Source organism: Burkholderia sp. Bp9140, assembly GCF_003853425.1.
Taxonomy (GTDB): Bacteria; Pseudomonadota; Gammaproteobacteria; order Burkholderiales; family Burkholderiaceae; genus Burkholderia.
Genome location: NZ_QTPQ01000003.1, coordinates 113,739 through 169,296 on the forward strand (window position 1 = coordinate 113,739; position 55,558 = coordinate 169,296).

General features: G+C 68.9%; 57 protein-coding genes, 1 pseudogene and 1 riboswitch (1 of these 59 running past the window's edge). Of the genes and pseudogenes, 14 read left to right on the forward strand and 44 right to left on the reverse strand.

The window, feature by feature from the left end; genetic code table 11:
• Positions 1–48 precede the first annotated feature (48 nt).
• From DIE21_RS03715 to DIE21_RS03725, 3 genes are all read left to right on the forward strand, one after another.
• Complete coding sequence (locus DIE21_RS03715) at positions 49–906, forward strand: SDR family NAD(P)-dependent oxidoreductase (RefSeq protein WP_124496141.1); 858 nt, start codon at positions 49–51, stop codon at positions 904–906.
• A gap of 148 nt (positions 907–1,054) precedes the next feature.
• Complete coding sequence (locus tag DIE21_RS03720; protein ID WP_124496143.1) at positions 1,055–2,068, forward strand: AraC family transcriptional regulator; 1,014 nt, start codon at positions 1,055–1,057, stop codon at positions 2,066–2,068.
• Between the two features lie 111 nt (positions 2,069–2,179).
• A riboswitch (cobalamin riboswitch) is annotated at positions 2,180–2,373 on the forward strand.
• 189 nt (positions 2,374–2,562) lie between these two features.
• Positions 2,563–4,491 (forward strand): TonB-dependent receptor domain-containing protein, encoded by a 1,929-nt coding sequence (locus DIE21_RS03725; RefSeq protein ID WP_124496445.1) that lies wholly within the window; start codon positions 2,563–2,565, stop codon positions 4,489–4,491.
• Between the two features lie 57 nt (positions 4,492–4,548).
• Here DIE21_RS03725 and DIE21_RS03730 read toward each other — a convergent pair whose 3' ends face one another.
• The gene (locus DIE21_RS03730) at positions 4,549–5,187 is read right to left on the reverse strand and encodes a LysE family translocator (protein ID WP_124496145.1); all 639 of its coding nucleotides are present in this window, start codon (positions 5,185–5,187) and stop codon (positions 4,549–4,551) included.
• Between the two features lie 115 nt (positions 5,188–5,302).
• Between DIE21_RS03730 and DIE21_RS03735 the strand changes: the two genes are divergently transcribed.
• Together DIE21_RS03735 and DIE21_RS03740 are read left to right on the forward strand one after the other, a co-directional pair.
• Positions 5,303–5,764, forward strand: a complete 462-nt coding sequence (locus tag DIE21_RS03735) for an Lrp/AsnC family transcriptional regulator (protein WP_124496147.1) — start codon at positions 5,303–5,305, stop codon at positions 5,762–5,764.
• Positions 5,765–5,827: 63 nt separating this feature from the next.
• Positions 5,828–6,238, forward strand: coding sequence for a VOC family protein (locus DIE21_RS03740; protein ID WP_124496149.1), 411 nt, complete (start codon positions 5,828–5,830; stop codon positions 6,236–6,238).
• Between the two features lie 95 nt (positions 6,239–6,333).
• Here DIE21_RS03740 and DIE21_RS03745 read toward each other — a convergent pair whose 3' ends face one another.
• From DIE21_RS03745 to DIE21_RS03755, 3 genes are read right to left on the reverse strand one after another with little or no spacing between them, the layout of a single operon-like run.
• On the reverse strand, positions 6,334–6,681 hold the full coding sequence (locus DIE21_RS03745; protein WP_124496151.1) for a copper-binding protein: 348 nt from the start codon (positions 6,679–6,681) through the stop codon (positions 6,334–6,336).
• 40 nt (positions 6,682–6,721) lie between these two features.
• On the reverse strand, positions 6,722–7,513 hold the full coding sequence (locus DIE21_RS03750; RefSeq protein WP_124496153.1) for a DUF2182 domain-containing protein: 792 nt from the start codon (positions 7,511–7,513) through the stop codon (positions 6,722–6,724).
• Positions 7,510–8,154 (reverse strand): DUF1326 domain-containing protein, encoded by a 645-nt coding sequence (locus DIE21_RS03755; RefSeq protein ID WP_124496155.1) that lies wholly within the window; start codon positions 8,152–8,154, stop codon positions 7,510–7,512. The genes DIE21_RS03750 and DIE21_RS03755 overlap by 4 nt, the downstream gene beginning before the upstream one ends.
• 278 nt (positions 8,155–8,432) lie before the next feature.
• Here DIE21_RS03755 and DIE21_RS03760 point away from each other — a divergent pair, with 278 nt between their 5' ends.
• Positions 8,433–9,596 (forward strand): MFS transporter, encoded by a 1,164-nt coding sequence (locus tag DIE21_RS03760; RefSeq protein WP_124496157.1) that lies wholly within the window; start codon positions 8,433–8,435, stop codon positions 9,594–9,596.
• A gap of 23 nt (positions 9,597–9,619) precedes the next feature.
• Here the strand turns inward: DIE21_RS03760 and DIE21_RS03765 are convergent, their stop codons facing one another.
• The 7 genes from DIE21_RS03765 to DIE21_RS03795 all read right to left on the reverse strand — a co-directional run bounded on the left by DIE21_RS03765 (position 9,620) and on the right by DIE21_RS03795 (position 14,115).
• Positions 9,620–9,868, reverse strand: coding sequence for a hypothetical protein (locus tag DIE21_RS03765; protein WP_124496159.1), 249 nt, complete (start codon positions 9,866–9,868; stop codon positions 9,620–9,622).
• Between the two features lie 37 nt (positions 9,869–9,905).
• Positions 9,906–10,103, reverse strand: a complete 198-nt coding sequence (locus DIE21_RS03770; protein WP_124496161.1) for a hypothetical protein — start codon at positions 10,101–10,103, stop codon at positions 9,906–9,908.
• A 28-nt stretch (positions 10,104–10,131) separates the two neighbouring features.
• Entirely contained in the window at positions 10,132–10,662 is a 531-nt protein-coding gene (locus DIE21_RS03775; RefSeq protein ID WP_124496163.1) for a transferase hexapeptide repeat family protein, read from the reverse strand.
• Positions 10,663–10,665: 3 nt separating this feature from the next.
• Complete coding sequence (locus tag DIE21_RS03780) at positions 10,666–11,622, reverse strand: electron transfer flavoprotein subunit alpha/FixB family protein (RefSeq protein ID WP_124496165.1); 957 nt, start codon at positions 11,620–11,622, stop codon at positions 10,666–10,668.
• A 16-nt stretch (positions 11,623–11,638) separates the two neighbouring features.
• Positions 11,639–12,388 (reverse strand): electron transfer flavoprotein subunit beta/FixA family protein, encoded by a 750-nt coding sequence (locus tag DIE21_RS03785; RefSeq protein ID WP_124496172.1) that lies wholly within the window; start codon positions 12,386–12,388, stop codon positions 11,639–11,641.
• A gap of 39 nt (positions 12,389–12,427) precedes the next feature.
• Positions 12,428–13,216, reverse strand: a complete 789-nt coding sequence (locus tag DIE21_RS03790; RefSeq protein WP_124496174.1) for an SDR family NAD(P)-dependent oxidoreductase — start codon at positions 13,214–13,216, stop codon at positions 12,428–12,430.
• Between the two features lie 62 nt (positions 13,217–13,278).
• Positions 13,279–14,115 (reverse strand): alpha/beta fold hydrolase, encoded by an 837-nt coding sequence (locus DIE21_RS03795; RefSeq protein WP_124496176.1) that lies wholly within the window; start codon positions 14,113–14,115, stop codon positions 13,279–13,281.
• 138 nt (positions 14,116–14,253) lie between these two features.
• Between DIE21_RS03795 and DIE21_RS03800 the strand changes: the two genes are divergently transcribed.
• The 6 genes from DIE21_RS03800 to dmpG all read left to right on the forward strand — a co-directional run bounded on the left by DIE21_RS03800 (position 14,254) and on the right by dmpG (position 21,013).
• Entirely contained in the window at positions 14,254–15,033 is a 780-nt protein-coding gene (locus DIE21_RS03800) for an SDR family oxidoreductase (RefSeq protein ID WP_124496178.1), read from the forward strand.
• Positions 15,034–15,174: 141 nt separating this feature from the next.
• Positions 15,175–16,743 (forward strand): DUF1302 domain-containing protein, encoded by a 1,569-nt coding sequence (locus tag DIE21_RS03805; RefSeq protein WP_124496180.1) that lies wholly within the window; start codon positions 15,175–15,177, stop codon positions 16,741–16,743.
• Positions 16,744–16,784: 41 nt separating this feature from the next.
• Entirely contained in the window at positions 16,785–18,167 is a 1,383-nt protein-coding gene (locus DIE21_RS03810; protein WP_124496182.1) for a DUF1329 domain-containing protein, read from the forward strand.
• A gap of 102 nt (positions 18,168–18,269) precedes the next feature.
• Positions 18,270–19,052: a 2-oxopent-4-enoate hydratase gene (gene dmpE, locus DIE21_RS03815; protein WP_124496184.1), complete on the forward strand. Its 783-nt coding sequence runs from the start codon at positions 18,270–18,272 to the stop codon at positions 19,050–19,052.
• Between the two features lie 13 nt (positions 19,053–19,065).
• Entirely contained in the window at positions 19,066–19,965 is a 900-nt protein-coding gene (locus DIE21_RS03820) for an acetaldehyde dehydrogenase (acetylating) (protein ID WP_124496186.1), read from the forward strand.
• A gap of 16 nt (positions 19,966–19,981) precedes the next feature.
• Positions 19,982–21,013 carry a 4-hydroxy-2-oxovalerate aldolase gene (gene dmpG / locus DIE21_RS03825; protein WP_124496188.1) on the forward strand — a complete coding sequence of 344 codons (1,032 nt, stop codon included), beginning with the start codon at positions 19,982–19,984 and terminating at the stop codon, positions 21,011–21,013.
• A 432-nt stretch (positions 21,014–21,445) separates the two neighbouring features.
• On the opposite strand, the gene infA is transcribed toward dmpG, so the two are convergent.
• The 23 genes from infA to DIE21_RS03940 form a co-directional block, all read right to left on the reverse strand.
• Positions 21,446–21,709: a translation initiation factor IF-1 gene (gene infA, locus DIE21_RS03830; protein ID WP_011355053.1), complete on the reverse strand. Its 264-nt coding sequence runs from the start codon at positions 21,707–21,709 to the stop codon at positions 21,446–21,448.
• A gap of 465 nt (positions 21,710–22,174) precedes the next feature.
• Positions 22,175–22,378 (reverse strand): cold-shock protein, encoded by a 204-nt coding sequence (locus tag DIE21_RS03835; RefSeq protein WP_006751843.1) that lies wholly within the window; start codon positions 22,376–22,378, stop codon positions 22,175–22,177.
• Between the two features lie 286 nt (positions 22,379–22,664).
• Positions 22,665–23,747: a Rieske 2Fe-2S domain-containing protein gene (locus DIE21_RS03840; RefSeq protein WP_124496190.1), complete on the reverse strand. Its 1,083-nt coding sequence runs from the start codon at positions 23,745–23,747 to the stop codon at positions 22,665–22,667.
• Positions 23,748–23,827: 80 nt separating this feature from the next.
• Positions 23,828–26,299, reverse strand: coding sequence for an RND family transporter (locus tag DIE21_RS03845; protein ID WP_124496192.1), 2,472 nt, complete (start codon positions 26,297–26,299; stop codon positions 23,828–23,830).
• Between the two features lie 99 nt (positions 26,300–26,398).
• Positions 26,399–27,358, reverse strand: a complete 960-nt coding sequence (locus tag DIE21_RS03850) for a sialidase (protein WP_124496194.1) — start codon at positions 27,356–27,358, stop codon at positions 26,399–26,401.
• A 149-nt stretch (positions 27,359–27,507) separates the two neighbouring features.
• Complete coding sequence (locus tag DIE21_RS03855; RefSeq protein ID WP_124496196.1) at positions 27,508–28,713, reverse strand: acetyl-CoA C-acyltransferase; 1,206 nt, start codon at positions 28,711–28,713, stop codon at positions 27,508–27,510.
• Positions 28,714–28,725: 12 nt separating this feature from the next.
• Positions 28,726–29,211, reverse strand: a complete 486-nt coding sequence (locus tag DIE21_RS03860; protein ID WP_124496447.1) for a MaoC family dehydratase — start codon at positions 29,209–29,211, stop codon at positions 28,726–28,728.
• Complete coding sequence (locus tag DIE21_RS03865; RefSeq protein WP_124496198.1) at positions 29,211–30,011, reverse strand: SDR family oxidoreductase; 801 nt, start codon at positions 30,009–30,011, stop codon at positions 29,211–29,213. The genes DIE21_RS03860 and DIE21_RS03865 overlap by 1 nt, the downstream gene beginning before the upstream one ends.
• Positions 30,008–31,213, reverse strand: a complete 1,206-nt coding sequence (locus DIE21_RS03870) for an acyl-CoA dehydrogenase family protein (protein ID WP_124496200.1) — start codon at positions 31,211–31,213, stop codon at positions 30,008–30,010. Before DIE21_RS03870 ends, DIE21_RS03865 begins: the two co-directional genes overlap by 4 nt.
• On the reverse strand, positions 31,210–32,448 hold the full coding sequence (locus DIE21_RS03875) for an acyl-CoA dehydrogenase family protein (RefSeq protein WP_124496202.1): 1,239 nt from the start codon (positions 32,446–32,448) through the stop codon (positions 31,210–31,212). Before DIE21_RS03875 ends, DIE21_RS03870 begins: the two co-directional genes overlap by 4 nt.
• A 3-nt stretch (positions 32,449–32,451) precedes the next feature.
• Entirely contained in the window at positions 32,452–33,330 is an 879-nt protein-coding gene (locus DIE21_RS03880) for an SDR family oxidoreductase (protein ID WP_124496204.1), read from the reverse strand.
• A gap of 41 nt (positions 33,331–33,371) precedes the next feature.
• On the reverse strand, positions 33,372–34,523 hold the full coding sequence (locus DIE21_RS03885; RefSeq protein ID WP_124496206.1) for an acetyl-CoA C-acetyltransferase: 1,152 nt from the start codon (positions 34,521–34,523) through the stop codon (positions 33,372–33,374).
• Entirely contained in the window at positions 34,520–35,590 is a 1,071-nt protein-coding gene (locus tag DIE21_RS03890; protein ID WP_124496208.1) for an acyl-CoA dehydrogenase family protein, read from the reverse strand. The genes DIE21_RS03885 and DIE21_RS03890 overlap by 4 nt, the downstream gene beginning before the upstream one ends.
• A gap of 35 nt (positions 35,591–35,625) precedes the next feature.
• Entirely contained in the window at positions 35,626–36,795 is a 1,170-nt protein-coding gene (locus tag DIE21_RS03895; protein ID WP_124496210.1) for an acyl-CoA dehydrogenase family protein, read from the reverse strand.
• Positions 36,792–37,601: an enoyl-CoA hydratase family protein gene (locus DIE21_RS03900; RefSeq protein WP_124496212.1), complete on the reverse strand. Its 810-nt coding sequence runs from the start codon at positions 37,599–37,601 to the stop codon at positions 36,792–36,794. The genes DIE21_RS03895 and DIE21_RS03900 overlap by 4 nt, the downstream gene beginning before the upstream one ends.
• 25 nt (positions 37,602–37,626) lie before the next feature.
• Positions 37,627–38,739 (reverse strand): nitronate monooxygenase family protein, encoded by a 1,113-nt coding sequence (locus DIE21_RS03905; protein WP_124496214.1) that lies wholly within the window; start codon positions 38,737–38,739, stop codon positions 37,627–37,629.
• Positions 38,736–39,662: an enoyl-CoA hydratase gene (locus DIE21_RS03910; RefSeq protein ID WP_124496216.1), complete on the reverse strand. Its 927-nt coding sequence runs from the start codon at positions 39,660–39,662 to the stop codon at positions 38,736–38,738. Before DIE21_RS03910 ends, DIE21_RS03905 begins: the two co-directional genes overlap by 4 nt.
• 8 nt (positions 39,663–39,670) lie before the next feature.
• Complete coding sequence (locus DIE21_RS03915; RefSeq protein ID WP_124496218.1) at positions 39,671–40,468, reverse strand: CoA-transferase subunit beta; 798 nt, start codon at positions 40,466–40,468, stop codon at positions 39,671–39,673.
• Positions 40,469–40,478: 10 nt separating this feature from the next.
• Positions 40,479–41,372 carry a CoA transferase subunit A gene (locus DIE21_RS03920; protein WP_124496220.1) on the reverse strand — a complete coding sequence of 298 codons (894 nt, stop codon included), beginning with the start codon at positions 41,370–41,372 and terminating at the stop codon, positions 40,479–40,481.
• 9 nt (positions 41,373–41,381) lie between these two features.
• On the reverse strand, positions 41,382–42,278 hold the full coding sequence (locus tag DIE21_RS03925; RefSeq protein WP_124496222.1) for a VOC family protein: 897 nt from the start codon (positions 42,276–42,278) through the stop codon (positions 41,382–41,384).
• A gap of 256 nt (positions 42,279–42,534) precedes the next feature.
• Positions 42,535–42,951: a type II toxin-antitoxin system VapC family toxin gene (locus tag DIE21_RS03930; RefSeq protein ID WP_185640535.1), complete on the reverse strand. Its 417-nt coding sequence runs from the start codon at positions 42,949–42,951 to the stop codon at positions 42,535–42,537.
• A complete protein-coding gene (locus DIE21_RS03935; RefSeq protein ID WP_014899176.1) occupies positions 42,938–43,174 on the reverse strand; it encodes a FitA-like ribbon-helix-helix domain-containing protein in 237 nt (78 codons plus the stop codon). The genes DIE21_RS03930 and DIE21_RS03935 overlap by 14 nt, the downstream gene beginning before the upstream one ends.
• A 253-nt stretch (positions 43,175–43,427) precedes the next feature.
• Complete coding sequence (locus DIE21_RS03940) at positions 43,428–44,036, reverse strand: glycosyltransferase family 87 protein (protein WP_260432290.1); 609 nt, start codon at positions 44,034–44,036, stop codon at positions 43,428–43,430.
• Between the two features lie 7 nt (positions 44,037–44,043).
• On the opposite strand from DIE21_RS03940, the pseudogene DIE21_RS03945 reads away from it, so the two are divergent.
• A pseudogene (locus tag DIE21_RS03945) lies at positions 44,044–44,355 on the forward strand (acyltransferase family protein); the annotation flags it as partial.
• Between the two features lie 12 nt (positions 44,356–44,367).
• Here DIE21_RS03945 and DIE21_RS03950 read toward each other — a convergent pair.
• The 9 genes from DIE21_RS03950 to DIE21_RS03990 all read right to left on the reverse strand — a co-directional run bounded on the left by DIE21_RS03950 (position 44,368) and on the right by DIE21_RS03990 (position 54,127).
• Entirely contained in the window at positions 44,368–45,021 is a 654-nt protein-coding gene (locus DIE21_RS03950; protein ID WP_124496226.1) for a hypothetical protein, read from the reverse strand.
• Positions 45,022–45,407: 386 nt separating this feature from the next.
• A complete protein-coding gene (locus tag DIE21_RS03955) occupies positions 45,408–45,779 on the reverse strand; it encodes a hypothetical protein (RefSeq protein WP_124496228.1) in 372 nt (123 codons plus the stop codon).
• A gap of 52 nt (positions 45,780–45,831) precedes the next feature.
• Positions 45,832–46,605: an SDR family NAD(P)-dependent oxidoreductase gene (locus tag DIE21_RS03960; protein ID WP_124496230.1), complete on the reverse strand. Its 774-nt coding sequence runs from the start codon at positions 46,603–46,605 to the stop codon at positions 45,832–45,834.
• 36 nt (positions 46,606–46,641) lie between these two features.
• Positions 46,642–48,222 (reverse strand): FadD3 family acyl-CoA ligase, encoded by a 1,581-nt coding sequence (locus tag DIE21_RS03965; RefSeq protein ID WP_124496232.1) that lies wholly within the window; start codon positions 48,220–48,222, stop codon positions 46,642–46,644.
• Positions 48,223–48,270: 48 nt separating this feature from the next.
• The gene (locus tag DIE21_RS03970) at positions 48,271–49,323 is read right to left on the reverse strand and encodes a ferredoxin--NADP reductase (protein WP_124496234.1); all 1,053 of its coding nucleotides are present in this window, start codon (positions 49,321–49,323) and stop codon (positions 48,271–48,273) included.
• 15 nt (positions 49,324–49,338) lie between these two features.
• A complete protein-coding gene (locus tag DIE21_RS03975) occupies positions 49,339–49,857 on the reverse strand; it encodes a flavin reductase family protein (protein WP_124496236.1) in 519 nt (172 codons plus the stop codon).
• Positions 49,854–51,614 carry an FAD-dependent oxidoreductase gene (locus DIE21_RS03980; protein WP_124496238.1) on the reverse strand — a complete coding sequence of 587 codons (1,761 nt, stop codon included), beginning with the start codon at positions 51,612–51,614 and terminating at the stop codon, positions 49,854–49,856. Before DIE21_RS03980 ends, DIE21_RS03975 begins: the two co-directional genes overlap by 4 nt.
• A gap of 10 nt (positions 51,615–51,624) precedes the next feature.
• A complete protein-coding gene (locus DIE21_RS03985) occupies positions 51,625–52,818 on the reverse strand; it encodes an acyl-CoA dehydrogenase family protein (RefSeq protein WP_124496240.1) in 1,194 nt (397 codons plus the stop codon).
• A 169-nt stretch (positions 52,819–52,987) separates the two neighbouring features.
• Positions 52,988–54,127 carry an LLM class flavin-dependent oxidoreductase gene (locus DIE21_RS03990; protein WP_124496242.1) on the reverse strand — a complete coding sequence of 380 codons (1,140 nt, stop codon included), beginning with the start codon at positions 54,125–54,127 and terminating at the stop codon, positions 52,988–52,990.
• A gap of 260 nt (positions 54,128–54,387) precedes the next feature.
• Between DIE21_RS03990 and DIE21_RS03995 the strand changes: the two genes are divergently transcribed.
• Complete coding sequence (locus DIE21_RS03995) at positions 54,388–54,738, forward strand: VOC family protein (protein ID WP_124484670.1); 351 nt, start codon at positions 54,388–54,390, stop codon at positions 54,736–54,738.
• Between the two features lie 77 nt (positions 54,739–54,815).
• Here DIE21_RS03995 and DIE21_RS04000 read toward each other — a convergent pair whose 3' ends face one another.
• Positions 54,816–55,558 carry the 3' portion of a LysR family transcriptional regulator gene (locus DIE21_RS04000; RefSeq protein ID WP_124496244.1) on the reverse strand. 127 nt of this gene lie beyond the right edge of the window, so only the last 743 of its 870 coding nucleotides appear in the window; its start codon lies beyond the right edge, outside the window; the stop codon is at positions 54,816–54,818.

Below are 55,558 nucleotides of genomic sequence, written 5' to 3' on the forward strand. Positions count from 1 at the left end.
GCCCGATGCGAACATTCGCTCCCACATCCACCGTAACAAGGCCAATCAATGGACTCGACACCTCCGCTCGAAGGTCGGACTGCAATCGTGACGGGCGGCGCCACCGGCATCGGCGCAGCCTGCGCCCAAGCGTTGCTCGCGGACGGCGCGACGGTCGTCCTGATGGACCGATGCCGCGAAGCGCTCGAACGCGCGCAGCAACGGTTCGCAGACGCGGCGCCGGACGGCCGTGTCGCGACGCATGTCGGCGACGCGTGTGTCGAAACCGACGTACAGGACGCGCTGACACTCGCGTGGTCGCTGAATAATCGGCTCGACATCGTCGTCCCGACGGTCGGCGGCACGTCGTTCCAGCCGCTGCTGATGCACGATGCCGACAGTTTCCGCGCGCAAATCGATCTGAACCTGCACAGCGCGTTCCTCGCGATTCGTCACGCCGCTCCGCGCCTCGCCCGGAGCGGCGGCGGCACGATCGTCTGCATCTCGTCGAATGCGGCGCGACTGAGCTTCCGCTGGCTGTCCGCGTATTGCGCGGCGAAGGCCGCGCTGGAGGCACTCGTGCGCGTGGCCGCCGAGGAGCTGGCCAGCGCGAAAATCCGCGTGAACGCCGTGCGCCCGGGGCTCACACGTACGGAGTCGACCAGGCAGATGTTCGACAACGGCCCGCTCGTCGACCGCTTCCTCGAGCAGATTCCGCTCGGCGCGATCGGCGAGCCCGACGACATTGCGCGCGCCGTGCGTTATCTCGCCGGCCCCGAATCAGGTTGGGTCACCGGCCAGAGTTTCGCCGTCGACGGCGGTCACGAACTGCGCGCGAACCCGCGCGTCGACGATACGATCGCGCAGATTTACGGCATGGCCGCACTCGACGCCTTGAAGCTCGGCCGCGTGCCGGGCGACGCGTGACCGGCCGGGCCCAAGGCGATCCCGCCATGCCGTTTGCGTGCAACGCGGGCGGCGGCCGGCGCCGATTGCATTGTTGCGTGGCGACGGTTCGCGGCCGCCGGTCGCCCCGCCCACCGCCCCCTGTCGCGACGCTCCGAACGGGAATCCCATGAGACAAGGTGCGTTGCCGCCCCGCGGCCGCGTCCTGCCCGGCCTCGACGCACGCCTGCGAATCGAGCTCTCGCGCAGCGGTGTGCCGCCGGCGGGCACGACAACGCCCGGCGATTTCATCGCGCTGTACCGCGACGCGATCGAACGGCTCGAGGCGCAGGTCGCGCGCGGCGACGGCCATCCGCCGATGCGCAAGCAGGAAGTCGACCTGATGTGCCGCTGCCTGCTCAGTTGCGCGACGCTCGCCGACGCGATCCGCTGCGCGGCCGAGTTCTGCGAGATGCTGACGCCGCGTGCCGGCATGCTGTCGCTCGCGGTGCGCGACGGACGTGCGACGTTCCGGATGGATTCGCTGCGCCGCACGCGCGGCCCGGCCGCGTGCCTCGTCGACCTGACGGGGCTGTTCTGCTATCTGCAGCTGTTCGGCTGGCTGATCGGGCAGCCGCTGCGGCCGGACGAAGTCTGGCTCGGCCATTCGCGCCGCAACGACGCGATGCCGCTGCTCGGGCTCTTCAACGCGCCGGTCGACGTCGGCCGCAAAAGCTACGGCTTCGCGTTCGACGCGACGCGGCTCGATGCCCGCGTGATCCGCCAGCCGGGCGAGCTCGCCGCGTTCCTCGTCGATTTTCCGTTTCGCCTGATCGATGCGGCGCCGGCCGTCGTGTCATGGGCGCAGCAGGTGCGCGGCTTTCTCGATGCGGCGCTCGCACGCGAGCAGGCGCTGCCCGCGCTTGCCGAGGTGGCGACATGGCTCGGCGTCAGCGAAGCGACGTTGCGGCGGCGGCTGACGGCCGAAGGCAGCGGCTATCACGTGTTGCGCGAGCGGTGCCTTGCCGACGTCGCGCGGCGCTGCCTGCGCGAGTCGGACTGGCCGGTCGCACGGATCGCCGCGCATCTCGGGTTCGGCGGCGAGGAAGCGTTTCGGCGGGCGTTCGTGCGATGGACGGGCATCGCGCCAAGCCGGTTCCGGCACGATTGCGGCGTCGCCGAGATCCCGTTTCATCAGACATGAAACGCGGTTCGGGCGCCTCGAAAAGAAAAGCTTGGGAAAGTATTCACCGGACAATGACGTTTTTCCGCATCCCTGCGCACCCCGGTAATTGACGCGCCTGAGTGCTCGCCATTACGCTTGCGCGCTGATGGTTCCCGGGAACGGGATCAAAAGGGAACGCAGGAGAGGCAGTGCCTCGAATCTGCGGCTGCCCCCGCAACTGTAAGCGGCGAATCCGCGCCACCGCGCGCCACTGGGAAACCGGGAAGGCCGGCGCGAATGACGACCCGCGAGCCAGGAGACCTGCCATCGACCCGAGGTCCAAGCAGCCGCACCGGGCGGGGTGTCCCGATGCGCCAGCACCGCCTTTGGCGGTCGCCCCGTTGCATGGACGGCCCGACCTCAGGACCCTTCAGATGTCCATCATTTCCGTATCCGCTTCCACGCCGGAAGCGTCGCGCCGCTGCGTCGCCGGCATGCGCGGCGCGTCCGCGCGCGATCACGCCCGCTGCCGCATGAAACTTCGCCACCTTCTCGCCACGTCCGCCGCCACGGCGCTGCTCTCCCCGATCGCCCATGCCGCCGGCGACACGGTGCTCGCGCAGCCGTCGCAGCCCGCGGACGGCACCGCCCTGCCGACGATCACCGTGACCGACACGCGGCACCTGCCCGAATCGTTCGACCAGCGCTACGCGTCGACGCAGGTGCTCACGCGCGCCGATCTCGACCGGCTGTCGCCGAGCGACCCGAGCATCACGCAGGCGCTCGCGACGCTGCCGGGCGTCACCGTCTCGCAGAACGGCGGCCCCGGCTCGTCCGCATCGGTCAGCATCCGCGGCTCGTCGGCCAGCCAGGTCGCGGTGTTCATCGACGGCATCCGGATCGGCTCGCCGACCACCGGCATCGCGCCGTGGGCCGACCTGCCGACCGAAGCATTCGAGCGCGTCGAAGTGATCTCGGGGCCGGCTGCCGCGTCATTCGGCGCGAACGCGATGGGCGGCGTCGTGCAGTTGTTCACGCGCCGCGCCGCCGGCCAGCCGAACCAGACGACCGTGTCGTTCGGCGGCGGCTCGAACAAGACCTTCGACACGCAGCTGCGCACGTCGGGCACCGTGCCGTCGACCGGGCCGCTCGCCGCGCTCGGCGGTCTCACCTATTCGCTCGGCCTGCACGCGTACAACACGGCCGGCATCGACGCGACGCGGCCCGTGTTGCCGTACCACGAGGACGGCCGCAATCCGTATCACGCGCAGGACCTCGATGCACGCCTCGGCTATGCGAGCGACAACTGGTCGATCTCGACGTTCGTGCTGTACCACCGCTCCGACCTGTCCTACGACAACGCCGGCTTTGCGAACCGCGAGCTCGATCATCAGCTGACGACCGGCGTCGCGTTCCATCTCGACATCACGCCCGACACGCAGTTCGACCAGTCGGTCGGTTATGCGAACGACCGCCAGTTCCTGTACGCGAGCGACCCGGCCATCCCGACCGACCAGATCAACTCGCAGCGCATCAGCGCGTCGACGTCGCTGACGCATCAGGCGCACGGCTTCCACCTGTTCGGCGTGCCGCTGTCGGGCGAGACGAAGATCGCGTACGACTTCACGCGCGAACAGGCGTTCCTGCCGCTCGACGTGCCGGACGGCGTGCCGACGCGCAACGATTCCGCGTTCTCGCTGCATCAGTCGGCCACGCTCGGCAACGTGACGATGTTCGTCGCGGGCCGTCACGAGATCATCGCGGGGAAAGCCGTGAACACCGGCAACGCCGCGCTGTCGTGGGCGATCACGCCGGTCTATACGGCGCGCGTGTCGTACGGCAATGCGTTCCGCCTGCCGACGTTCAACGACCTGTACTACCCCGGTTACGGCAATCCGGACCTGAGCCCGGAGCGCAGCGATTCGGTCGAGGCCGCGCTCGACGCGAACACGGCGTACGGCACGTTCAGCGCCGCGATCTACGACACCCGCGTCAGCAACCTGATCGCGTACAACCCCGCGACGTTCTCGCCGATGAACATCGGCCGCGCGCATATCCGCGGCATCGACCTGTCGTACAAGGGCACGATCGGCCGCTCGACGCCGGTGAGCATCGCGGTCGGCATCCTGAATCCGCAGGACGAGACCAACGACAGCTGGCTCAACCGCCGGCCGCGCCAGACCATCAGCGTGAACGTCGACCACACGTGGGACGAACTGCACCTGCACGCGCTGAGCACGGGTGCAACGGTGAGCTATGGCGGCACGACGTTCGACGACCCGGCCAACACGACATATCTGCCGTCGACCCTGACCGTGAACCTGCGCGCGTCGTACAGGATCAATGCGCACCTGACGGTGTCGGCGTCGCTGTCGAACCTGTTCGACCGTCAGACCATGACCGCATACGGCTACAACACGCTCGGCCGCACCGCGTTCGGCAAGGTCAGCTATACGTTCTGACCAGGACGGTCGGTGCATCGGCGCCCGCGGTCGCGGGTGTCGATGTCGCGGCTCGCGTCAGGACCAGACGACGATGCGCACGCCCGCAATCAACTGGATCGCGCCGAACGCCGCGATCACGACGGCCGACACGCGCGACAGCCCGTGCATGAGCGTCAGCGACATCTTCGTGCGCAACGCGGCGGTCGTGCTGCTCAGGCACAGCCACCATACCGCGGAACCCAGGAACACGCCGGCGACCATCAGCGCGACGGTCGGCCCCATCGCGTCGTCATGCGTGCCCGCCAGCGGGCCGAGCGCCGCGAAGATTCCGACGAACGACAGGATCGTCATCGGGTTCGACAGCGTCAGGCCGAACGTCGTCAGGAAATCGCGCAGCACGGTCGTGCGCGGCAAATCGCGTGGTGCCGCCGACGCGGCCGGCGCCTGCCGCGCGATGGACCAGGCCAGCCACACGAGGAACGCACCGCCGCCGATTTTCAGCACAACGGTCAGCATCGGAAACGTGGTGACGATGCCGGCGACGCCCAGCGCGCCGAGCAGCCCGTAGATCGCATCGGCGCACGCGGCGCCGATGCCCGTCGCGAATCCCGCGCGAAAGCCGCGGCTCAGGCTGCGCTGGATGCACAGCATGCCGATCGGGCCGACCGGCACCGCGATCGACAATCCCATCACGACGGACTTGATGAACAGCATGGCCGGCTCCTCGCGACATCCCGTGGCTCGAAACATCATCGTAGGGAAAGTCCGGTCGCCGCTGAAGGCGGTTTTTAAGGAAAAATGAGCGCTTCACCTTAAAAACTCCGCCGCAATGGACGAACTCGACTGGAAGATACTCGCGCTGCTGCAGGCCAACGGCCGCATCAGCTACACGGAACTGGCGCGCCAGGTTCATCTGTCGGTGCCGGCGGTGACGGAACGCGTGAAGCGTCTCGAATCGGCCGGCGTGATCGACGGCTACACGGCGCGGGTCAATCCGGCCGCGGCCGGCTACCCGGTGAGCGCGCTGATCGGCATCACGGTGCCGCAGCCGGCGAAGGCGAAATTCCTGAAGCTGCTGGAGACGATTCCCGAAGTGGTCGAGTGCCATCACGTGACCGGTGCGGATTCGTACGTGATGCGGTTCGTCGCCGTCAGCATGGCGCACCTCGAGCAACTGATCGAGCGCATCAACCTGTATGGCGAAACGCGCACGTCGATCGTGATGTCGACGCCGCTGCCGGCGCGTGGGCTCGCGCGGCCGGCTGCGCCGGTCAAAGGCATTCGGGGGTGACAGGATGCCATGCAGTGCGCGATGCTATGCAACGCGCACCTTGCAGGAACCGGACAATCTGCCATGACAGTGATCGGACTCAATCATTACAACCTGCGTGCGGATCGGGCGACGCTCGATACGCTGCGCGATTTCTACGTGAACGTCGTAGGCCTCGAGCTGGGCTATCGGCCGCCGTTCCAGAGCAGCGGCTACTGGCTCTACGCGGGGACGCAGGCGATCCTCCACCTGTCGGAAGCGCGGCCGGGCGAGGTGCGGCCAGCGCACGTCGTCAATACGTTCGACCATATGGCGTTTTCATGCGCGAACGCCGTCGACATGGAACGGCGTCTCGCCGACGCGCAGGTCCGGTACGCGCGCAGGTACGTGCCCGTCACGAGCCAGCTCCAGCTCTTTTTCACTGATCCGGCCGGCAATGGCGTCGAATTGAATTTCGCGCAGCCCGACGACATTTCCGGTGACGAGGCCGGTTAGCGCGGCACTGCCGTTTGCGTATTCATCGTCAGGTGCCCTGCTTCCGCGGGCCGCGTGACGGAAGGGCCATCACGGCCATGCCGGCCGCACGTACGTCACGGCCGTTTCACGAGCTTCACGATCGTGAGCGTGCCGTCCACGCGCTCGACCCGCACCCTGACCTTGTCGCCCACGTGCAGCGACGCGATCATCGTCGGGTCGCCAGCCTTGAACGCCATCGTCATCGGCGCCATCCCGACGCTCTCGAGCGCACCGTGCTTCAGCATCACCATGCCGTGCGCGGCATCGATCCGCTTGACTTCGGCATCGGTCAGCGCCGCGTCCGGCGCCTGTATCTTCATGTCGCCCATGTTCATGTCGGACATGCTGCCCGCCGCGCGCACCGGCGTCGCAACGACGGTCATCGCACCAAGGACGGCGACGGCGATGCATCGGATCTTCATCGAGATACTCACGGGCGCGGCGGATGACGAATGCGCCGCGCTACACCAGCAACGTCGCGACGGCCCACGCGATCAGCACGACACCCAACGCGCGGCCGACGTACTCGCCGCCGGGCAGCACCTTCTCGACCAGCACGATCAGCGACAACGCGACGATCCACACGACGTTCATCACGCCGCCGACGAACAGCAACGCCATCAGCAGCCAGCAACAGCCCACGCAATACGCGCCGTGGCGCACGCCGAGCAGGAAGCTGCCCGTGATTCCCGGGCGCCAGTACGTCGTCAGGAACGGGACCGGCGACCGGCATTGCCGCAGGCACGCCTGTTTCAGCGGCGAGAACTGATAGACGCCGGCCAGCGCGAGGACGATCGCGGACAGCACGGCGCTCTTCGACCACAGCATCATTCCGGAGATCAGGCCGGCAGGCTGCAGCAGCGTCTGCAGCACGGCCGCGGCGACCGAGAACGCGAACCACGATGCCAGATAGCCGGCCAGCAGGCACGTCGACGTGAGTGCCGATCCGGCACCCGCCCGATCGTGATGCCGCAGCACGCGCCGGTACAGCAGCACGAGCGGCGCCGCGCCGGGTGTCATCATCGCGATCATCATCACCCACCACATCAGGATCACGGTCGCCAGTGACGGATCCATGGCGCCCATGTCGTCGGCCAGCCGATGCGGGAACAGCGCGACCGCCGTCATGTCCAGCGCCGACATGCCGGTGCCGGCGCCCGTCCACAGGTAGGCCCAGCACGCGCAGACGAGCGCGGCCATGCCGAGCAGCGTGACGACGCGCTCGCGCCCAAGAAAATCGCCGACCGGAATCATGCCGCGGCGCGATGCCGGATCAGCCCGTGATTGTTCAGATGCAGCCGCGCGAACTGCGCATAGCTCCGCTCGAGATCCAGCTCGATGTGGCCGCGCGAGCGGCCGGTGCCCGAACCGATCTCGGCAATCTCGTATTCGAAGCCGTGCGGCAGGTCGATCCGTACGCGATGTTCGGCGCCCGTCACCTGATTGCGGATCGGTTCGCCGACGACGTCGAACACGCCCTCGACACTGATCCGGCCGCGCCGCGCATCGACATCGACGTCGAAATCGATCTTCGCGAAGATCGGCTCGTATGCCTGCTCGAGCGTCGACGCGAACACCGCGAACATCGTCGCGAATGGATCGGTATCCTGACCGGTCATGATCTTCAGCACGGCCTCGCACTGCGCGGGACTGGCCCGCTCGTCGACGATCGGCTGACACCGGCCGTGGCCTTCGTGAATCGGCCCGGGCCACTGGAACACGACCGCGATCCGGACGCCGTCGAGCACCACGTCGCCGTAGTGACCGCTGTCGATCGAAATCGCACCCATCGCCTCGCAACTGCCATGCGTCGGCAACGAATTGAACTGGCAGGGACAACCGTATGAGCAATTGCAGTTCATCAGCTCGGTTCCCTGAATCTCCCACGGCGTCATGGTTTCACCTCTCACGGTCGGTGGCACTGAATGTTTCGAATCTAGTGCACGGCACCGGGGAAAGCAAAGTGCGCGCGAGGCGCCGCTTGCGCCGGGAAAAAAGCGGTCCGCGCGACGCGAAGCGGCGTGATCGATCGTTCGTGCCCGAGCCCTGTCCGACGAACGCCGACAGCGCGGCCGCGTCCTCACGAATGCGGGCATCCCGCATGGGTCCTGGTCCATACTGTCTTGCAATCGACGATTTTCCCCGACCGTCGCCGCCGCCCCGGATGGCTGTCATGCGCGTTCAAAGTGCGTTGCTCTTTCTCGTCGGCACCCTGCTCACCGCGGGCGGCTACGGCGCCACCTTCCTGTTGTCGATGCGCTTTCGCGCGATCGGCGGCAGCGACCTCGATACCGGCGCGGCACTGGCCGCCGCGACGGTCGGCACCTTCGCCGGCCTGTCGGTGGTCGGCTGGTTCTCGCAGCAGATCGGCGCCGCACGGATCGCCGCGCTGTCGTCGCTGAGCATCGGCGCCGGCATCGTCGGCTTCGCACTCGTCGGGCGCGCCCCGTCCGCCGACTTGCTGTCCGGCTTCCTGGTCGGCTTCGGCTGGGGCGCGTTCCACCTGGCCGCGCCGATGTCGCTGGCCGAGCGGACCAACGGCGCCGAACGCGGCACATGGTTCTTTCGATCGGCGACGTTCCAGATGACGGGGATCGGCGCGTCCCCGGCGTTTGCGGCGTATGCGATGCGGCTGCTCCACTGGTCGATCGACGACACGCTTTACGCGGTCGGCGCCCTGTGCGCACTCGCGTCGCTGCTGCTGGAGGCGTTCGGCCGCCTGAATCCGCGCCCGCCCGCCGCCGCATCCGGCGGCCGCTGGGTGCGCGACCTCCGCGCCATCTCGCGCACGCGCGCGGCCGCACCGATCGCGATGATCGCACTCGGCACCTGCGTGTTCTCCGGCCTGATGACGTTCCAGATGTCGCTCATGCAAGACACGCAGGCGCGCCCCGGCACATTCTTCAGTCTTTATACGATGACGGTGGTGAGCGCGCGCTGGCTGCTCGGGAGATGGGTCCGGACGGCGCGCCCCGAAACCGCGACGAAGGCGTTGCTCGTGACGATGCTGCTCGGCGCGCTCGCGATGTTCGGCGCGGCCGCGCACGCGTCGCTCCAGTCGGTCGCGGCCGTGCTGCTCGGCGCCGGCTACGGGCTCGTGTATCCGGTGATACTGGCGCAGGCGCTCAACGATTGCGCGCATACGCAACAGCATGGCGTGCTCACGTGGTTCGTCGCGTCGTATTTCATCGGCACGTTCGGCTTTCCGTCGGTCGGCGGCTGGGTGATGGTGCACGCCGGCAAGGGCGCGTTGCTGATGCTCATCGCGAGCTGCGGTCTCGCGGCGCTGTCGCTCGCGTTCCTGCACGACCGGCCCGCGCCGGTGCGCACGCAATGACCGGCCGCGCGGCGCGGGCGCAGCTAACCGGGCTTCTTCGGCGCGCGCGCGACGGCGAACCACGCCATCACGGCGCCCGCGACCCACGCGCAGGTCAGCAGCAGATCGACGTCCATCATTCCCTCGAAATTCGCGCTGTTCTCGAAGCTGCAATGCCGGCCGCCGTGAAACTCGATACAACCGCTGGCGACCCACTGGGCGTGCATGAATACGTGATAGACGGCGAAAGCCGAAGCGATGATGGCGACGCGCAGGCGTATAGTCGTTTTCATTCGGCGCCTGAGGCGGTGGGATGGTCTGACGCCGATCTTAAGACAACGACGCCGCATCAGGCAATCGATCCCGCGCGAACGTCACGACCGGCATGCACGACGGCGAATCGCCATCCGCACAAACCCCGAGAAAACCCGTGGCATCGCGCTTTCGGCGCGGCTCCGCGCGGCGCTCGTCGCGCACGCGTTTGCGGTATTCGCGCTGACGCACGACGGTCTTGTCGCCGGCAAGCATCCGCGGCCTGAACGACGACGCGCGTCGCTTACGCGCCGTCGATCTGCCGGAGCGTCTTCAGGCAATCCACCGCGAGTTGCTGATAGACCCGCGTGCCGTTCGCCTTCGCCTCGATCTCCGCGTCGCTCAGCCGCCGTACCACGCGCCCGGGCACGCCCGCGAGCAGCACGCCGCGCGGCACGTCGTAACCGGCCTTCACGAACGCGCACGCGGCGACGATCGTGGTCGCGCCGATCGTCGCGCCGTCCATCACGACCGCGTTCATCCCGATCATCGTGTCCGGCTCGAGCGTCGCGCCGTGCACGATCGCACCGTGGCCGACGTGGCTGTTCACGCCGAGCCGGCACGTCTCGCCGATGCCGACGTGCAGCACGCAGCCGTCCTGCACGTTGCTGCCGTCGCCGACGACGATCGCGCCGAAATCGCCGCGCAGGCTCGCGTGCGGGCCGATATAGCAGCCCGCGCCGATCGTCACGTCGCCGATCACGACCGCGCCCGGATGAACGTACGCGGACGGATCGACGCGCGGGCGCATGCCGTTGAATTCGAACAGCGGCATCGCTCAGAGCACCGCGGCCGCTTCGGGCACGAGCGCGAACAGATCGCCGACGAGGCCGTAATCGGCCACGCTGAAGATCGGCGCTTCCGGATCCTTGTTGATCGCGACGATCACCTTCGAATCCTTCATGCCGGCCAGGTGCTGGATCGCCCCCGAGATGCCGACCGCGATGTACAGCTGCGGCGCGACGATCTTGCCGGTCTGGCCGACCTGGTAGTCGTTCGGCACGTAGCCCGCGTCGACTGCCGCGCGCGATGCGCCGAGGGCTGCCGACAGCTTGTCCGCCAGCGGCTCGAGCACCTTCATGTAGTTTTCGCCGCTGCCCAGGCCGCGGCCGCCCGACACGATGATGTTCGCGCTGGTGAGTTCGGGGCGATCGAGCTTCGTCACCTCGCGGCTGATGAACCGCGACACGCCCGCGTCTGCCGCCGCTTCGATCTTCTCGACCGACGCGCTGCCGCCTTCCGCGGCAACCGGATCGAAACCCGTTGCGCGCACCGTGATGACCTTGACCGGATCGCCCGACTGCACCGTCGCGATCGCGTTGCCCGCGTAGATCGGGCGCTCGAACGTATCGGCTGAAACCACCGCCGTGATGTCCGAGATCTGCGCGACATCCAGCCTCGCGGCGATGCGCGGCGCGACGTTCTTGCCGTACGCCGTCGCCGGCGCAAGGATATGCGAGTAGTTCGAAGCGATGGCCAGCACCGTCGCTTCGACGTTCTCGGCAAGACCGTCCGCGAGCTGCGGCGCGTCGGCCAGCAGCACCTTCGAGACACCTGCGATCTTCGCTGCCGCATCGGCTGCCGCATGTGCGTTATGGCCCGCGACCAGAACGTGGATGTCGCCGCCGGCGAATTTGCCGACTTCGGCGGCCGCTGCCACCGTGTTCAACGTCGCGGCCTTGATCGTCGAAGCGCCGCGTGCCCCGTCATGCTCGGCAATTACCAGAATCGTCATGTCCGTCCGCGCCCTCTTACAGCACCTTGGCTTCGGTCTTCAGCTTCTCGACCAGCGTCTTCACGTCCGGCACCTTCACGCCGGCCGCGCGCTTCGGCGGCTCGGCCACCTTCAGCGTCTTCAGACGCGGCGCGACGTCCACGCCGAGGTCTTCCGGCTTCACCGTTTCCAGCGGCTTCTTCTTCGCCTTCATGATGTTCGGCAGCGTCACATAGCGCGGCTCGTTCAGGCGCAGGTCGGTCGTGACCACCGCCGGCAGCGTCAGCGACAGCGTTTCCGCGCCGCCGTCGACTTCACGTGCGACCGTGGCACGGCCATCGGCGATCGTGACCTTCGATGCGAACGTCGCTTGCGGCAGCCCTGCCAGCGCGGCCAGCATCTGGCCCGTCTGGTTCGAATCGTCGTCGATCGCCTGCTTGCCGAGGATCACCAGCTGCGGCTGTTCCTTGTCGACCAGCGCCTTGAGGATCTTCGCGACGGCCAGCGGCTCGACACTGTCGTTCGTCTCGACGAGGATCGCGCGATCCGCGCCGATCGCCAGCGCCGTGCGCAGCGTTTCCTGCGCCTGCGCGACACCGACCGACACGGCCACCACCTCCGTCACGACGCCGGCCTCCTTCAGGCGCACGGCCTCCTCCACCGCGATTTCATCGAACGGGTTCATCGACATCTTCACGTTCGCGATGTCGACGCCGGTGCGGTCGGACTTCACGCCGACCTTCACGTTCGCGTCGACCACGCGCTTCACTGCCACGAGCGCTTTCAACTGCCGGTCTCCTGTTTTCGTTTCGACCACCGCGGCGCGTCAGCGCGCGGTGTAGCCGCCGTCGATCACCAGCTCCGCACCCGTCACGTAGCGCCCGGCCGGCGACACGAGATACAGGATGCCGGCCGCGATGTCGCGCGGGCTGCCGATCTTCGCCATCGGCACGTGCGTCTGCATGTATTCGAACGCGCGATCCGGATCCTGGCCCATCTGGCGGAACGCGTCCTCGAGCATCGGCGTGCGGATGTAGCCCGGATGCACCGAGTTCGCACGGATGTTCTTCGCCGCGTACAGCATCGCGTCGACCTTCGCCATCATCCGCACCGCGGCCTTCGACGCGTGATACGCCGGCACGTCGGGGCCGCCGACGATCCCGTACATCGACGACAGGTTCACGATCGAGCCGCCGCCGGCCGCCTCGAGATGCGCGATCGCGGCGCGCGTGCACAGGAACACGCCGTTGACGTTCACGTCCTGCACGCGCTGCCACTGCGCGAGCGTGAGTTCGTGCGTCGGCACGTTGTGCCCTTCGATGCCCGCGTTGTTCACGAGCACGTCGAGGCGCCCGAAGCGCGCGACGATCTCGCCGAACACGCGCGCCACGTCGGCCTCGTGCGTCACGTCGAGCGGCCAGAATGCGGCCTGGCCGCCCTGTGCGCGAATCTCTTCGACGAGCGCCTCGGCCGGCTGCGACAGCACGTCGAGAATCGCGACGCTCGCGCCGGCCGCGGCCAGCGTGCGCGCCGTTTCCGCGCCGATGCCGCGCGCGCCGCCGGTGATCGCGGCCACCTTGCCGCGCAGGTCGAACAGGTCTTCGATGAGTTTCATTGCGTCTCCGTGTAATCAGGCGGACCGGCCTCGAACGGGCCGGCCTTCATTGGCATCCGGGGTTATCGCGCATCCGGCGCCGCAAGAAAATCGAGGCATTCCCGATTGAAGTAATCGGCGTGCTCCACCATCACCCAGTGGCCGCACCGGTTCAGCAGCACGAAGCGCGCGTCGCGGCAGCGCTCGAGGAACGTCAACGCGCCGCCGACCGGATTGAAGCGATCGTCCGTGCCCCAGAAGCCGAGCACCGGGCAGCGCAGGTCGCCGAGCGCGCCCGTCAGGTTCGGCACGCTCATCGTCGACAGCACTTCGGTCGGCTGCTCGACGCACACCTTCATCCGCTCCGCGACGAGCGCGTCGGTGACGATCGCCGGATCGTGCACCAGCAGCGTCAGCAGCTCGCGCATGGTGTCGTCATTCATCTGGCGATGGGTGAACAGCTTCACCATCCGCTGGATCCCTTCCATCCGGAAATAGGTGTCGCGATCCTCGACGCCGCCCGGCGCCATCATGATCAGGCCATCGACCGCGTCGGGGTAATCGAGTGCGTATTTCAGCGCGATCGCGCCGCCGAGCGAGTTGCCGAGCAGCACGGCCGGCCCGGCGCCGAGCGCGGACAGCTGCGCATGCAGCGCGCCGACGAAGAAATCGAGCGTGTAGGCGACGTCGGACGGCTTCGACGACTGCCCGTAGCCCGGCAGGTCGACGACGATCGCGCGGTGGCCGGCGGCCGCGAACGCGGGGTAGTTGTGCTTGAAATTGCTGAAACCGCTGGCGCCCGGGCCGCTGCCGTGGATGAACACCACCGGGCGGCCTTCGCCCGCCTCGAAATGATGTAGGCGCAGGCCGCCCGGTACGTCGGTGAAGATGCCGGCCGGCGGCGTCATGGGGGTCGTCATCGCGGGTTGTCTCCTTCGTCGGTCGATGGATGCCTGCCACGATGATTGCGCCGCCGGCGCCGGCCGGCATCATCCTTTCAGACTACGAAGCCGCGCGCGCTTGTTCCTATCATCGGGCCACCGAAACGGAGGCAGACGATGAACGGATTCGACTACAGCGGCAAGACGGTGCTCGTGACGGGCGGCACCAAGGGCATCGGCCGGCGCATCGCCGAGCGGTTTCTCGCGGCGGGCGCGCGCGTGTTCGTGTGCGGGCGCAGCGCGCCCGACTCTCCGCCTGCGTCCGGCGGCCGCACGGCCGGCTTCGTCGCGGCCGACCTGCGCGACATCCAGCAGGTCGATGCGATGCTCGCGACTATCCGCGATACGGCCGGCGGCCTCGACGTGCTCGTCAACAACGCGGGCGGCTCGCCGTTCGCGCTCGCGGCCGACGCGTCGCCGCGCTTCACCGAATCGATCGTGCGGCTGAACCTGATCGCACCGCTGCAGCTCGCGCAGCGCGTGAACGCGATCATGCAGCCGCAGCCGGCGGGCGGCGTGATGCTGTTCATCGCAAGTGTCAGCGCGTCGCGGCCGTCGCCCGGCACCGCGGCCTACGGCGCCGCGAAGGCGGGCCTAGTCAACGCGGTCACGTCGCTCGCGGTCGAGTGGGCGCCGCGCGTGCGCGTGTGCGCGGTGAGCCCGAGCCTCGTGCAGACGGAATCGGCGACCGAAGGCCACTACGGCGACGATGCCGCGCTCGACGCGATCCGCGCGACGATACCGGCCGGACGGCTCGCGACGCCCGACGACGTCGCGTCGGCGTGCCTGTTCCTCGCGTCGCCCGACGCGTCGTACACGTCGGGCACGAACCTGCGGCTCGACGGCGGCGGCGAACGGCCGGCGTTCCTGTCGGCGGCACAAGTGGACGCGCGATGACGCACGCGGCGCAGCCCGATCGTTTCCAGTCCTAGGGAAGTCATCTAGTTCATTTTGACGATTCCCTGCTACCGCGATCTCCCTACTCTGCCTCTCACGACAACCACAGTCGACCGTCGTCGATACCCCAGAGGAGACACCATGCATCAACGGATTTCGCGCCGTACCGACAAGCGGGCCACCACCGCCACGCTGTCGACGCTGGCCGCCGCGCTGCTGTCGTGCGCCGTTCCCGACGCGCACGCCGGCAGCACGATCAACCTCGGCGCCGACACGACGCTCGACTACACGTTCACGCTCAGCTACGGGCTCGGCATGCGCACGCGTGCGCCGAGCGGCAATCTGCTGACGCCCGCGAACATCAACGGCGACGACGGCGACCGCAACTTCGCGAAGAACAAGCTGATCGAGAACCAGGTCAGCCTGCTCGGCGAAGTAAACCTGAAGCACGACGACTGGGGTGTGTTCGTCCGCGCGAACACGTTCTACGACCAGGCCTATCACCGCCCGAACTACAACGACGCGCCGGGCACCGTGAACCAGTCGGGCCAGTACAACAACTTCACGAGCGATGCGCGCTACTGGTCGGGTGGCCACACGACGCTGCTCGCCGCGTATGCGTACAACACGTTCCACATCGGCTCGACGAGCCTGAACGTGAAGGTGGGCGACCAGGTGGTCGCGTGGGGCGAGAGCCTGTTCTTCCCGAACATCGCGGGCGCGCAGGGGCCTGCCGACGCGACCAAGTCGTACATGGCCGGCGCCGAGGTGAAGGACATCCTGCTGCCGGTGCCGCAGATCTCGACGCAATGGCAGATCACGCCGAACTTCAGCCTGCTCGGCTACTACCAGTTCTCGTACCAGCAGAACAAGCTGACCGCACCCGGCACGTACTGGAGCTATTCCGACGTGACGGGCCCGGGCGCTCAATTCATCATCGGCCCGGGCGGGATGATCATTCCGCGCGGCCCCGACGACAAGCCGAGCGCACGCAACCAGTGGGGTATCGGCGCGCGCTTCCGCGTACTCGGCGACACCGAGCTCGGCCTGTACCACCTGCACTACAACGACATGAACCCGAGCGTCGTCACGACGTTCTTCCCGACGCTCCAGTACCAGCAAAAGTATTTCAGCAACATCAAGCTGACCGGCGCGAGCTTCTCGACGCAGGTCGGCCCCGTGAACGTCGCGGGCGAAGTGTCGTACCGCCAGGGCGCGGCCGTGCTCGTCAACACGCCGACCGGCCCGCAGTCGACGCGCGCGAACGTGCTGCAGACCAACCTGTCGGGCATCTATTCGATCGGGCCGAGCTTCCTCGCGAACTCGCAGTCGCTGATCGGCGAACTGACGTACGTGCATGCGGGCAGCATCTCCGCGCTCGACGGCTCGACGACGCTCACCAACTCGCGCAATGCGCTCGCGATGGAGATCGCGTGGACGCTCAGCTACAAGAACGTGTTCAACGGCTGGGACCTCGACGTGCCGCTGACCTACACGCACGACCTGACCGGCACGTCGCCGCTCGCCGGCGCGCTCGGCTCGCTGACGGGCCAGGGCGATCACCGCGTGACGGCCGGCGTGACCTTCACGCGCCTGAGCAACCTGCAGCTGTCGCTCGTCTACGCCAAGTTCCTCGGTTCGCCCAACCCGGTCACGCGGCCGCTGTCGGATCGCGACTACGTGCTCGCCACGGCGACCTACCACTTCTGAGCGGCCCGACCGCTCGTCACCCAGCAAGAAGAGGATTTGTCATGAAACGAACTCGTCTCCCCCTCCTGCGCGCGTCGGTGATGGCCGCATGCGCGCTCGTCGCGACGGCGTCGTTCCCGAAGGTCACGCCGGACGACCTGAAGGCGCTCGACGGCACGCTGACGCCGATGGGCGCGGTGCGCGCCGCGAGCAAGGACAGCGGCGTGCCCGAGTGGTCGGGCAAGTGGCTCGGCACGCCGCCGGACATGCAGTACAAGCGCGGCGGCCGCTACCCCGATCCGTACGCGAGCGAGAAGCCGGTCGCGACGATCACCGCGGAAAACATGGCGCAGTACGCGGAGCACCTGACCGACGGCCAGAAGGCGATGTTCAAGCGCTACCCGGCCACGTTCAAGATCAACGTCTATCCGAGCCATCGCGACTTCCGCTACACGGATTCCGTCTACAAGGACATCCGCACGTACGCGCCCGATTCGACGATGACGTCCGACGCGAACGGCCTGACCAATGCGCCGCCGCAGGTACCCTACCCGATTCCGAAGACGGCCGCCGAGCTGCTGTGGAACCAGCGCATGTCGTCAGCGATCGGCACCGAGCAGGCGACCTACGACCAGGGGGTCGTGTACTCCGACGGCAACATCGCGTGGGGCAAGGTGCGCTACGACATCTACTCGCCGCGCAACGTCGGCAAGTACGACGTGAAGAGCGACCTGAACAACCGGACGTATGCGCGCGTCGCCACCGAGTTGCCATTGTCCGACCGCGGTTCGCTGATCGTCTCCTTCGCGAACTGGGACAAGGCCGGCGCGGACAATGCGTCGCGCACGTGGATGTACAACCCCGGCACGCGGCGCGTGAGGCAGGCGCCCGAATACGGCTACGACCAGCCGATGGGCCCGGGCGGCTTCCGCACCGTCGACGACGACCGCCTGTTCAACGGCTCCGGCGACCGCTACGACTGGAAGATCCTCGGCAAGCGCGAGATCTACGTGCCGTACGACAACTACAAGGCAATGGACAGCTCGGTCAAGTACAGCGACCTGCTGGGCAAGGGCCACGAGAACCCGTCCTACATCCGCTACGAGCTGCATCGCGTGTGGGTGCTGCAGGCGACGCTGAAGAACGGCTATCGCCACCAGTATGCGAAGCGCGTGCTGTACCTCGACGAGGATTCGTGGATAACGCTGCTCGCCGACAACTATGACGCACGCGGCCAGCTCTGGCGCACCAACGTCGCGACGACGCTCTACGCGTTCGACGCGAAGACGTTCTACCCGGGCGTCGTGTTCTACCACGACCTGATCTCGGGCGCGTACATGGCCGACCGCCTGACGAACGAAGGCACGATGCCGAAGCTCGACAACAGCCCGCAGTTCAACGAGGCGTATTTCTCGCCGGATGCGATCCGCAGTTCGGGTAACTAAGCGACTGGCTGACGCGGCATGCCCGCGATCCATGCGCCGGAGCTCCGCTCCGGTGCCCGACGCCGCCCGCGACGGCGGCCTGTTCCATTCGAGGGCCCTTACATGTCTTCCCGCCTGCATACGACGCTCGGTGACGAGCTGTACGCCGCGTGGCACGCGCGCGCGCCGGTCGCGCCGCTGTCGAGCCGCCCGCGCCGCTTGTCGCTCGACGACGCCTACCGCATCCAGCAGCGCTTCATCGAACGTCGCGTCGAACACGGCGAAGCGGTCGTCGGCAAGAAGATCGGCGTGACGAGCCAGGCCGTGCAGGACATGCTGAACGTGCGCCAGCCCGATTTCGGCATCCTGCTGTCCGGCATGCACTACGCGGCCGGCGAGGCGATTGCCGCCGATTCGCTGATCGCGCCGCGTGCCGAGGGCGAGATCGCGTTCATCCTCGCACGCGACCTGCGCGGCCCCGGCATCGACCGCACCGACGTGATCGCCGCGACGGCCGCCGTCGCGCCCTGCTTCGAGATCGTCGATTCGCGCATCCGCGACTGGGCGATCCGCATCGAGGACACCGTCGCCGACAACGCGTCGTGCGGCGTGTACGTGCTCGGCGACGCACGCGTCGATCCGCGCACGCTCGATCTCGCCGCGTGCGAGATGACGATCGAGAAGAACGGCGAGCCCGTCGCGCAAGGGCGCGGCGATGCGGCGCTAGGCCACCCCGCCGACGCGGTCGCGTGGCTCGCGAACACCCTGGCGGAATACGACGTGCCGCTGCTTGCCGGCGAGATCGTGCTGTCCGGCTCGCTCGCGAAACTGATTCCGGTCACGGCCGGCGACGCGCTGTCGATGCGCATCTCCGGTATCGGCGGGTGCGACGTCCGCTTTATCTAAAGGAACGATCCAGATGAAGAAAATCAAATGCGCATTGATCGGGCCCGGCAACATCGGTACCGACCTGCTTTACAAGCTGCGCCGCTCGCCGGTGCTCGAACCCGTGTGGATGGTCGGCGTCGATCCGGCGTCCGACGGCCTCGCACGGGCGCGCGAATTCGGCCTGAAGACCACCGACCGCGGCGTCGACGGGCTGCTGCCGCACGTCGCCGACGACGAGATCCGCATCGCGTTCGACGCCACGTCGGCCTACGTGCACCGCGACAACTCCGACAAGCTCACCGCGCTCGGCGTGAAGATGATCGACCTGACGCCCGCCGCGATCGGGCCGTACTGCGTGCCGCCCGTGAACCTCGACGCACATCTCGGCAGCGCGCGGATGAACGTGAACATGGTGACGTGCGGCGGCCAGGCGACGATCCCGATGGTGCATGCGGTGTCGCGCGTGCAGCCGGTCGCGTACGGCGAGATCGTCGCGACCGTGTCGTCGCGTTCGGTCGGCCCCGGCACGCGCAAGAACATCGACGAATTCACGCGCACGACGTCCGGTGCGATCGAACAGGTCGGCGGCGCACGCAAGGGCAAGGCGATCATCGTGATCAACCCGGCCGAGCCGCCGCTGATCATGCGCGACACGATCCACTGCCTGACCGACGGGCCGCCCGACGTCGATGCGATCACGGCGTCGGTGCATGCGATGGTCAAGGAAGTGCAGCGCTACGTGCCCGGCTACACGCTGAAGAACGGCCCGGTGTTCGACGGCAATCGCGTGTCGGTCTTCATGGAAGTCGAGGGGCTCGGCGACTACCTGCCGAAGTACGCGGGCAACCTCGACATCATGACCGCCGCCGCGGCCGCCACGGCCGAGCGTTTCGCCGAACAGATGCTGGCCGCGACGGCCGCCACCGCTTGAGTCGAGGAGTCACACGATGTCACTTGCAGGCAAGAAGATCACCGTCCACGACATGTCGCTGCGCGACGGAATGCACCCGAAACGCCACCAGATCACGCTCGACCAGATGCGCGACATCGCGCGCGGGCTCGATGCGGCCGGCGTGCCGCTGATCGAGGTCACGCACGGCGACGGGCTCGGCGGCGCATCGGTCAACTACGGCTTTCCCGCGCATACCGACGAGGCATACCTGAGCGCCGTGATTCCGGAACTGAAGCAGGCGAAAGTGTCGGCGCTGCTGCTGCCCGGCATCGGCACCGTCGAGCACCTGCGCATGGCGCACGATCTCGGCGTCGGCACGATCCGCGTCGCGACACACTGCACCGAGGCCGACGTATCGGAACAGCATATCGGCCTTGCGCGCACGCTCGGGCTCGATACGGTCGGGTTCCTGATGATGGCGCACATGTCGTCGCCCGAGCAGCTCGTCGTGCAGGCGAAGCTGATGGAGTCGTACGGCGCGAACTGCATCTACGTCACCGATTCGGCCGGCCACATGCTGCCCGACGACGTCACCGAGCGGATCGGCCAGGTGCGCGCCGCGCTGAAGCCGGAGACGGAACTCGGCTTCCACGGGCACCACAATCTCGCGATGGGCGTCGCGAACTCGGTCGCGGCGGTCGCGGCCGGCGCGAACCGGATCGACGCGGCCGCGGCCGGCCTCGGCGCGGGCGCGGGCAATACGCCGATGGAAGTGTTCGTCGCGGTGTGCGACCGGATGGGGATCGAGACCGGCGTCGACGTGTTCGCGATTGCCGACGTGGCCGAGGATCTCGTCGTGCCGATCATGGACGCGCCGATCCGCCTCGACCGCGATGCACTGACGCTCGGCTATGCGGGCGTCTACTCGTCGTTCCTGCTGTTCGCGAAGCGCGCGGAAGCGAAGTACGGGATTCCGGCGCGCGACATTCTCGTCGAACTGGGCCGGCAGCGGCTCGTGGGCGGGCAGGAGGACATGATCGAGGATGCGGCGCTGACGATGGCGCGGGCACGGGCGGTGGCGGCCTGAGCCGACCCTGCAGGGGTCGATCCTTCATGGCCGCACGGCCCTCTTCACCGTCGCGGCGCTGCTGTGCGCGCTCGCGCCGTCAGTATCGGTGCCCAGCGTGCGGCGCGCGCGGCAGTCGGCGTGATGCCGTGGAATCTGGTGCGCGCGCCGGTGCGTAAAGCCGGATACAACGCACGGCAAAAGCATGGGCATCCCGCCGAAGACCGACGTGGCGGGCCGAAGCGATGCGCAGCGCATCAACGCGCTCAGGGAAATGAAGATCCGAATCGGGCGATTCGATCGGAGATGATGCGACGTTGGCCGCCGCGGCACTGCACCGCCGCCGGCGACCGACGAACGGCGCGACCTGCGCCGTCCATCCGGTGTGCCCGGCCGCATGACAGGGCCGGACGGGTTTCGGTCGGAGCAGCGTTGCGCGCCCGACCGTACTGCTTAGCGACGCGGTTGCCCGGTGCGCGGCGGACGCGGCGAGTTCGCGTCCTTGTGACGGAAGTTGATGCGCCCCTTCGTCAGGTCGTACACCGACAGTTCCAGCGTCACACGGTCACCCGCGAGAATGCGGATGTGGTTCTTGCGCATGCGGCCCGACGCGTACGCGCCGACCACGACGCCGTTTTCCAGCGTGACACGGTATTTGCTGTCCGGCAGCACTTCGTCGACGATTCCGTCCAGTTCCAGCAGTTCTTCTTTTGCCAAACCAATTCCTCCAGACAAGGTGAAAGACCGCGGCCGCGGCGAACTCACCGGCGCCGTGCCCCGCAACGGGACGGCGGCCGGCAGGATGCCGGGGATCAACTCGTTCAGACGGGCGACGGGCCCGCCTTGCAATCGGAGCCCGGCGCATTGCGGCGGTCGGGCGGTCAGTGGCGGCGGTGCGATTTCAGCACCGCGCAAAGTCGGGACCGCGCCGCGTGCGGCATGGCGACGGTCTACTCGGGTTGCAGCATGGGCCGCTGGCGACGCGGCGAGCGCTTCGCGAGGGCGTTGGATCGCACGTCGTACGGACCTGCGATGGATGAGGGAAGCACACGACCGATGCATCGTGAATGCCGCGATGCATCGGTCGTGTGCGTCGAAACGCGCAGGACGCCGGCCCAGGCCGGCATCCGCGCGAGATCCGTCCGGCAGCGGCCGCCGATGGGCGACCGGTGCCGATACGGCTTACTGCGGCGTGATGTTCGACGCTTGCAGACCCTTCGGGCCACGCTTCACTTCGTAGCTGACCTTCTGGCCTTCGGCCAGGGTCTTGAAACCCGTGCCACGGATTTCAGAGAAATGGGCGAACAGATCGTCGCCGCCGTTGTCCGGGGAGATGAAACCAAAGCCCTTGGTTTCGTTGAACCACTTGACGGTACCGGTATCCACAAATACTTCCTTAATACGATTGATACGAACGATTGAACTTGCGCCCGCGACGGGCACAGGAAAGAATCAAAAGAGGGAGAGACCAACGACTGCCGCACAGTGTGCGGCCAATGATGAGCAATCGAACTTCTTGAAGACTTCGGTCTCGGACACTACGCGGTGCCGGCCGATCCGTCAAGCACTTTTCGGTGCGGCAAGGCGCGCGGCAGCGCGCGCGCCTTGCCTGGCGGGCGTGAGCGGCAATTGGAAGGCGTAACGATACGCCCCCTTTTTTCGCCGCGCTTCGTCACGACCGCGGCTCGAACACGTGATGTAGCGCCGGCGGCGCGGCGCCGTCGCGGATCGTCATCTCGAACGCCTTGCGCGCGACGCTCGACGGCCGCACGTCGGCCGCGTCCAGGTAAAACTGCGAATACCAGTCGCGCATCTGGTACAGCGGCCCGTCGCCTTCGCACAGCAGCGGGTTGTCGATGCGCGTCTTGCTGTGCCAGATGTCGACGTCCTCGTAGAACGCGCGCTGCGCCTCTTTCACATACGCGTTCGCGATCTCCATGTTCTGCGCGTCGCTGAGGCCGGCCACCTTCTTCACGATCACGCCGTAGCGCAGCTCGAAGCTATTCATGTCGATCGGCACGTGGCAGTTCAGCAGCACCGAATGGATCGGCTGCCCGTTGCTCTGCCCCGTCATCTGCGTGATGTGCACGGCCGGCCCGAAATACGTCGACAGCGCGGTCAGGCTGTCGCCGCCGAGCTTCTCGCTGCGGCCGACCATCAGCTGCGTCGCCTTGTGGTCCTCGAACAGGTTCGCGAAATAGTCGATCGGCGCGTGGTGCACGGTCGCGAAGTGCGCGACGTCCGAGATGTTGTCGACCAGCTCGCGGCAGTTGGCCTGGATCACCATCTTGTCGACGACCCAGTCCGACCATTCGCCGGAGAAGCACACGTCGAGACGCGGAATCGCGACTTCCGGCGGCGGCGCGTTGCCTTCCGGGTCGTTCCACACGAACAGCAGGTTGTTTTCCTCGCAGGTCGGCCACGCGCCGATGCGCGCCTTCGGCGGGATCCGCTTGCAGTACGGAATCGACGCGCACTGCCCTTCGCCGTTCCACGCCCAGCCATGGAACGGGCAGACGAGGTTGTCGCCTTCGACCGTGCCGAGGCTCAGGTCGGCGCCCATGTGCGGGCAGTACGCGTCGACGACGTTGATCTTGCCGGTCGAGTCGGCGAACGCGGCGAGCTTGCGGCCGAAGACGTTCAGCGTGTGCGGCTTGCCGTCCTTGTAGTCGCGGGCGAGCCCGAGGCAGTGCCAGCCGCGCGCATAGCGCTGCGCGAGCGGCTGGGCTTCGATCTTGTAGGGGCGTGCGGACATGCGGGTTGACTCCTCTTTGGGGGGCGCGCGGCGGCCCGCCGCGCACCGGGGTAATGGGGGTTCGGGTCGCGCCGCTCGGCTCAGCGCACCGGATTGCCGGGTTCGAGCGCGCGCGTCGGCTCGAGCGCCGGTGCCGGCGCGGCCTGCGGCGACGAGGGCCGTTGCTCGCGCGACGCACGGCGCTCGGCGCGCTCGACGCCGAGCCATGCGGCCAGCGCGGGCAGCAGGAACACGGCGCCGAACAGGTTCACGAGGAACATGAACGCGAGCAGCACGCCCATGTCGACCTGGAACTTCAGTGCGGAGAACGCCCACGTGCCGACGCCGATGAACATCGTGACGGCCGTGAACAGCGCCGCGGTGCCGCGCTGGCGCATCGCATCGGCGAACGCGTCCGGCAGCGTCGCGCCGTGGCGGATGTCGTGCTGCAGGCGCTCGTACAGGTAGATCCCGTAGTCGACGCCGACCCCGACGCCGAGCGTGATCACCGGCAGCGTCGCGACCTTCAGCCCGATGCCGAGCCGTGCCATCACCGCGTTGCACAGGATCGACACCAGCGTGAGCGGCACGATGATGCACAGCACGGCGCGCCACGAGCGGAACGTGACCGCGCAGAGCAGCGCGATCGCACCGAAGATCGACAGCAGCATCGCGATTTCCGCGTCGCCGACCGCCTCGTTGGTCGCCGCCATCACGCCGACGTTGCCGCCGGCGAGCCGGAACGCGACGTTCGGCGTCGGGTTCTCGGCCGCGTAGCGCTTGATCTCGTCGACGATGTGCGCGATGGTCGTGCCTTCGTGGTTCTTCGTGTAGATCAGCACCTGGATCGCCTTGCAGTTCGCGGTGTTCATCCCGTTGTCGGGGTCGAACGCGTTGGAGCCCTGCGTGAGCCCGTCACTGGAGCGCGGCAGCGCGGCCCAGCGCGGGTTGCCTTCGTTGAACGCGGCGATGAACACCTTGCCCTGCGACGCGACGCTCGTGACCGACTGCACGCCCGCCACGCCGCGCATGTTCATCTCGAACTTCTCGATCGCGCTCATCACCGGGTAGTGCAGGCACGCGTCGTCGAAGCCGGTCGTCTCGACGATCACCGACAGCACGTCGACGCCGATGTTGTACTGGTGCGTGATCGCCGCGTTGTCGATGTTGTAGCGCGAGTTCGCGCGCAGCTCCGGCGCGCCGGTGCCGATGTCGCCGATCCCCAGCTTGCGCGAGTCGAGCGCGCCGTACGCGAGCAGCGCGAGCGCCACCGCGAACACGCCGAGCGCCGGCGCCGGCCGCGCGAACAGCGCGAAGCGCGACCACTTCCCGCTGCCGCCGGCCGCCGCCGCGCGCTGCGCGCGCGCCAGCGTGCCGCGTTCGAGGCGCGTGTACGACAGCAGGATCGGCAGGAACACCTTGTTGGTGACGATCATCAGCAGCACGCCGAGGCACGCGGTGATGCCGAGCTCGCGCACGATGTCGATCCTGATCCGCATGATCACCATGAAACCGAGCGCGTTGGTCAGCAGCGCGACCGTGCCCGGCACGAACAGCTTGCGGAACGCGTCGCGCGCGGCCTCGACCGGCGCCGCGCCGCGCACCAGCGCCTGCTTCCACGCATTGGTCATCTGCACCGCGTGCGACACGCCGATCGAGAAGATCAGGAACGGCACGAGGATCGATATCGGGTCGATGCCGAGCCCGAGCAGCGGCAGCGCGCCGAGCAGCCAGACGACCGGCAGCAGCGCGACGACCAGCGCGAGCACGGTCGTCTTCAGCGAGCGCGTATAGGCGAACAGCAGCGCGGCCGTCACGAGGAACGCGAGCGCGAAGAACGCCATCACGCCGGCGATCCCGGCTTCGACGTCACCCACCAGCTTCGCGAAGCCGATGATGTTCACGTCGATGCCCTGCTTCGCGTAGCGCGCGCGGATTTCCTCGAGCTGGCGCGCGACCGCGCTGTAGTCGAGCCGCTTGCCGGTGGCCGGATCGGTCTCGCGCAATTCCGCGCGGATCAGCGCCGACTTCAGGTCGTTGCCGACGAGGCGGCCGATCTGCCCGGAGCGCGCGACGTTGCGGCGCACCTTCGCGAGATCGTCCGGGTTCGCGCTCGAGAACTGGCCGGGCACGACCACGTCGCCGCGAAAGCCGGCTTCGGTCACCTCGGTGTAGTGGACGTTCGGCGTGAACAGCGAGAACACGCGCGAGCGGTTCACGCCCGGGATGAAGAACACGTCGTCGGTCGCATGGCGCAGCGCATCCATGAACGTCTGGTTGTAGATGTCGCCGTCGCCCTTCCAGCGCAGGCTGACGAGGATCGTGTTCGCGCCGGGGAACGCGCCCGCGTAGCGCTCGAACACCTGCATGTACGGATGCTGCATCGGGATCATCTTGTTGAAGCCCGGATCGAGCTTCAGGCGCGTCGCGGACAGGCCGAGCGCGAGCGTTACCGCGACGCACAGCAGCATCAGCAGCCGGCGCTGCCGGATGATCGTGTCGGCGCAGCGCTCGACGAACGCGGCGAGGCGCGACGCGGGAACGGCTTCAGTGGGGCGTGACAGGTCGTTCATGGATTTCTCGAGTCGGAACGGACGGGACAGGCGATGCGGACGATGCGGGTCGGCACGGCGAGGCGAGCGGATGCGGGCGGCGGCAACCGCCGCCGCGCATCAGGACGGCGACGCGGCAAGCGGCGCGACGCCGGCCTCGCCGCCGAGCAGCAGCGCGCCGCGGCCCATGTCGAGCACGGCCGCGAGGCTCTGCACGCCGCCGAGCTTGCGCACGTCGAAGGTCAGGCCGCCGTCGCGCGATGCGACGATCGCGCCGCCCTGGCCGACCAGCACGAGTTCGCCGTCGGCGAGCTGGGTCGCGCCGAAGTACGACACCGGCACGTGGCTGTCGACGTGCGTCCAGGTCGCGCCGCGATCGGTGCTGCGCAGCACGTTGCCGCGCATGCCGTACGCGACCCAGTCGCCGTTCGCGAGCATCAGCGCGCCGAACAGCGAGCCTTCGTACGGCGATGGGAGCTTGTCCCAGGTCGCGCCGTTGTCGGTCGAGCGCAGCAGCGTGCCGCTCTCGCCCGCGATCAGCAGGATGCCTTGGCCGTCACCGACGATCGCGTTCAGGTGGCGGTCGCCCGCCGGCGTCTTCAGCGGCTGCCACGTGAGCCCCGCATCGTCCGAGCGCAGCAGCTGGCCGAAACTGCCGGCCGCGAACAGCGGGCCGTTCGCGCTGCCCCACACGGACAGCAGCGGATCGGAATGCGCGTGATCCATGTGGACCTCGCGCCAGTGCGCGCCCGCGTCGTCGCTGCGCACGATCCGGCCGTCGTGGCCGACCGCGATCCCGAGCGTTGGCGTGATGAAGCTCACCTGCGTGAGCGTCGAGCCCGGGTCGGGCGTGACCGACGCAGGCCGCCACTGCCGGCCTGCATCGTCGCTGAGCAGGATCACACCGCGCTCGCCGACCGCGACGATGCGCGTGCCGGCACGGGTCAGCCCGTTGATCTGCAGGCGGTCCGCATGGATCGCGGTGACCGGGAACGCCGGCAGCGGGCGCGGCGAAAACGCGAACAGCGCGGCGCCGAGCACGAGCGCCGACATCGCGAGTCCGGGCAAAGTTCGTTTCATCGCTTGTCTCCTGTGTCTGCGTTCGACGGCGCTTCGCGCCGAAGCACCAGCAACCGTCGCCTGCAAGTCTCCGGGCCGTCGGTCGTTGCCGCGGCCTCGAATCGTCCTGAATGGTGGCCGGCCGTTTCCTGCCGCCCATCCGCTTGTCGTTACACGCCGACCTCGAACAGCGCGGCGGCACCCATCCCGCCGCCGATGCACATCGTCACGACCGCGTGCCGCACACCGCGGCGCGCGCCTTCGAGCAGCGCGTGCATCGTCATCCGCGTGCCCGACATCCCGAACGGATGGCCGAGCGCGATCGCGCCGCCGTCGACGTTCAGCCGCTCGTCGGGGATGCCGAGCGTGTCGCGGCAATACAGCGCCTGGCACGCGAACGCCTCGTTCAGCTCCCACAGCCCGACGTCGGCCACGGTCATCCCGAAACGCGCCAGCAGCTTCGGAATCGCGAACACCGGGCCGATGCCCATCTCGTCCGGCTCGCAGCCGACCACCGCGAGACCGCGGAACGCGCCGAGCGGCGTCAGCCCGCGGCGCGCCGCCTCGCTGCGCGACATCACGACCACCGCCGCCGCGCCGTCGGACAACTGCGAGGCATTGCCGGCCGTCACGAATTCGCCCTGCTCGACGACCTTGCCGCCGCTCCACGACGGCTTGAGCCCCGCGAGCCGCTCGGCCGTCGTATCGGCACGCACGCCCTCGTCGCGTGCCGCGTGCACGTCCTCGTGGCCGGCCGGGTTGCCTTCCTTGTCGAACAGCGCGCGCCGCACGTCGAGCGGCGCGATTTCCGCGTCGAAGCGGCCGGCCGCCTGTGCTTCGGCCGTGCGCCGGTGGCTCTGCAATGCGAATTCGTCCTGCGCCGCGCGCGAAATCCCGTAGCGGCGCGACACGATCTCGGCCGTTTCCATCATCGCCATGTATGCGGCCGGCTGGTGGTCGAGCACGGCCTGCGAACGCGCGCGATAGGCGTTCTTGTGCTTGTTCTGCGTGAGCGAGATCGATTCGACGCCGCCGGCGACGACGATCCGCGCATCGCCCGTGCCGATGCTGCGCGCGGCGCTCGCGATCGACATCAGGCCCGACGAGCACATCCGGTCGATCGCCATGCCGGGCACCGACGCCGGCAGACCGGCCGCCGCGGCCGACAGGCGGCCGATGTTGTAGCCCTGCGTGCCCTGCTGCGCGGCGCAGCCGATCAGCACGTCGTCGACGTCGGCGGGCGCGACGCCCGCGCGTTCGAGCGCGGCGCGCACGACGTGGCCGCCCAGCGCGGGCGCCTCGGTGTCGTTGAACATGCCGCGAAACGCCTTGCCGATCGGCGTGCGGGCGACCGAAACGATGACTGCGTCTTCCATGTGTCTGGCTCTCTAGAAGTAATAGCGACTGATCGTGTCGGCGACGCAGCCGGGCCGGGCCTCGCCTTCGATCTCGACGGTCACGCGGATCCACGCCTGCACGCCGCCGTCGAGCGGCTCGACGCGCAGCAGCTCGCCGACGCCGCGCACGCGCGCGCCGACCTTCACCGGCGCCGGGAAGCGGATCCGGTCGCAGCCGTAGTTGACGCCGAGCCGCGCGCCGTCGATGCGCACGATCTGCGGCAGGAAATGGTTGACGAGCGACAGCGTCAGGTAGCCGTGCGCGATGCACGCGCCGAACGGGCCGTCCTTCGCGCGCACCGGGTCGACGTGCACCCACTGGTGATCGCCCGTCGCGTCGGCGAAGCCGTCGATGCGGACCTGGTCGATCGCGAGCCACGCGCTCGCGCCGAGCGAGTCGCCGACGGCCGCCGCGAGTTCGCCGGGATGCGCGAACACGCGGGGCATCGCGCGCACGGGGTCGAGGGTCGTGTCCATCATGCGTGCTGGCTGCTGACCGACAGCACTTCGCCCGTCATGTACGACGCGTAATCGCTTGCAAGGAACACCATCACGTTCGCGACCTCCCAGACTTCGGCGGCGCGCCCGAAGGCTTCGCGCGACGCCAGTTGATTCAGCAAGTCGGCCGGCGCCGACTTCTTCAGAAAATCGTGCATCGCGATGCTCGGCGCGACCGCATTGATGCGCACGCCGTACGGCGACGCCTCGAGCGCCGCGCAGCGCGTGAGCGCCATCACGCCCGCCTTCGCCGCCGCGTAGTGCGCCTGTTCCGCCTGCGCGCGCCAGCCGAGCACCGATGCGTTGTTGACGATCGCGCCGCGGCCGCGGGCCTGCATGTGCGGCAGCATCGCGCGCGTCATCCGGAACGTCCCGGTCAGGCTAATGTCGATCACCCGCGACCATTCGGCATCGTCCATTTCGACGATGCGTTTCGCGCCGCCGAGCCCGGCGTTGTTGATCAGTACGTCGACGCCGTCGAGCCTGTCCTGGGCCTGAGCGACGAGCGCCTGCACGTCGTCCTCGACCGCGACGTTGCACAGGCGTCCGTGGATCTGCTGCAGCCCCGTTTCGGCGCGCAGCGTTTCCACCGCCTGTTCGAGGCGCTTCTCGTGGATGTCGGAGATGAACAGCGCACGGCAGCCTTCCTCCGCGCAACGGCGCGCGGCCGCGAAGCCGATGCCGGCACCCGCGGCGGCCGTGATCAGCACCGATTTGCCGGCGAGCAGCTGGTGGCCCGGCACGTAGGCCGGCGCTTTCTGGATCTGGGGTTCGGTCATGCTTGTTGTCCTCGCGGTTCTCTCGGCATGCCGAGCCCGCGCTCGGCCATGATGTTCAGCTGGATTTCGTTGGTGCCGGCGTAGATCGTGTCCGCACGGGAGAACAGGAATACGCGCTGCAGATGGGTGAGCTTCTCGTCGGCCGGATCGATCACGTTCGCGCGCGGCCCGAGCGCATCCATCGCAAGCTGGCCGAGGTCGCGGTGCCAGTTCGACCAGTAGTACTTGTAGATCAGCGCCTCGCGGCGCAGCGGTTCAGCGCCGCCGCCGTTCGCGTCGTCCGCGCCCGACAGCATGCGCAGCGCGTTGTAGCGCATCACGCGCAGCCCGGCCCACGCGCGGCCGATCCGCTGGCGCAGCACCGGGTCGCGAGCGGCGCCCGATTCGCGCGCGGCATCGATCACCCATTCGAGCTCGCGGACGAACTGCATCTGCTGGCCGAGCGTCGACATCCCGCGCTCGAAGCCGAGCAGCGTCATCGCGATCCGCCAGCCGTCGCCCGGCGCGCCGACGAGGTCGCGTGCTGCCGCGCGCGCGCCGTCGAAGAACACTTCGTTGAACTCGGCGCCGCCATTGAGCTGCCTGATCGGGCGGATCTCGATACCCGGCTGGTCGAGCGGCATCAGCAGGAACGACAGCCCCTTGTTGCCCTTCGATGCCGGATCGGTACGCGCAAGCACGAAGATCCAGTCGGAATCGTGCGCGAGCGACGTCCACACCTTCTGGCCGTATACGCGCCACGTGCCGTCCGCGTCCCGCTCGGCGCGCGTTCGCACGTTCGCGAGATCGGATCCCGCGCCCGGTTCCGAGTAGCCCTGGCACCAGAACTGCGTGCCGGCGAGAATCCCCGGCAGGAAGCGGGCGCGCTGGTCGTCGGTGCCGCACGCGGCGAGTGTCGGCCCGAGCAGCCCTTCGCCGATATGGCCCATCCGGCCCGGGCCGCCGGCGCGCGCGTATTCCTCGTGGAAAATCACCTGCTCGGCGACCGTGAAGCCGCGGCCGCCCGCGTCGGTCGGCCAGCCGAGGCCGGTCCAGCCGCCCTGCGCCAGCTCCCGCTCCCACGCCTTGCGCAGTTCGGGAAACGCTTCCTCGTCGCCGGGGCCGCCCCGGTATTTCAGGCAGGCGAATTCGCCGGTCAGGTGCGAGCGCACCCAGTCGGCCACTTCATGCCGCAATTGTTGTTCGCGCGTTTCGCTGTTCATTGCAGTGCTCCTGCGCGTGCGGCCGACGGGCGGGCTGTCGCGGCAACCGGCACGGCGGGCGCTTGATCGGGATGCGATGCGCCGCCGTCGATCGCATGGCATGCGATCCATTCGAGCAGTTGCGGCGTGCTGCCGAACTGCGCGCCCGACGCTTGCGCGCGCTTGAAATAGAGATGCGGGTCGTATTCCCACGTGAAGCCGACGCCGCCGTGCAGCTGGATCGCTTCCTGCGCGCAGAACGCATACGCATCGTTCGCGGCGGCCTTCGCGGCCGCGACGTCGGCGCGCAGCGCGGCGCTCGGCAGCATGCCGCAGCCCTCCGCGTCCCACGCGTGCGCCGCGCCGAGCACGGCCGAGCGCGCGGATTCGATCAGCACCATCATCTGTGCGCAGCGATGCTTGACGGCCTGGAACGACGCGATCGCGCGGCCGAACTGCACGCGCTGGCTCGTGTAGTCGAGCGTCAGGTCGAGGCATTGCCGTGCGCCGCCGAGCTGTTCGGCGGCCAGCGCGAGCGCCGCGAACCATCCCGCGCGCTCGAGCACCTGTGCGGCAACCGCGCCGCTCGCGAGCAGCGCGTCGCGGTTCACGCGGGTATCCTCGAGAACGACGCGCGCAATCGGCCGCGTCGCGTCGAGCGTGTCGAGCGGCGTGACGCTCACGCCCGACGCCGTCGCGACGTCGATCGCGAACAGTCCGATCGCCTGCCCTTCGTTCGCGATCCGGGCGGGGATCAGCAGCAGGTCGGCGCGCGCGCCGTCGATCACCTGCCCGGTCGTGCCGGACAGCGCATAGCCGCCCGCCGCTTCTTCCGCGACGACCGGCAACTGCCCGGCGCCGGCAGGCCACTCGAACGGCAATGCCAGCGTCGCGCTGCACGCGCCTTCGGCGATCTTCGCGAGCCAGCCGGTTACGAACGGCGTGTCGACGCAGCCCGCGAGCGCGTTCGCCGCCAGGCACGCGGTCGAAAAATACGGCACGCACGCAACGCGCCGGCCGAGCTGCTCCATCAGCACCGTCTGCTCCACCGCACCGAGCCCCAGCCCGCCGGCCGCCTCGGGCAGCGCGAGCGCGTTCCAGCCGAGCTCGCCCGCCAACGCGGCCCACAGCGCGTCGTCACGGCCGGCCGATTGCTCGATCGCGCGGCGCACGTCGGCCGACGCGCTGCGTTCGGCGAGCACGTCGGCCGCCGCGTCGCGGATCATCGCCTGTTCGTCGGTGAGCGCCAGATCCATCGGTCAGCTCCCGTACACGCGCTGCGCGGGCCGCGCATCGGCCAGCAGTCGCGCAACCGCCGGGCCGACCTCGGCCGCCGCCCAGCGCGCGCCGCGATCGACGCGCGGGCCCGTGCGCCAGCCCTCCGCGACCGCAATCATCCCGCCCGCGACCTCGAACACCTGCCCTGTCACGTCGGCCGACTGCGCGCTGCCGAGCCACACGACCAGCGGCGCGACGTTGGCCGGATCGAAATAGTCGAAGCCGCCGTCCTCGGGCTTCTTCATCATGTCGGCGAACACGCCCTCGGTCATCGACGTGCGTGCGGCCGGCGCAAGCGCGTTCACGCGCACGCCGTAGCGCTGCAGTTCGGCCGCCTGCATCAGCGTGAGCGCGGCGATCCCGGCCTTCGCCGCGCCGTAGTTCGACTGGCCGATCGAGCCTTGCAGCCCGGCGCCCGAGCTCGTGTTGATGATCCGTGCATCGACCGCGTCGCCCGCTTTTGCCGCATCGCGCCATACACGCGCCAGCACGCTCGACAGGCAGAAGTGGCCGCGCAGGTGCACGCGCATCACGTCATCCCAGTCGGTTTCGGTCATGCTGGGGAACATCTTGTCGCGGCAGATGCCCGCGTTGTTGACCAGCACGTGCACGTCGCCGAATGCTTCGCGTGCCGCGTCGACGATCCGCTGCGCGGTGTCGAGCGTCGTGATGTCGTCCGAATTCGCGAGCGCGCGGCCGCCACGTTGTGCGATCTCGTCGCACACGGCCTGAGCGGCCTCGTGCCGGATGTCGTTGACGACGACCGCCGCGCCTTCGGCCGCGAACGCGAGCGCATATTCGCGCCCGAGCCCACCGCCCGCGCCGGTGATGATGACGGTGCGTCCGTTACAGATTCCCATGCTGGTGCCTCCTGGATCGAGAGATCGTGAAAGTGACGCGCTCACAGGCGCTCGATGATCGTGACGTTCGCGAGACCGCCGCCTTCGCACATCGTCTGCAGCCCGTAACGGCCGCCGGTTCGCTCCAGTTCGTGCAGCAGCGTCGTCATCAGCCGCGCACCGGTCGCGCCGAGCGGATGGCCGAGCGCTATGCCGCCGCCGTTCGGGTTGGTCTTTTCGTGCGGGAAGCGCGTGTCGGCGAGCCACGCCTGCGCGACCGACGCGAACGCCTCGTTCATCTCGACGACGTCGATCCGCGACCAGTCGAGGCCGCTCTTCTTCAACGCGGTCTTCGTCGCCGGGATCGGCGCGGTGAGCATCCAAAGCGGATCGTCGCCCAGCACGCTCAGGTGATGGATGCGCGCGCGCGGCGTGAGACCGTAGCGCTTCAGCGCGTCCTCCGACACGATCAGGAGCGCGGCGGCCGCATCGCAGGTCTGGCTCGCGACGGCGGCCGTCAGCGAGCCGCCCGGCATCAGCGGTTCGAGCGTCGCCATCTTTTCCAGCGACGTGTCGGGGCGCGGCGTCTCGTCGTGCATCACGCCTTCAAACGGCACGATTTCCCGCTTGAAATGGCCGGCCTCGATCGCCGCGACCGCACGGCGGTGGCTTTCGAGCGCATAACGCTCCATCGCATCGCGCGACAGGTTCCAGTGATCGGCGATCCGTTGCGCGGCGACGAACTGCGACACCGGCGCGTCGCCGAAGCGCGCGCGCCAGCCGGTGCTGCCCGAGAACGGATCGTTGAAGCCGAGCGGCGCCGCGCTCGTCATCGCGGACGAGATCGGGATCTGCGTCATCGTCTGCACGCCGCCCGCGACGACCACGTCCTGCACGCCGCTCATCACCGCCTGCGCGGCGAAGTGCACGGCCTGCTGCGACGAGCCGCACTGACGGTCGACCGTCACGCCCGGCACCTGCAGCGGCAGCCCGGCCGCGAGCCAGCAGGTGCGCGCGATGTTGCCCGCGAGCGGGCCGATCGTGTCGACGCAGCCGAACACCACGTCGTCGTAGTCGCCGGCCGGAATCGCGTTGCGCTCGACCAGCGTCTTCAGCACGAAGCCGCCGAGGTCCGCCGCATGCACGTGCGCGAGCCCGCCCTTGCGGCGGCCGGTCGGCGTGCGCAGCGCGTCGACGATATAGGCTTGTTTCATTGATGGGTTTCCTCGAAGTCGAAGGTCTGCGCGGGGCCGATCGGCAATGCGTCGCCGAGGATCGCGTCGGCCACGCGGGCCTTGTGGAATGCGGTGTCGCCCCAGCTCCCAGAGAGCGCCCAGATCCGCTTCATGAAGATCTGCAGGTCGAGTTCCCACGTGTAGCCGATCGCGCCGTGCACCTGCATCGTGTGGCGCGCGGCCAGCTGCGCGGCGGCGGTCGCCGCGAGCTTCGCGTGCGACACCAGCACCGCGCGCTGCGGGTGATCGTCGGCGATCGCCTGCGCGGCGCGCGCGACCACCGGCCGCGCGAACTCGTAGCGGATCGCGACGTCGGCGAGCAGGTGCTTGAGCGCCTGGTACGAGCCGATCGCCTTGCCGAACTGCTTGCGCTGCGCGCTGTAGTCGATCGCGACGTCGAGCACGCGCTGCGTGAGGCCGAGCAGCTGCGCGGCGACCGCGAACGCGCCGTGGTCGAGCGCGCGGTTCAGCAACGGCGCGGCGTCATCGGCGCGCGCGATGCGGGTGGCCGCGGACGGTTCCCAATCGAGCGTGAACAGGCGCCGCGACGGGTCGACGCTGTCGACCGCACGCCACGCGCACTGCGCGGGATCGACGCGGTGCAGTTCGCCGCGGTGTTCGCACAAGAGCGTCCGCGCGACGTGCACGTCGGCCGCATACGGGTTCACCGGATGCACCAGCGCGACACGCGCGCGCCCTTCGGCGATGTCGCGCAGCAGCGCGTCGCGCCAGTCACTGGCGGGCAGCCGCGCGAGCACGCCGGCCGATACGAGCGCCGTGTCGAGCAGCGGCTCGGGGCTGCCGAAGTAGCCATAGGTCTGCGCGAGCAGCGCCCATTCCGCTTCGGTCAGGCCGAGGCCGCCGTGCGCTTCGGGCACCGACACGGCGGTCAGCCCCTGCGACGCGAACAGCGACCACAGCGCGTCGGAGCGGCCGGTCGGCGTGGCCCACAGCTCGCGGATCAGCTCCGGAGTCATCTCGGTCATCAGCAGGCGCTTCACGCTGTCCGCGAGCGCTTCCTGGTCTTCATCGAATACGAAATCCATACGATGTCCGTTCAGTGAGGAGGTCGCCGGCGCGCTTACGCGCGCGGCATGCCGAGCATCCGTTCGGCGACGATGTTGCGCTGGATCTCGTTGGTGCCCGCGTAGATCGGGCCGGCCTGCGCGAACAGGAAGCCGTCGAGCCAGTGGCCGAGCGCCGCGTGCTGCGCGGCCGTCTGCGGGACGACCTCGCCGTGCGCGCCGAGAATGTCGAGCGCGGTCTGGTGCATCCGCAGGTCGAGCTCCGACCAGAACACCTTGTTGGTGCTCGACTCCGCGCCGATATGGCCGCCCTTGAGCAGCCGGCTCGCGGTCGCGTAGGTCGACAGTGCGTACGCCTGCGCGTCCATCCACGCGGACACCACGCGTTCGCGCAGCGTCGGGTCGCGATCCGCGCTGTCGCGGTGCGCGAGATACAGGTCGCGCAGCGCCTGCGCGGTGCGCTGGAAGCGCGCGGGCGAACGCAGCATCAGCCCGCGCTCGAAGCCGGCCGTCGCCATCGCGACCTGCCAGCCCGCGCCTTCGGCCGCGAGGCGGTTCTCGACCGGCACCCGCACGTCGTCGAAGAAGATTTCCGCGAAGCCCGTCTGCCTGTTCAGCTGGCGGATCGGCCGCACCGTGATGCCCGGCGTCGACAGCGGCACCATCAGGAACGTGAGCCCGTGGTGGCGCGACGATTCGGGGTCGCTCCTGAACAGCCCGAACAGCCAGTCGGCCCACACCGCGCGGGTCGACCAGATCTTCTGGCCGTTGAGCACGTAGTCGTCGCCGATGCGGATCGCCGTCGTGCGGATCGCGGCCATGTCCGAGCCCGCGTTCGGCTCCGACCAGCCCTGCGCCCACACGTGCTCGCCCGCCGCCATCGCCGGCAGGAAGCGCGCCTTCTGCTCCGCGGTGCCGAAATCCATCAGCGTCGGGCCGAGCAGGAAGATGCCGTTCTGGTTCACGCGCATCGGGGCGTCGGCGCGCCAGTACTCTTCCTCGAAGATCAGCCACTCGATCAGGTCGCAGCCGCGCCCGCCCAGCTCGCGCGGCCACGTGACCATGCTCCAGCGGCCCGAGTGCAGCGTGCGCTCCCATTCGCGGTGCGCGGCGAAGCCTGCTTCGGTATCGAAGCTCGGCAGCCGCTCGCGCGGCACGTGCGCGGCGAGCCATTCGCGGATTTCCGCGCGGAACGCCTGTTGCTGCGGCGTATAGGTCAGGTTCATGCGCGTGCCTCCTCGGCGGCGGCCTGCGCGTCGAACCGCGCGTCGCGCTTCTCGACGAACGCCGCACGCGCCTCCGTCGAGTCGTTCGTCATGTACGCCTGCAGCGTGAAGCCCTGCTCCCAGCGGTACTTGTCCTCGAGATCGCCGTCCTCGACGCCGTTCAGCGCCTCCTTCGCGAGCCGCACCATCGCCGGGCTCTTCTCCGCGATCCTGCGGGCGATCGCGAGCGCCGCGTCGCGCAGCGCGTCGCGCGCGACGACCTGCTCGAGCGCGCCGAGCCGGTACGCTTCGGCCGCACCGATCATCTCGCCGGTGAAGTACATCGCGCGGACCTTCTGCACGCCGAACAACCGCTGCAGGTGCGCGCCGCCGCCCATCGCGCCGCGGTCGATCTCCGGCACGCCGAAGCGCGCGCAATCGGCCGCGACGACGATGTCCGCCGCGCCGCAGATGCCGATCCCGCCGCCGAGCACGAAACCGTGCACGGCCGCGATCACCGGCTTCGGATTGCGGTGCACCGCACGGAACGTCTCGTAGTTGCCCGCGTTGACCGACACGATCCGTTCCGGATGCGCGGCCAGCTCCTTGATGTCGACGCCCGCGCAGAAGCCGCGTCCTTCGCCGCGCACGACGATCACGCGCACGTCGTCGTCCTCGCCGAGCGCGTCGAGCGCACGCGCGAGCGCATGCCAGCCCTGCGCATCGAGCGCGTTCACGGGCGGATGGGCGATCACCAGTTCGGCGATGCCGTCGGCGCGTGCGATCCGGAACGGCGTCGCGCCGCCCGGTTGATTGGAAGTTGTCATCTGCTGTGCCTCCCTGTGATTGTGTTCACGCGGCCTGCGCTGCCGCCGCGCCGCGCATCGCGGCCAGTGCGTCGAGCCGCTCGCCGGCCTCTGCAACGATCCGCGCGATCAATACGTCGCACGGTTCGATCGCGCCGATCATCGCGGCCGCCTGGCCGCTCGGCAGCACGCCTTCGTCGGGGCGTCCGTCGACGATCGCGCGCTGGATCAGGAACGGCGCGTTCGCCGCCATCAGCGTCTGGCTCGCCGTGTAGTCGCGCGAACGCAGCGCCTTGATCGCGAGGCCCAGCATGTCGGTCGTACGCAGCCCGTTCCGGCGGCGCCACGCCTCGGCGGTCTTCAGCGCGAACAGCGTGCGGCGCAGCGGGCCGAAGTGTTCGAGCTTCAGCAGGTACGGGTTGTCGATCATGCGTTGCGGCAGCCCGTCGAGCGCGTCCGACACGCGGATCCGTGCCGGGTCGCCGACCGCGACGTAGCGGTCGAGCGTCGCGCGCGGCACCGGCGATTCGGCGCTCATCAGGAAGCGCGTGCCCATCGCGATGCCGGCCGCGCCGTACGCGAGCGCGGCAGCCAGCCCGCGCCCGTCGAAGAACCCGCCGGCCGCGACGACCGGCACCCGCACCGCGTCGAGCACCTTCGGCAGCAGCAGCGTGGTCGGCACCGAGCCCGTGTGGCCGCCGCCTTCCGCGCCCTGCACCGTCACGATGTCCGCGCCGAGCTCGACCGCCTTCGCCGCATGCTTCGGCGCGCCGACGGTCGGCATGCAGACGATGCCGGCGTCCTTGAAGCGGCGGATCGTCTTCGCGTCCGGCCCGCGGCCGTAGCTCACTGCATGCAGCTTGTGCTCGATCGCGAGTTCGACGACCTGCTTCGCGTTCTTCTGGAACATGTGGAAGTTGATGCCGAACGGCTTGTCGGTCAGCGACTTCACCTTCAGGATCTCGGCCTCGACCTGCTCGGGTTCGAGCGTCGCGCCGGCCAGGAAGCCGAAGCCGCCCGCGTTGGCGGTCGCGGCGACGAGCCGTGCGTCGGCCACCCAGCCCATCGCGGTCTGCACGATCGGGTAGCGGCAGCCGAGCAGGTCGCACAGCGGCGTATGCAGCGGGCTACGAAGCGTGCCTTGAAGCGTCGTGCTCATGCGGCGGCTCCGTTGACTGCGGCCGGTGCGGCGTCGGTTCGACCTTCACCGTGCGCCGGCTCCGGCTTGCGCTGCGAGCTGGCCATCTTGCGTGCGTCGTAGCCGCCGAGGCGGTCGCCGCTGACGAGCTCGTTGTGCGCATGCGCGAAGTGATGCCACGCGAATGCCGCGTCCATCGCCGCGCGCTTGCCCTGCAGTTCCTCGACGTGGTTCAGCGCCTGCTTGGTCAGCGTGAGGCCAAGGCGCGGCATCGTCGCGATCTTCGCGGCGATCGCATAGGTCGCGTCGCGCAGCCGCTCGCGCGGCACCACGCGGTTGACCATCCCCATCTGGTACGCGCGCTCGGCCGGCATGCGCTCGCCGAGGAACAGGAATTCCTTCGCGATGCGCGGGTTCAGCTCGTACGCATGCGCGAAATACTCGACGCCCGGAATCCCCATCCGCACGACCGGATCCGCAAAGAACGCATCCTCCGACGCGACGATCAGGTCGCACACCCACGCGAGCATCAGCCCGCCCGCGATGCAGGCGCCGTGCACCATCGCGATGGTCGGCTTCGGCAGGTCGCGCCAGCGCCGGCACATCCCGAGGTATACCTCCTGTTCGCGCGCATAGAGGAATTCGCCGCCTTCCTTGTCGACGTGGTCGTACCACAGCGACGCGCGCTCGAACGACTCGTGGATGTCGCGGCCCGGCGTGCCGATGTCGTGGCCCGCCGAGAAATGCTTGCCGGCACCCGCGAGCACGATCGCCTTCACCGCGTCGTCGTGCGCGGCGCGCCGGAACGCCGCGTCGAGCGCATACGTCATCTTCGAGTTCTGCGCATTGTGATACTCGGGACGGTTCATCGTGATCGTCGCGATGCCGTCCTCGACCGCGTAGTCGACGACACCGTCGCCGAACGTCACCTGGGTCGCTTCCATGTAGGACCTCATCCGCGGCGCGGCGCCGGATCGTTGCGCACGATCGTCGCGCGCAGGTTGTGAGGGTCCAGCGCACGCACGATGCGCAGGTCTTCCGCGCTCGGCGCGGCCGTCGTGCCGAGTTCCGGATGCGCGACCAGCGGAAAGCCGGTCGCGTCCTGCACCTCGTCGAAGCTCACGCCCGGATGCAGCGAGCGCACGCGGATCGCGTGGTCGGGCCCGCCGAAATCCATCACGCACAGGTCGGTGACGATGCTGCGCAGGTCGACGAAGGTCTTCATGCCGGGCAGCCGGCGCGCCGGGTTGTAGCCGACCGTGCACACCATGTCGACTTCGCCGTCGACGAACGTGCGCTTGCCGTGGCCGCTGACGAAGAACGAGTTCGCATGGTTCGTCGAGTTGCCGGGGAAGCCGCGCGCGCCGAGCAGCTGCGTTTTCGGACGCGCGTAGTCGTCGCCGAGCCACGAGATGTTCGCCTGGCCGAAGCGGTCGATCTGCGTCGGCATCACCAGCGCATGGCGGCGGCCGTGCCACAGGCAGTCGAACACGCGTTCGTAGGTCATCCAGCCGCTCGCCTTCACGCGATAGCCGTCGGGACGGGGCCCGAGCGGCACCGGCTCCTCGACGAGATACGCTTCGCCGTCGGTCAGCATCAGCCCGTTGTTGTACGCGAGCCGCGCGAGGCCCGCCGCGAGCCGCGGGCCCGTGCCGATGCCGGTCGCCAGCACTTCGCCGTCGTCGCGCCAGAGTCGCGCGGACGCGACGATCATCAGTTCCGCGAGGGAATGGTCGAGAGATTCGCTCACAGGCGCTCCTTTACAGAATCGGCAACGGCAGCGTCGTCACGTGCGACAGGCCGCCGACGCCTTCGAGGTACTGGCGTTCGTCCCGGCCGACCACGTCGCGCAGGTATGCCGCCGTCTTTGCATCGTCTTCCGCGCTCGCGCAGTACGCGCGCAGGTGCGGCAGGTCCCAGCCGTAGTCGGGCGCGCACGACGTCGGGTGCGCGCCGCCCGGCGCGTGCACGACGCCGGTGACAAGCGAGCGCTCGAACGGGTTGCGGCGCGCGGCATCGAGATCGTCGCTCGCGAGCGACGCATCGACCGTTTCCGCCGACACGTAGCAGCGCCGCGCGGCGCGCGCCATCCACGCATCGAAGAACGGATCGGGACCGTCGATGCGCGTGTTGCCCATCCGGTCCGCCGCGTTCGCGTGCAGCAGCGCGACGTCGAGTTCGATCGCCGGCATCGCGAGCAGCGTCTCGCCGTCGTCGTACGGCGAGCTCACCGTGCGCAGCTGCGGCGCGTGATCGAGCAGCGCGGTGCCGAGCCCGGCACGCGTCGGCAGGAACGGCAGGCGCGCGGCGGCTGCGCGCAGGCCGAGCTGCAGCATCCCTTCGTCGAGTTCGAGCACGTCGACGCGGCCCTGTTCGCGGGCCCGGCGGAAATGCGGCTCGAGCGGGATCACGTCGAGCGACACGAAACCGAACACCGCCTTGCGCACCTTGCCGGCGGCGCACAGCAGGCCGATGTCGGCGCCGCCGTACGCGACGATCGTCAGGTCCTTCAGGTTCGAGCGCGCGATTTCGCGCACCAGCGCCATCGGCTTGCGCCGCGGCCCCCATCCGCCGATGCCGATCGTCATGCCGTCGGCGAGTTGCGCGACCACATCGCGCGCGGACATCGTCTTGTCGAGAGGTTTCATCGTCATCGTGCTGGCTTACCGGTATCCGATGCTGAAATCGTGGCCCCACTGGCTCACCTGGGTGGCCTCGAACACCGCGTGCTTCGACCAGTCGACCGTGAGCCCGCCGAAGCCGTATTCGAGATCGAAGCCGCCGGGGGTCTTCATGTAGAACGAGATCATCTGGTCGTTGCAGTGCCGGCCGAGCGTCGCCGACATCTTCACGTCGTGCGCGGCGACCCGGTCGAGCGCGCGGCCCACTTCGTCCATCGAGTCGACTTCGGCCATCACGTGCACGCAGCCCGACGGCACGGCCATCTCGAACAGCGCGAGGCTGTGATGGCGCGCGTTGCGGCAATGCATGAAATGGATGCGCTTCTCGGGTTCGGCGGGATCGGGCGTGAACTTCACGTGGTAGATGTCGGACAGCTCGAAGCCGAGCACGCCGCGCACGAATGCATCGGTCGCGTCGAACCGCGGCGCGGGCAGCACCGCGTGGCCGAGCCCCATGTCGCCGGTGACGAAGCGCGCGACGCCCAGCGGCGACACGAAGCGGCGGAAGTCGCAGCGCGCGCCCCAGTACAGCTCGTGACGGTTGCCGGACGGGTCGGTGCACCACGCCATTGCCTGCACGCGGCGCAGCGCGGCTTCGTCGCGCGTGGCGCGCACGGCTTCGACACCTGCGCGTTGCAACACCGCGAGCGCGGCGTCGAACGCGGCGCCGTCGGGCAGTTCCCAGCCCGATGCGAAATAGCGGTCGGTCGTGCCGGGGACGATCACGTAGCGGAAATCGCGCTCGTCCATCTTCAGGTACAGCGCGCCGTCGGGCGCGTCGAGCGCCTGCATGCCCAGCACGTCTTGCGCGTAGCGGCGCCACGCATCGACGCGGGTCGCCTCGACGACGACGTAGCCGAGCGCACGGACATCGATCATGTCGGCCTCCTCCAGGTTCAGAATCCGTTGTTCGTGAAAGGATTCTGGCCGGTCGGGGATGGCGTCACATCGTCTGTTGGGACGAGAGCCCGGTGGGGAATCGGCGGGGGGCCGACGGGGAATCTGCGGCGAATCTGCGGGGGGCCGGCGGGGAGTCGGGCGCGGGGCGGACACGCGCGGGAGCCCGGCGGAACGGGCTACGCGCGACGCGGAAGGCGGGAAGCGGTGGCAGGTTGGCGCGCTGCGGCGCCCCGGATCAATCGAACGGGTTCAGCAGCCGGACACCGGTGCGAGCGAAATCGTCGACATTGCGCGTGACGACCGTGAGATCGTTGATCAGCGCAGTGGCCGCGATCAGTTTGTCGAGTTCGTGCGTGGGATCGGGCACGCGCAAATGGCCCCACATCTGGCTGGTCTCGATATCGACCGGCAGGATGTTCGACGCATAGCCGGACAGGATCGTCGCCATCCATGTCTCGAGCGCCAACGCCTGCGGATGATCGCCGCGATGACGGATCAGATCGACGCCGCGCCGCAGTTCGGCCACCGTCACGACCGACAGGTAAAGCGGGCTCGCGTCGGCCTCGGCCTGGCTGAAGAACGCGCGCACGCCGCGGTTGGTTCGCTTGCCCTTCCTGATCTCGCTGATGACGTTCGTATCAATCAAAAACACGCCTGACCTCGCCGGAATCCTGAACACGTTGGAAATCCGCGTCTTCGCCGACGTCCGGCATGCTCATCAGCACTTGCGCGAATGTCCGTCGCTTCGGCCGGCCGAGCGCATCGGCCAGAATGGCCCGATGTTCGGCCTCGGCACTCCTGCCGTTGGCCGCGGCCTGCTCGCGCAGGCTCTGAACGATACTGTCATCCACGTTACGCACCAGAAGATTTGCCATGGGTCCCTCCATCCAGATTGCTATCAATGATAGCGCTACGGCAGTGAATTGCAAGCATTGCTATCATCGTCGCGATCTGGCGGAAGACGGTGGTCGGCGTTGGCCGGCGGCCGCGGGCGACAGGAATCCCCCCGCGGTCCGCCGCTGGCCTGACGCGTCGAACTGCTGTTGTGCACGGTAAGCCGGATCGAAGCGATGAAAAAGACGGCCGAATGGCCATTCACCGACAGCCGGCCCCGGCCGGTGCGCGTTGTCAGGTCCGCGGCGGCATCGGATCCGAGGCGCGTCGCACGACCATCGCCAGCACCGCAACCAGGATCGCGGCCGCAACCGGCCACATCGTGCCGGTAATGACCGCGACGAACGCCTGGGCCGGCGCAATCCACGCGAGCGCCACGACGGCCGTCTCGAGCCGGTTCGGCCGGACGTTCCGACAATCGAGCAGCATGAAGGTCAGCGGCAACACCAGCCACAGCAGGTCGTAATACATGTAGTACGGCTGCACCAGCAACGTCGCCGCGGCCAGCGCAGCCGCACGCAGTTCGAAGCGCGCGGCGCGCCTCCACACGTACACGACGGTCGCGGCAGCAGCCACCGCGATGCTCGCCTGCATGCCGTACGCGACCTGGACCGACAGGCCCGCGGCCCGCGCGACCCCGATCATCGACGGCATGCCGCGCCACAGCGTCTCGCCGTGCTCGACCACGCCGCGGTTGAAGACCGGCAGGAACGCAAGAAACGCGCTCCACGCCTGCGATCCGAATACGGCCACCGATGTCGCGACGATTGCCGCACTGAACAGGCCCGCCGATGCCAGCGCTCTCCAGTGCCGCCCGCAGATCAGCGCCAGCGGGAACAGCACGCCGTATTGCGGGTTCTACGGCGTGCTCGAAACCCGACCGCTCGCGCTGCTCGGCACCGCCAGCTTCAGCATCTACATGATCCACATGGCGATCGTGTACACGATCGCCCGCACGTTCAACAAGTTCGTTTTCCCGATCGATTCCGTTGACGACTTCGGTATCTGGGCGCTGTCGCTCGCGTGTGCACTGGTCGCCGTCCTCTGCGCGCTGCTGACCTGCCGCTACATCGAGCCCCCGTTCATCGCGAAGCGCAACGACGCGCGCCCGGCACGCCGGACGATCGAACCCGCACGCGAACGGCGCACGGCCGTGCCGTGACGTTCGCGCGGCTCAGAACCGGTACGAGATCCCGATCTGCAGGACCGGATACCACCGATACCGCGACATCTTCCGGTTCAACTCGTCGAGGCCGCTGGCGGCCAGGATCTGGCTCTTCTGCGGTCCGGCCGCGGCGGCCAGTGCCGGCGACAGCGTGTACGAGCAGCGCGGGATGCCGTATGCGACGCCCAGGTCGGCGACGAAGCCGAGCCCTTTCGATGCCGGCCGATGCCCGTAGCCGATCCCGACATACGGCATCACGGCCGGATAGCGCGCCTCCGCGACCGCATACATCCCGGGCAACGCCGGATAGCGCTTGCCGCCGAACACGTAGGTCCCGCCGGTGGGCACCGACACGCCGCGAATCTCGTCGTCGTTGAAGCGCAATCCGATCGTTGCGCGAAAGCCGTTGCCGCGCCACGGGAAGATGTCCGCATACAGGCCGCCTTGCCGCAGCTTGATGTCGTCCTGGTAGCGATTGCCGGCCACCGTGAAGTCATGCGTCAGATTGATTGCATTGAAATCCGCGTGCGCGCCGAGCACCGAATTGAAGCTCACGGCCGCGCCGATGCCGACGCCCTGCGTGCCGCCCTGCAGGTAGATTTCCTGCGCGTGCGCGCCGGCCGCGAACACCATCGCCAGCGCTGCCCATTGGTTCACTGTCATTTTCACGGGCGTTCCCCCGACATGTGCCGGGCGCACCGACCCGCCGCGTGCAGCTCGTGCCGCCACGCGCAGCGGGTCCCCCGGCACGACACCTTGCAAGCAAGCTTGCTGTTTGACGGATCGAACGTGCGGTGCCCGTTCGCGTCGCCGATACGACGCAGCGTGCGTCCGACACGACGGGCCGCCATCCCGCGGCTCGATCCGATCCCCGTTTGTTTCGATGTCGTTGCGTGCCGCTCCCGCGATTCGTCGTGAACATCAGTCGCGGTTGTGACGAGCAGCACGGGGCTCACCGCAAGGCGTGTGCCATGCGGCGCAGACCCGCGCGGGCCCGGCCTCGCGGCCGGATGTCCGGCGTTACGCGTGGGGGAATCGACGGAAATGTTTCAGGAACGCATCTGTTTTCGCACTTCATCGCCGTGCCCGATGCCGGAGAGCAACGCGTCGCGCGCCGCGACGCGCGTCGGGCAAGCATGCGCGGCCGTGGGCACACGCGAATCGCGACGGCCGGCGAGCGCGTGTGAGTGCACGCAGGGAGGAAAATGTTTCATTGACGTGACCTCGCGCGAGTCGCGCGCGATCAGGATGCGGGATCGTGCATCGCGGGTCAGGGTGAATACCGAGGACGATGCGGGCACAACCGATCGCAGGCGGGATGGCTGTTCACGCGCTTCGAGCATGCGATACGGGCAGACGAAGCCGGGCACGCTCGTTGCGCAGGTTCCGGATCGATTCGGCAAGATCAGCGCGCGAGACAACTAACGCGTCCGTTTGTCGAGTCCGCTCGCCCGAGCGGGCTCCGTCCATCCGCTACAACCCGTACCCGCCCGACACGTTCAGCTGCTGCCCCGTGATGTAATTCGCGCGGTCCGACGCGAGAAACACCGCCGCGCGCCCGATGTCCCGCGCCTTCCCCCAGCGCTTGAGCGCGAGCATCTTCTGCGTCTCGTCGATCCACGCCTGATCGAACTGCCCCTGTTCGAGCAGCACCGGAAACATCCCGGCCTCGATCACGCCGACCAGGATCGAATTCGCGCGGATCTCGTGACGGCCCTCCTCGCGCGCGAGCCCCTTCACCAGCGCCTCGTTCGCCGCCTTCGGTGCGACCGACAGCCCGTCGCGATCGGGCCAGCGCAGATGCCCGGCCGAACCGAGCGTGACGAACGACCCGCCGCCCGACGCGCGGAAATGCGGCAACGCGGCCTTCGCCGCATTGAAGAAGCCGACCGTCTCGACCTCGATCGCGCGACGCCAGTCGTCGTGCGTCATGTCGCCTATAGGGCGCTGGTTCACCAACGGGCCGGCCGCCCACACGATCGTGTGCACGCGGCCATGCGCATCGATCGCAGCCGCGAGCGCCGCATCGATCTGCGCGGGATCGGTCACGTCCACGCCATGCGTGGTGGCCGCGACGCCGGCGCCGCGCAGGTCGCGCGCGACGCGCTCGGCCACGTCGGCCTTGCTGCGATAACCGAGCGCGACCGGCACGCCGGCGCGCGCGAATTCGAGCGCGACGCCCTGCCCGATCCCGCCGCTGCCGCCGAACACGAGCACCGCGCCCTGCGGAAATCCGTTGTCGTTCATGCATTCAACCCGTTGATGTGGTGTCACGCGACGCGCTCAGGCCGCCGCTTCGGTGCCCGCGCGCAGCCGGTACTTCAGCACCTTGCCGGCCGCGCTCGTCGGCAGTTGCTCGACGAACGTGAAATGCCGCGGCACCTTGTAGTTCGCCATGTTGCGGCGCGCCCAGTCGTTCAGTGCGTCGGCGTCCGTGTGCGCGCCGGGACGCAACACGACGTACGCATGGCCGACCTCGCCAAGCCGCGTATCGGGCACGCCGACCAGCGCGACCTGCGCGATCGCCGGATGCGCGGCCAGCAGCCGCTCGATCTCGGCCGGATAGCAGTTGAAGCCGCCGACGATGAACATGTCCTTGATCCGGTCGGTGATCTTCAGGTTGCCGTTCGCGTCGACGCAGCCGAGGTCGCCCGTATGCAGCCACCCCTGCGCATCGACGGTTTCGCGCGTCGCGTCCGGCTGGTTGAAGTAGCCGCGCATCACGTTGTAGCCGCGCACCCAGATCTCGCCGGTCTCGTCCGGCCCGAGCGCCGCGCCGTCCGGCCCCGCGATCCGCAGCTCGACGTCCGGCATCGGCCGGCCCGACGTACGGGCGATCGTCTCGGCGGCGTCACCGTGCCGGCACAGCGTCGCGAAGCCGCACGATTCCGTGAGCCCGTAGCCGGTCAGCACGGTCTCGAAGCCGAGCTCGGCGCGCATCCGCTCGATCAGGCTCGGCGCGATCGCGGCCGCACCGGTCACCGCGATCCGCAGCGACGACAGGTCGCGCGTCGCGCGCTCGGGCGCGTCGAGCAGCGCGTAGTACAGCGTCGGCGGGCCGGGCAGCACCGACACGCGCTCGTCGGCGACGCGCCGCAATACGTCGGCCGGCTGGAACACGAGATGCGGCAGCACGGTCGCGCCGCTCGACAGCGCGGCGAGCCAGCCTGCCTTGTAGCCGAACGTATGGAAGAACGGATTGACGATCAGGTAGCGGTCGTCCTGGCGCACGCCGGCGATTGCCGCCCACGCCTGCGCGGCCCGCAGGTTCTGCCCGTGCGCGGTCATCACGCCTTTCGGGCGGCCGGTCGTGCCGGACGTGAACATCAGGTCCATCACGGTGTCGGGCGTCACTTGCGCCTCCCGCTCGCGCACGGCGGCGAGCGGCACCGCCGCGCCGCACGCGAGGAACGCGTTCCAGGTCTCGTCGCGGGCACCGGACGGCGGTTCGCCGTCGAACACGACGACGCGCTCGAGCATCGCGGGCCGGTGCGGCGCGAGCATCGCCGGATAGGATTCGCCGAGGAAGGTGCCGCAGCAGAACAGCTGCCGCGCGCCGGCGTCATGCAGGATGCCGCCCACCTCCATCCCTTTCATCCGCGTGTTGACCGGCACGAGGATCGCGCCGACGGTGTGGATCGCGAGCGCCGCGACGATCCATTGCGGCAGGTTCGGTGCCCAGACGGCGATCCGGTCGCCGGCGTCGATGCCGCTCGCGAGCAGCGCGCGCGCGGCTTCGAGACGCGCCGCGTCGAGTTCCGCATAGGTCAGCCGGCCGTGCTCCGACTCGATCGCCGGATGCGCGCCGTGGCGCGCGGCAGCCCGCGCGATCAGCGCGGGCGTGGTGAGGATTTCGTTGTCCATCGTCGTATGCATCGCAACAGGGTTGCCGCACGCCGCAGGCGCCGCGGCTCAATCGGGGAACACCACGCGCAGCGCGTCGCTCGCGGGCCGCGCGCAGCACGCGAGCGTCCAGCCGGCCGCGATCTCGTCGTCGTCGAGCACGTGGTTGCCGTCGAGCGCCACCGCGCCGCGTTCGACGCGGCACATGCACGCGCCGCACTGTCCCATTCGGCAGGAATTCGGCGCGGGCAGGCCGGCACGCAGCATCGCGTCCAGCAGCGTTTCGCCGGGCGCGCCGTCGAACGCGAACGCCTCGCCATCCAGCACCGTCTCGATCGCCGCGCCGTCTCCGGACGCGGCGATCGTTCGGGCCGTCGCGGCCGATGCCGCCGGATCGGCCGGCGCCGGCGCATCGGGCAGCGACGCGAAGCGCTCGACATGCACGCGCGCACGCGGCAGCCCGAGGCCGAGCATCGCGGCGAGCGCATTCTCCATGAACAGTGCCGGCCCGCAGATGAACGTCTCCTGCCGGCTGAACGGCCGCGCGAGTTCCTCGAGATGCCGCTGCTGCGGCACGCCCTGCACGCTGTCGAGCCAATGGATCACGCGCAGGCGGCCCGGATGGCGGTGCGCGAGCTGCTGCAGCTCGTCGCCGAAAATCACCGAGCGCTCGTCGCGGTTCGCATAGATCAGCGTCAGCATCCCGCGTCCATGCACGAGCGCCGATTTCAGGATCGACAGCACCGGCGTGATGCCGCTGCCGCCCGCGAACAGCAGCAGGTCGCCATCAAGCGTGCGCGGCGTGAAGACGCCGGCCGGCGGCAGCACGTCGAGCGCATCGCCCGCGCGGATGCGGTCGCACAGCCAGTTCGACGCGCGGCCGTCGCGCACGCGCTTGACGGTGATCTTCGGCGCCGCGTCGATGCCCGGTGCGCTCGACAGCGAGTAGCAGCGCGCGACGCTCGCATCCGCGCACGGCACGTTCAGCGTCAGGAACTGGCCGGGCCGGTATGCGAACGCATCGCGCAACGCGGCGGGCACGTCGAACACGAACGAGCACGCGTCGTCGCTTTCGGCGATGACGTCGGCCACGGTCAGCCGGTGGAAGCGCGAATCGCTCATCGCAGGTTCCTCACGTCATGCGACCGCGCGAGCCGCCGGCGCGCCGGGCGTCGTGTACGCGCCGTCGAGATAGACGAGCGGATCGACGTCGCCGCTCATCAGCACTTCGCGAATGCGCCCGATGAACACCGTATGCGTGCCGTATTCGAAGCGGCCGTCCTGCTCGCACACGAGGCTCGCCTGCGAATCGTGCAGGTACGGGACGCCGAGCGGCGACGTGTGCCAGTCGCCGGTCGTGAAGCGCGCCTCGCCCTTCAGGCGGCCGCTGCAGTCGATCGCGATGCCTTCATGGCGTGCCGACAGCACGTTCACGCAGAACGGCGCGCCCACGTCGAGCGGCGGATACAGCGACGCACTGCGGTTGATGCAGATCAGCAGCGACGGCGGATCGGTCGACAGCGAATCGACCGCCGTCGCGGACATCGAGTAGCGCCGGCCGTCGTGCGCGCTGCTGATGACCGTGACGGAGCGCGCGAGGCGGCGCATCGCGAGCAGCATGTCGGTGCGCAGCGGATGGGTAGTGAGATCGCTCATTGTCGGACTCCGTCAGGTTCAGTCGTGGACGGCCGGACTGACCGGCCGCCGGCGTCGGCCGCTTGCGCGGCCAGGTGGTCGGCGGCGATGAACCCGAAGGTCATCGCCGGACCGAGCGTCGAGCCCGCGCCGGGGTAGCTCGCACCCATCATCGATGCACTGGTGTTGCCGATCGCGTAGAGGCCGTCGACCGGCGCGCCGTCGGCGCGCAGCACGCGCGCCTGCGCGTCGGTGACGAGGCCGCCTTTCGTGCCGATGTCGCCCGCGTCGATCCGCACCGCGTAGAACGGCGCCTCGTCGACCGGCCCGAGGCACGGATTCGGCGCGTTGCGCGGATCGCCGTAGTACGTGTCGAACAGGTTGTCGCCCTTGCCGAACGCTTCGTCGATGCCGGTCGCCGCATAACGCGCCATGTCGCGCAGCGTGTCGTGCAGCCCGGCCGCATCGACGCCGATCCGCGCGGCGAGCGCATCGATCGTGTCGGCCTTCACGAGCACGTCGCGAAACGCGTCCGGCATCCGCGCATCCGGCATCATCGACGCCGGCATGATCGGCCCGCACGGATACTTGCGGCGAAAGCGCGCGTCGAACACCATCCAGGCCGGCACGCACGCGCCGGTGCGCGCATGGTCGCGATACATCGCCGGCACGAACTCCGAATACGGCGCGGCCTCGTTGACGAAGCGCTTGCCGAGACCGTTCACGATCACGCAGCCCGGCAGGTTACGTTCGACGAACAGCGCGCGCTGCTTCTCCTCGCCCGCGACGCCGACCGTCGGCGCGCCCCACACGTGTTCCATCAGCGCGAGCGCGCCGCCGAGCCGATGGCCTTCGGCGATCGCGTCGCCGGTGTTGGCCGGCGGTGTCGCGCTCCACTGCATCCGCGTCGGCTGCGGCAGGTAGCGTTCGCGCATCGGCTGGTTGCGCTCGAAGCCGCCCGCGCCGAGGATCACGCCGCGCCGCGCGACGATCGTCACGATCTGCCCGAAGCGCTGCGCACGCACGCCCGTCACGCGGCCGTCGACGTCGAGCAGGTCGCGCATCGGCGTGTCGAGCCACACGGGCACGTTGCGGTCGAGCAGCGCGCGGCGCAGCCCGCCGACCAGCGCGTTGCCGAGCGTCAGGCGCCGGTCGCGCCGCGTGCGGCGGCGCACGCCGAGATCGAGCCAGTAGCGGCCGAACTGCGCGATCGCGAGCTTCATGAAGCCCGGCCCGCGCGAGAACAGCGTGTGCGCCTCCTTCGACGTCACGGCCACGCGGCCGCCGATCAGCGTGCCGGGCGACGGCGGACGCAGCCGGTCGAGTTCGTCGCCGAGCCGCGCGCCGTCGAACGGCAGCGGATCGAGCGCGCGATAGCCCGGCATCGCGCCCGGCAGCTTCTGGAAATAGTCCGCGTACTTCGGCAGCGCCTGGTAACGCACGGGCGTCTTCGCTTCGAGATAGCGCAGCATCTCGGGCGCCTGGTCGAGATACGCGTCGAGCCGCTCGCGCGACGACGCGCCGGCCGTGCACGCGTCGAGATAGCAGCGCGCGGCCTCGCGCGTATCGGTCGCGCCGAGTTCGGCGATATGGTGGTTGCAGGGCACCCAGATCCCGCCGCCCGAGACGGCCGACGTGCCGCCGTACAGCGCCGTCTTCTCGAGCACGACGACGGACAGCCCGCGGTCGGCCGCGCGGCACGCCGCGAGCAGCGCGCCCGCCCCCGAGCCGACGACCACGACGTCGAACACGTATTGCTGCGCTTGCGTGTCGTTCATCTCGGCCTCGTCAGATGAAGTAGTCCGTGTTCTCGCGGCCGAGCATCACGGCGCCGAGGTTCTGGCCGAAGCGGTCCACGTTGTTCGCGTAGTGCGCACGGGCCGCGTGCAGGTCGAGGAAGCGGCGCACCAGCGGATTGCGGTGATAGATGCCGTTGCCGCCCGCGTAGCGCAGCAGCGCGTTCGCGGCCTGCGCGCAGCGTTCGGCGACCTGCGCGGACTGGTAGCGGAAATGCACGCGACGCTCGATCGACACGGCCGGGCCGCCCGTCACCGACGCCATCAGTTCCGCGAAATTGCGCTTGAGCAGCACCGTCATCTCGTCGATCGCGACGGCCGCGTTCGCGCACGCGTTCTGCGCGCCCGGATCGTCGGTCGTCTTCGCGCCGCTGTTGGCCGACACGCGCGTGGCCGCATAGCCGGTGAAATCGTCGAGCGCGCCCTGCAGCGCGCCGATGCACGACGTGCACACCGCGCGCACGAAGATCTGCGCGAACGGCAGCCTGAACAGCGGCGCGTCGTTGACCGCGAGGCCCGGGCTCGTACCCATCATCCCGTCGATCGCCTTGTGCGTGCGGTACACGGGCACGAACACGTCGTCGACGACGATGTCGTGGCTGCCGGTCGCGCGCAGGCCGAGCACGTCCCAGTCCTGCTGGATCCGGTAGTCGGATTTCGGCAGCAGGAACGTGCGGTATTCCGGCGGCTGGCCGGCAACGGCCGGCGGCACCAGCGCGCCGAGGAACACCCATTCGCACAACTCGCTGCCGCTCGAGAACTTCCAGTGGCCGGACAGCCGGAAGCCGCCGTCGACCGGGCTCACGCGGCCGACCGGCATGTAGGTCGACGCGATCAGCGTCGCGGGATCCTTGCCCCACACATCCTGCTGCGCGCGTGCGTCGAACAGCGCGAGCTGCCAGTTGTGCACGCCGACGACGCCATACACCCACGCAGTCGACATGCAGCCGCGCGCGAGCGCCATCTGGATGTCGAAGAAGGCCTGTGGATCGAGCTCGTAGCCGCCGTAGCGCTTCGGCTGCAGCACCTTGAAGAAGCCGGCGCCCTGCATGTCGGCGATCGTCTCGTCCGGGATGCGGCCCTGCGCGTCCGCCTGCGCGGCGCGGCCGGCGAGCGTCGGCGCCAGCGCCTCGGCCCGGGCGATCAGCGTGGCGGCCAGTGCGTTCGAATCGTTGTCGCGATGCACGAATGTCTCCTGTGATACGGAGCGCGCGCGGCGGCGCCCACCCCGGTCTCTCTAAGTGGTTCGTCGCGGCCGGCGCCGCGAGCGAGGGTTCCTGCTGCCGATGGTCGGACTCGCGCGACCGCGCCGCATCGTCCGAAGGGACGACGGACGATGCGCGGCCCTGCCCGCCTTACGCGCAGGCGCGCTCCTTCTCCTTGTCGAAGAACGGGATCACGTGCTCGCCGATATTGCGGATCGTCTCCATCTGCGCGTCGTGCGGCACCGTGCCCATCTGGCACAGGAACAGCACTTCGTCGACGCCCGCTTCCTGCAGGCGGCCCACGTAGCCGATGCAGTCGTCCACGGTGCCGTACGCGTGATTCGGGTTCATCATCGCGAGCGCCGGATCGGCGAAGTTCACGACGACTTCCTCCGACGCGAAGCGCGAACGGATCACCATCTCGCCGGTGTCGGCCTGCACGAGGTCGTCGCCCCACTTCGCCGGGTCCGGACGCTCGCCGCCCGTGTACCAGTACGCGAGCGACTCCATGAAGTAGCGCTGGCCGCGGATGCCGATCTTGCGGGCCTTCTGGCCGTCGGCCATCACGACCGTCGGGCACAACGCCGCGAGGTGCTGGGTCGGGCGGAAGCCGACCTGGTCCTCCGGCTTGCGGTTCGCCCATGCTTCGCGATAGACCGCGTTCTTCTTCGCGACTTCATCGGGGCCGCCGAAACCGAGCACCAGCGCGCCCATCCCGCGCTGTCCTGCGCGCAGCAGCGCATCGGTGTTCGTGCAGGCGAGGTACATCGGCGGATGCGGATCCTGGAACGGCTTCGGGTGGATCGGACGCTTCGGAATCTTGATGTACTTGCCGTCGTGCTCGATCTCGTCCTGCACGAACATCTTCGGCACCAGGTACATCGACTCGTCGATCATCGGCTGCAGTTCGTTGAGGTCGTAGCCGAACGCGCCCGCTTCCTGCTGGCTGCCGCCCTTGCCCACGCCGAAATGCACGCGGCCGCCCGACAGGATGTCGAGCAGCGCGACGCGCTCGGCGACCTTGATCGGATGGTTCATCGCCGGCGGCAGGCACACGACGCCGTGACCGAGGCCGATGCGCGTCGTGCGGCCGGCCAGGTACGCAAGGAAGGTTTCCGGCGCGCTCATGTGCGCATAGTTGGTCAGCGACGTGTGCTCCACGCACCAGATCGTGTCGAAGCCGACCTGCTCGGCCAGCAGCGCCTGTTCGACCGTCTCGTTGAACACCCGGTGGTCGCCCTCGCGCGACGCGTCGGTGGTCTGGGCTTCGTAGATGAGGGAAAACTTCATTGCGTGCGTCTCCATGTATGTTGGACGAGTCGGGGGTCGTGCAGCCGCCCGCACGATACGGACGAATAGCGACGGTCCACGGATGGGAGTGTCGGCGCGCGGGCCCGCACGGGCATCGTCTGTTTGGAGTAACGGCCCGCCTGCGGGGACAGAGGGGTTTCACCGTCATCCGATCGGACTGCGTCGCGGCCGGCACCGCGCGCTAGCATCGAACGACGGTGCGGTGCGCGCCGACCACATCACGACGAGGGAGAGAGGGAATGAAGGTATCGATGCTGCTGTACCCGGTCGACGACATCGACACGGCCCTGCCGCTGTTCGTCGACGGACTGGGCCTGAACGTGAAGTTCCGCGACGGCGACCGCTACTGCGCGCTCGACGGCGGCCCGCTGACGATCGCGCTGGTGGCCGGCGACGAGCAGATCGTCGAGCGCGCCGCGCTCACGCTGCGCGTGGACGAGGACGACGACCTGTACGCGGCGATGGCGCGGGTCGTGAAGGCCGGCGCGTCGGTGCGCGTGCCGGTGCAGGCCGGGCCGCACGAATACCGCGCGGTGCTGGAGGACAGGAACGGCGCGCTGCTGGTGCTTTCGCAGAAACGCGCGGCATGAGCGGCATGAGCGGCGACGGATGGCGCGCGGCCCGGCCGGCTGCCGCGCGAACAGCGGCTGGCAGGTGACGAAGTGCGCTACACGCTTTGATCGGCCGCGCCGGGGGCACGCAGGTCGCTGGTTTCCAGCAGCTCGAGCAGCGTGCCGGCCGGCTGGCTGAGCCGCTTCGCGGCGAGCGCGATGAATTCGACATCGGGCAGCGCCGGCAGCCCGTCGCCGTTCAGCGGCGTCGCCAGGCCGCGCGCCGACAGATACTGCGACGTCGCGGTAAGCCCGAGCCCGGCCCGCGCGGCCGCGATGCAGCCCGGCTGGCTGCTGCTCGAACACACGACTTCCCAGCCGATCCCCTTCTCCGCGAGCGCGTTCAGCACGACCGCGCGCGTGACGCTCGGCTCGGCGACCAGCACGAGCGGCAGCGGCCGCTCCAGGTCGACGACGGTGCCCGGCCGCGCGACCCATTCGAGCCGCGCGCGCAGCAACGGCGTGCCGCGCCGCTCGCCGAGCCGCCGCTTGCCGACCATCAGGTCGAGCGCGCCCGCATCCATCAGTTCGTAGAGCCGGCTCGTCATGCCGGTCGTGATCTCCAGCGCAACGTCGGGGTGCGCGGCGCGAAACGCCGCGAGCACGTCCGGCAGCGCGACCAGCGCGAGATCGTCCGACGCGCCGAGCCGCACGCGGCCCTGCAGCCGCGGCTTGCGGAACTGCGATTCCGCACGGTTCAGCGCCTGCAGGATCACGTTCGCGTGCACGAGCAGCGCCTCGCCGTCGGCCGTCATCGCGATCGAATGGGTGTCGCGCACGAACAGCCGCCGGCCGACGC

What these genes read in the sequence shown, in the direction of transcription:
- DIE21_RS03725 (WP_124496445.1), top strand. Translation starts at nt 2,563, where the DNA reads ATGAAACTTCGCCACCTTCTCGCCACGTCCGCCGCCACGGCGCTGCTC.
- DIE21_RS03995 (WP_124484670.1), top strand. Translation starts at nt 54,388, where the DNA reads ATGAAGGTATCGATGCTGCTGTACCCGGTCGACGACATCGACACGGCC.
- DIE21_RS03770 (WP_124496161.1), bottom strand. Translation starts at nt 10,103, where the DNA reads ATGCTTGCCGGCGACAAGACCGTCGTGCGTCAGCGCGAATACCGCAAA.
- DIE21_RS03870 (WP_124496200.1), bottom strand. Translation starts at nt 31,213, where the DNA reads ATGAACAGCGAAACGCGCGAACAACAATTGCGGCATGAAGTGGCCGAC.
- DIE21_RS03925 (WP_124496222.1), bottom strand. Translation starts at nt 42,278, where the DNA reads ATGATCGATGTCCGTGCGCTCGGCTACGTCGTCGTCGAGGCGACCCGC.
- DIE21_RS03840 (WP_124496190.1), bottom strand. Translation starts at nt 23,747, where the DNA reads ATGTCCGCACGCCCCTACAAGATCGAAGCCCAGCCGCTCGCGCAGCGC.
- DIE21_RS03775 (WP_124496163.1), bottom strand. Translation starts at nt 10,662, where the DNA reads ATGCCGCTGTTCGAATTCAACGGCATGCGCCCGCGCGTCGATCCGTCC.
- DIE21_RS03795 (WP_124496176.1), bottom strand. Translation starts at nt 14,115, where the DNA reads ATGACGACCCCCATGACGCCGCCGGCCGGCATCTTCACCGACGTACCG.
- DIE21_RS03970 (WP_124496234.1), bottom strand. Translation starts at nt 49,323, where the DNA reads ATGAGCGATTCGCGCTTCCACCGGCTGACCGTGGCCGACGTCATCGCC.
- DIE21_RS03990 (WP_124496242.1), bottom strand. Translation starts at nt 54,127, where the DNA reads ATGAAGTTTTCCCTCATCTACGAAGCCCAGACCACCGACGCGTCGCGC.
- DIE21_RS03720 (WP_124496143.1), top strand. Translation starts at nt 1,055, where the DNA reads ATGAGACAAGGTGCGTTGCCGCCCCGCGGCCGCGTCCTGCCCGGCCTC.
- DIE21_RS03865 (WP_124496198.1), bottom strand. Translation starts at nt 30,011, where the DNA reads ATGACCGAACCCCAGATCCAGAAAGCGCCGGCCTACGTGCCGGGCCAC.
- DIE21_RS03820 (WP_124496186.1), top strand. Translation starts at nt 19,066, where the DNA reads ATGAAGAAAATCAAATGCGCATTGATCGGGCCCGGCAACATCGGTACC.
- DIE21_RS03855 (WP_124496196.1), bottom strand. Translation starts at nt 28,713, where the DNA reads ATGGAAGACGCAGTCATCGTTTCGGTCGCCCGCACGCCGATCGGCAAG.
- DIE21_RS03880 (WP_124496204.1), bottom strand. Translation starts at nt 33,330, where the DNA reads ATGGGAATCTGTAACGGACGCACCGTCATCATCACCGGCGCGGGCGGT.
- DIE21_RS03895 (WP_124496210.1), bottom strand. Translation starts at nt 36,795, where the DNA reads ATGAACCTGACCTATACGCCGCAGCAACAGGCGTTCCGCGCGGAAATC.
- DIE21_RS03965 (WP_124496232.1), bottom strand. Translation starts at nt 48,222, where the DNA reads ATGGACAACGAAATCCTCACCACGCCCGCGCTGATCGCGCGGGCTGCC.
- DIE21_RS03875 (WP_124496202.1), bottom strand. Translation starts at nt 32,448, where the DNA reads ATGGATCTGGCGCTCACCGACGAACAGGCGATGATCCGCGACGCGGCG.
- DIE21_RS03980 (WP_124496238.1), bottom strand. Translation starts at nt 51,614, where the DNA reads ATGAACGACACGCAAGCGCAGCAATACGTGTTCGACGTCGTGGTCGTC.
- DIE21_RS03950 (WP_124496226.1), bottom strand. Translation starts at nt 45,021, where the DNA reads ATGACAGTGAACCAATGGGCAGCGCTGGCGATGGTGTTCGCGGCCGGC.
- DIE21_RS03850 (WP_124496194.1), bottom strand. Translation starts at nt 27,358, where the DNA reads ATGAAACGAACTTTGCCCGGACTCGCGATGTCGGCGCTCGTGCTCGGC.
- DIE21_RS03885 (WP_124496206.1), bottom strand. Translation starts at nt 34,523, where the DNA reads ATGAAACAAGCCTATATCGTCGACGCGCTGCGCACGCCGACCGGCCGC.
- DIE21_RS03760 (WP_124496157.1), top strand. Translation starts at nt 8,433, where the DNA reads ATGCGCGTTCAAAGTGCGTTGCTCTTTCTCGTCGGCACCCTGCTCACC.
- DIE21_RS03975 (WP_124496236.1), bottom strand. Translation starts at nt 49,857, where the DNA reads ATGAGCGATCTCACTACCCATCCGCTGCGCACCGACATGCTGCTCGCG.
- DIE21_RS03750 (WP_124496153.1), bottom strand. Translation starts at nt 7,513, where the DNA reads ATGATTCCGGTCGGCGATTTTCTTGGGCGCGAGCGCGTCGTCACGCTG.
- DIE21_RS03905 (WP_124496214.1), bottom strand. Translation starts at nt 38,739, where the DNA reads ATGAGCACGACGCTTCAAGGCACGCTTCGTAGCCCGCTGCATACGCCG.
- DIE21_RS03935 (WP_014899176.1), bottom strand. Translation starts at nt 43,174, where the DNA reads ATGGCAAATCTTCTGGTGCGTAACGTGGATGACAGTATCGTTCAGAGC.
- DIE21_RS03800 (WP_124496178.1), top strand. Translation starts at nt 14,254, where the DNA reads ATGAACGGATTCGACTACAGCGGCAAGACGGTGCTCGTGACGGGCGGC.
- DIE21_RS03845 (WP_124496192.1), bottom strand. Translation starts at nt 26,299, where the DNA reads ATGAACGACCTGTCACGCCCCACTGAAGCCGTTCCCGCGTCGCGCCTC.
- DIE21_RS03790 (WP_124496174.1), bottom strand. Translation starts at nt 13,216, where the DNA reads ATGAAACTCATCGAAGACCTGTTCGACCTGCGCGGCAAGGTGGCCGCG.
- DIE21_RS03860 (WP_124496447.1), bottom strand. Translation starts at nt 29,211, where the DNA reads ATGGACACGACCCTCGACCCCGTGCGCGCGATGCCCCGCGTGTTCGCG.
- DIE21_RS03900 (WP_124496212.1), bottom strand. Translation starts at nt 37,601, where the DNA reads ATGACAACTTCCAATCAACCGGGCGGCGCGACGCCGTTCCGGATCGCA.
- DIE21_RS03810 (WP_124496182.1), top strand. Translation starts at nt 16,785, where the DNA reads ATGAAACGAACTCGTCTCCCCCTCCTGCGCGCGTCGGTGATGGCCGCA.
- DIE21_RS03765 (WP_124496159.1), bottom strand. Translation starts at nt 9,868, where the DNA reads ATGAAAACGACTATACGCCTGCGCGTCGCCATCATCGCTTCGGCTTTC.
- dmpG (WP_124496188.1), top strand. Translation starts at nt 19,982, where the DNA reads ATGTCACTTGCAGGCAAGAAGATCACCGTCCACGACATGTCGCTGCGC.
- dmpE (WP_124496184.1), top strand. Translation starts at nt 18,270, where the DNA reads ATGTCTTCCCGCCTGCATACGACGCTCGGTGACGAGCTGTACGCCGCG.
- DIE21_RS03740 (WP_124496149.1), top strand. Translation starts at nt 5,828, where the DNA reads ATGACAGTGATCGGACTCAATCATTACAACCTGCGTGCGGATCGGGCG.
- DIE21_RS03890 (WP_124496208.1), bottom strand. Translation starts at nt 35,590, where the DNA reads ATGGATTTCGTATTCGATGAAGACCAGGAAGCGCTCGCGGACAGCGTG.
- DIE21_RS03730 (WP_124496145.1), bottom strand. Translation starts at nt 5,187, where the DNA reads ATGCTGTTCATCAAGTCCGTCGTGATGGGATTGTCGATCGCGGTGCCG.
- DIE21_RS03755 (WP_124496155.1), bottom strand. Translation starts at nt 8,154, where the DNA reads ATGACGCCGTGGGAGATTCAGGGAACCGAGCTGATGAACTGCAATTGC.
- DIE21_RS03735 (WP_124496147.1), top strand. Translation starts at nt 5,303, where the DNA reads ATGGACGAACTCGACTGGAAGATACTCGCGCTGCTGCAGGCCAACGGC.
- DIE21_RS03780 (WP_124496165.1), bottom strand. Translation starts at nt 11,622, where the DNA reads ATGACGATTCTGGTAATTGCCGAGCATGACGGGGCACGCGGCGCTTCG.
- DIE21_RS03805 (WP_124496180.1), top strand. Translation starts at nt 15,175, where the DNA reads ATGCATCAACGGATTTCGCGCCGTACCGACAAGCGGGCCACCACCGCC.
- DIE21_RS03960 (WP_124496230.1), bottom strand. Translation starts at nt 46,605, where the DNA reads ATGAACGACAACGGATTTCCGCAGGGCGCGGTGCTCGTGTTCGGCGGC.
- DIE21_RS03745 (WP_124496151.1), bottom strand. Translation starts at nt 6,681, where the DNA reads ATGAAGATCCGATGCATCGCCGTCGCCGTCCTTGGTGCGATGACCGTC.
- DIE21_RS03920 (WP_124496220.1), bottom strand. Translation starts at nt 41,372, where the DNA reads ATGACGATGAAACCTCTCGACAAGACGATGTCCGCGCGCGATGTGGTC.
- DIE21_RS03910 (WP_124496216.1), bottom strand. Translation starts at nt 39,662, where the DNA reads ATGGAAGCGACCCAGGTGACGTTCGGCGACGGTGTCGTCGACTACGCG.
- DIE21_RS03715 (WP_124496141.1), top strand. Translation starts at nt 49, where the DNA reads ATGGACTCGACACCTCCGCTCGAAGGTCGGACTGCAATCGTGACGGGC.